This is a genomic window from Pseudomonas sp. P7759 (assembly GCF_013386445.1).
In the GTDB taxonomy this organism is placed as follows: domain Bacteria; phylum Pseudomonadota; class Gammaproteobacteria; order Pseudomonadales; family Pseudomonadaceae; genus Aquipseudomonas; species Aquipseudomonas azotoformans_A.
In genome coordinates this window covers 113,539-170,762 of record NZ_JACART010000004.1, presented here as the reverse complement: position 1 = coordinate 170,762, position 57,224 = coordinate 113,539, and the positions used below count along the sequence as shown (strand labels likewise).

Genomic DNA, 57,224 nt, shown 5'->3' with positions numbered 1-57,224 from the left:
TGCCTCGGCGCACGGCGCAGGACACGATAGCGGCGTTGGCCGACTTGGACATTGTGTGTGAGTTCGAGCAGGAAGACGGTGCGCGTAACCATGCGGGGCACTATCGGATTCGCAGCTGGGGGGCGATCGATCGGGTTTGGATCGAGGAGAATCTGGCGGTGATCAAGCAGGTGTTGGGGTATCCCTGAGGTCCTTCGGTGGCTGGGCTGACGCTTTCGCGAGCAAGCCCGCTCCCACATTCGACCGCATTACAAAGGTAGTACCCGGTCAAATGTGCGGGCTTGCTCGCGAAGAGGCCCTCAAGCGCGCCGCATACCAATATGTGGAATGTCATCTTCCAAATATTCCTCACCCGCCACCACAAACCCGTAACGCCCGTAGTAACCCTGCAAATGCGCCTGGGCTGACAGGAAGATCGGCGTCTGTGGCCAGATATCGTCAATCCGCTTGAGGGTTTCTTCCATCATCCGATGCCCCAGCCCGGTGCCACGCGCTACCGGCGCCACAATCACGCGGCCGATTACCACGTCACCACCTTGGGTTTCTGGGTCCAGCAGGCGCAGGTAGGCAACCAACTGGTCATCCTGCCAGGCCATCAGATGGTGGGTGTCGCCCGACAGATCCTGTCCGTCGAGGTCCTGATAAACGCATTTCTGCTCGACAACAAAAACCTCGTTGCGCAGGCGCAGGATGGCGTAGAGCTGCTCCTTGCCCAGGTCATCGTGGTGCTTGCAAACCCATTCAACGGTCATGGCGTGTTCTCTTGTAGATGTCTGCTGCGGATAGTAAGCGCGGCAGCCGTTTGTGTCTAAATCGACTATTTTTGTGAGTGAAATCAAATTGCCATCATTGAGTGCGTTCGGCGCCGGTTTCTTTGTGTAATCTGAGCTACTGTTAGAACCTCAGGCCTCGCCTGAGCTAAGGCTACCGCCTGCCTGCCAAGGACTTTGAGCATGCCGCGATTCTCTCGTGCCGTTGCTTTGATTGGAGTGTTGTTGCTGGCCCAGCCGGCCTTCGCACAGCGTCTGCGTCTGGTAGCGGATGCCTGGCCGCCGTTTACTGACGCCACTTTGATCAATGGCGGGCTGGCCACCGATATTGTCAGCACCGCCCTGGCCCGCGCGGGTTATGTCAGTGATTTCGAACAGGTGCCCTGGGCCCGGGCATTAATGGGGGTGGGCGACGGGCGTTATGACGTGTTGGTGAACGCCTGGTACGACGATGCGCGCACGCAGCTGGGGCAGTTTTCCGGCGAATACCTGCTCAACCGCGTGCGTTTCATCAAGCGGCGTGACGATCCCATTGCATTCCAGAACCTTGAGCAACTGCACGACTACCCCATCGCCGTGGTGCGCGGGTATGCCTATTCGGCGGCGTTCGATGGCGATGCGCAGTTGCAGAAAGTGCCGGTGCATAACTTCGCCATGGCCGTGCGCATGCTTGCGGCGCAGCGGGTGCGGCTGACCGTGGAGGATGAATATGTGGCGCGTTATTACCTCTCCCGCGAGTCGGCGCGAGTGCGCAATGCGGTGGAGTTTTTACCCAAGCCTTTGAGTGAAAACAGCCTGCATATCTTGGTGAGCTTGAAGAACCCCGAGCATGAACAGATCGTCGCCAGCTTTGACCGGGAGATTGCCAAGATGAAGGCGGATGGGAGTTATGCGCGGTTGATGAAGCAGCACGGCATGTAGTGGGTGCCTCTTGTGGCAAGCCCGCTCACCACAGGTCAAGCCGCGCTGGTGTCTTTGATCAGGTGCGCGGCTAGTGTGCGCAACGGCCCCAACTGCCGGCAAATCAAAGCCAGTTGCGTCTGCACCAACCTTTGCCCCTCGTCGATCTCATCCGGCATCTGTTCCAGGTCGGCTGCCAACGCCTCCTCGGCATCGCTCTGAATCGCAATCGGCTGCTTGTTGGCCAACCCCGTGGCGATTTCATCAATACTCGCTGCCAACGTATTCCCCGCGCCATCGATCAGATGCTCACGCACCTCGGCCGGCAATTGGGTTTCGCGGTGTGCGCCGAGGCCTGACAAGTAGCTGAGCAACGTGTGCGACAGCACCAGGAAGCGGAAGCCCACATCCGCCTCCTTACGGAAGTGCCCCGGTTCCATCAGCATATTCGCCAGGGTGGTCGACAGCGCCGCATCGGCGTTGTGTGCATTGCGCCGGGCCAGACGGTAGGCCAGGTCGTCGCTTTTGCCGGCGGCGTACTGCTGCATGATCTGGCGCAGGTAGATGCTGTTGCAGGTCAGGGTGTTGGCCAACACCTTGTTCAAGCGGCGGCCTTGCCAGTCCGGCAGGAACAGGAACACCGCCAGGCCCGCAATCAAGCTGCCGAGCAAGGTATCGAACAGACGCGGCAGGAACAGGCCGTAGCCGTCACCCACCTGGTTGAAGCAGAACAGCACCATCAACGTGATGGCGGCGGTGGCCAGGGTGTAGCGGGTGGTGCGGTTGATAAAGAACACCAGGCCGGCGGCGATGGCGAACATCGACTGCACCAGCGGGCTCGGGAACAGGTCGAACAAGGCCCAGGCCACGGTAAGGCCGATAGCGGTGCCGATGATCCGCTGGCCGAGCTTGCGCCGGGTGGCGCCGTAGTTGGGCTGGCACACGAACAACGTGGTGAGGATGATCCAGTAGCCCTGGGACGCGTGGATCGCATGCAACATGCCGTAGCCGACCGTCAGCGCCAGGGACAGGCGCAGCGCGTGACGGAACAACAGTGATGTGGGCGTCATCTGCGTGCGCAGGCGCGTCCACATTTCCTTGAGGTTGCGCGGGGCGCGGTCCAGCAGGTTGCTGTCGGTGGCGTCCGCCAGGCTGTCGGGGTTGCTGGCGTCGCCCAGCAGGCGGTCCAGCGTCGACAGGTTGGCCGCCAGCGCGCGCAACGAGCGCAGCAGGCCGCGCCAGGCTGGGTTGCTCTGGATGCGCAGGTGTTCCAGGGAGGCGTTCAGGTCGCCCAGGGCCTCGGCAAAACTGTCGTCATAGATGAACGGCTGGCGCAGCTGGATCGACTCGGCCAGGGTCTGGCAGGCCTTGCCCTGCTGGCGCAGCAGGCGTTGGCAGCGGAACAGCACGTCACTGTGGAAGAAGGCTTCGGCCAATGCGTTGTAGGGATAGTGGGATGAGCTGGCGCGCTCATGGATGTCTTGGGCGAGGAAGTACAGCTTGAGGTAGCGGCTGACTTTCGAGCCGGGGCGGCCATTGCCCACGCGATGCAGGATGATTTCCTTCGCGGCATTCAGCGCGGCCACCACCCGCCCATTTTGCTGGGCCAGTTCCAGGCGACGCGCTTCCACATCCAGCTGGCGGATCGGTTCGAACAACGATGACTTGAGCTTGAGGTAGCGCCCCAGTTCGCGAAACAACCGCGCCAGGCTCTGTTGCACCGGCTGGTTGGAAAACAACGCCTGCCACAGTACCGACAACGCGCCGTACCAGGCGGCACCGGCCACCAGCAGCAGCGGCTCATGCCAGAAGTCCGAGACCGCGCCACCGCGCTGGTCCACGCCGATCATGGTGTACACCGACAGGATCAGCGTCGCCGATGCGATCGCGCCATAGCGCTCGCCCAAGGCGCCGAGCATGGTCAGGCAGAAGGTGGCCAGGGCCAGGGAGATCGCGAAGATCCACGGATAAGGGAACAGCAGCTCCACCGACAGCGCGGCGATACTGAAACACACCAGCGTCACCGCCAGGGCGTTTAGACGGCCTTGCCAACTGTCATCGGTCTCGGCCAGGGCGCTGGCGATAATCCCCAGGAACAACGGGATCAGCAGCGTCATTTCATCCTGATACCAGCACAGCGCCATGCTGCCGGTGAGGGCGATGAACACCCGGATGCTGTAACTGAATTTATCCAGCGCCCACAGGCGCCGCATGGACTGCTTGAACGAGGTCGATGACATGAAGTCTGGAGTCTTCCGGGACGATGCCGCTAAATTGAGCTATCAAGGACGCCACGGCAAGCGTGGCGATCACATCCAACAGCAAAATTTAATCCACTGCGCCGATCAGGCGTACTGCGCCGCCGCGTAACCCGAAGCCCAGGCCCACTGGAAGTTGAAGCCGCCCAGGTGGCCGGTCACATCCAGCACTTCACCGATAAAGTACAGTCCGGGGCTTTTCAGGGATTCCATGGTCTTGGACGACACTTCCCGTGTGTCCACACCACCCAGTGTGACTTCCGCCGTGCGATAACCCTCAGTACCCGCGGGCACCAATTGCCAGCTGCCGAGTTTTTGCGCGATGTCCGCAATTTCGGCGTGGGTGTACTGCTTCATCGGCTTGGACGCAAACCAGGTGTCCGCCAGCAGGTTGGCCATCTTCTTGGTGAAGATCTCGCCCAGCAGGGTTTTCAGCTCGCTGTTGGGGCGTTCGGCCTGTTGCGCTTGCAGCCACTCGTGGGCGTCGTGGTCGGGCAGCAGGTTGATTTCCACCGTGTCGCCGGATTCCCAGTACGAAGAAATCTGCAGGATCGCCGGCCCACTCAGGCCGCGATGAGTGAACAGGATGTTCTCGCGAAAGCTCTGGCCGTTGCAGCTCACCAGGCAATCCACCGAGGTGCCAGACAGCTCGCCACACAAGTCTTTGAGCTGATCGGTGATGGTGAACGGTACCAGCCCGGCGCGAGTCGGCAGCAGTTCGTGGCCAAATTGCTTGGCCACCTGATAACCAAAGCCGGTGGCGCCCAACGTTGGAATCGACAGGCCACCGGTGGCGATCACCAGGGATTCGCAGCGCAGCTCGCCCAAGGTGGTCTGCAACTGGTAGCCGCTGTCGAGCTTGGCGATTTCCTGGATCGAGGTGTCCAGGTGCAGGCTCACGCCGACCTGGATGCACTCGTCCAAGAGCATGCCGAGGATGTCGCTGGACTTGTTGTCGCAGAACAGCTGGCCGAGCTTCTTCTCGTGATATGGCACGCCGTGCTTGGCCACCAGCCCGATGAAATCCCACTGGGTATAACGCGCCAGGGCGGATTTGCAGAAGTGCGCATTGTGCGAGAGGAAGTTGGCAGGCTCGGTGTACATATTGGTGAAATTGCAGCGGCCACCGCCGGACATGAGGATCTTCTTGCCGGCCTTGTTCGCATGGTCGATCAACATCACTTTGCGCCCACGCCCGGCGGCGGTCAGTGCGCACATCAAGCCTGCGGCGCCGGCGCCAATGATCACAACTTCGGTCGAGCGCAAAACGGTGTCCTCACAAAACTTGATCTGAAATGCAATTGAATGTGAGAGGGGCTGTTGTGGTGAGCGGGCTTGCCCCGCGCTGGAGTGCGTAGCGCTCCCAATAATTTGGGGCTGCTTCGCAACCCAGCGCGGGGCAAGCCCGCTCACCACAACAAGCCCGCTCCCACATTTTGATCTGTGTATGGCTTGAGTGCTTTACAGGATCCGCACGCGCAACGAACGGCCTTTGATCTTGCCGTCGTTCAAACGCTGCAACGCCTGCTTGGCGATGCCACGTTCCACGGCCACGAAGGCCTGGAAGTCAAAAATCGCGATCTTGCCCACCTGGGCACCCGGAATACCGGCTTCACCGGTCAGTGCGCCAAGGATATCGCCTGGGCGAACTTTGTCCTTGCGGCCGGCAGCGATGCACAGGGTGCTCATCTGTGGCAGCAACGGGCCACCGCTTTGCGGCTTGAGGTTGTCCAGTTGGTCCCAGTTCAGCGGCGACTTCTGCAGTTGCTCGATGGCCTGGGCGCGGTGCGCTTCGGACGGGGCGACCAGGCTGATCGCAATGCCGGTCTCGCCGGCACGGCCGGTACGGCCGACGCGGTGGATGTGGATTTCCGAGTCGCGGGCCAGTTCGACGTTGATCACCATGTCCAGCGAATCAATGTCCAAACCACGGGCAGCCACGTCGGTGGCAACCAGCACTGAGGTGCTGCGGTTGGCGAACATGGCCAGCACCTGGTCGCGGTCGCGCTGTTCCAGGTCGCCGTGCAGGCCGACGGCGGAAATGCCCTTGGCCGTCAGGTGATCCACGGTTTCCTGCACTTGCTGCTTGGTGAAGCAGAACGCTACGCAAGACGCTGGGCGGAAGTGCGCCAATACCTTGGTGACCGCGTCCATGCGCTCTTCCGGCGAGATCTCGTAGAAACGCTGCTCGATCTGGTCATCGGAGTGGAAGGCTTCGGCCTTCACTTGCTGCGGCGCGCGCATGAACTTGGAGGCCAACTGCTTGATGCTCACCGGGTAGGTGGCCGAGAACAGCAGGGTCTGGCGGCGTGGCGGGGTCTTGCTGATGATGTCTTCGATGGCGTCGTAGAAGCCCATGTCGAGCATGCGGTCAGCTTCATCGAGGATCAGCGTGTTCAGTCCGTCGAGGACCAGCGAACCTTTGCGCAGGTGCTGCTGGATACGGCCCGGCGTGCCGACGATGACGTGGGCGCCGTGTTCCAGGGAGGCGATCTGCGGGCCGAGGGACACGCCGCCGCACAGGGTCAGCACCTTGATGTTGTCTTCGGCACGCGCCAGGCGGCGGATTTCCTTGGCGACCTGGTCGGCCAGCTCGCGGGTCGGGCACATCACCAGGGCCTGGCAGCCGAAGTAGCGCGGGTTGATCGGGTTCAACAGGCCGATGCCGAAGGCGGCGGTCTTGCCGCTGCCGGTCTTGGCCTGGGCAATCAGGTCCAGCCCCTTGAGGATCACCGGCAAGCTTTGCGCCTGGATCTGCGTCATCTCGACATAACCCAGCGAGTCGAGGTTAGCCAGCATGGCGGCGGACAGGGGCAAAGTATTAAAAGCGGTGGCGATGGTAGTCACGGGACTGGCTCTGCAAAACAAAATGTCGCGCAGTGTACCAGTCTCGTGGGAATTTCCCCGCAAGTTCTAGACGAGAAGCCTGTTAATGCTCGATATGCTGCTCGGGGCTGACGGCACGCTTGCCGTCTTTTGGCGACAGTTGCAGGAAGATCGCCGCCGCCAGCATCGCCATGATGCCCACCGTGAGGAAGGTCAGCTGGAATGCGCCAAGTACCGTGCTGACGCCGTCGTTGCCGGTTTCGGCGGTAAACCCGCCGAGCAGCGCGCCGGCACACGCGACCCCGAGGCTCAACGACAATTGCGCCACCACCGACAGCAAACTGTTGCCGCTGCTGGCCTGGGCGTCGTCGAGGTCGATCAGGGTGACGGTGTTCATCGCGGTAAATTGCAGCGAGTTGATCGCCCCCAGCACCGCCAGCATTCCCAGCAGCAGCGGGTAGGGCGTGTGTTCCGTGACCAGGCCCATGCTCGCCAGCATGATGCCCAGGGCCAGGGTGTTGCCGGTGAGCACGATGCGGTAGCCCAGGCGTTCGATCAGCGGGCGCGCCACGGACTTGGCAAACATCGCCGCCGCCGCCAGGGGCAACATGCTCATGCCGGCTTCTGACGGTGAGTACCCCAGCGCCACCTGTAACAGCAACGGCACCAGGAACGGCAGGGCGCCGCTGCCCAGCCGCGCGAACAGGTTGCCGAGGATGCCCACGGCAAAGGTGCGGGTCTTGAACAGCACCGGTGAGAACAGCGGATTATCGATATGCCCGGCCCGCAGCCAATACGCCGCCAGGCACGCGAGGCCGCCGAACAGCAGCAACATCACCCGCAAGTGCGGCAAGTGCAGTTCGCCCAGGCCTTCCATGGCGATGGTGATCAACACCATCGCGGCGCCAAACAGCAGGAAGCCGATCCCATCGAAGCGCGTGCGCTCGCTGCCGCGCAGGTCGGGGATGAATTTCCACACGGCGTAGCAGCCAATCATGCCCACCGGCAGATTGATCAGGAAGATCCAGTGCCAGGTCAGGTATTGCACCATCCAGCCGCCCATGGTCGGGCCGAGCAATGGGCCGAGCAAACCGGGAATGGTGATGAAACCCATGATGCGCACCAGTTCGGAGCGCGGGTAGGCGCGCAGCACCACCAGTCGCCCGACGGGCAGCATCAATGCACCGCCCAGGCCTTGGATCACCCGTGCGCCCACCAGCATGGTCAAGCTGCTGGACAGGGCGCACAGCAGCGAGCCAATGCTGAACAGCATGATTGCGCCAAAGAAGATTTTCTTGGTGCCGAAGCGGTCGGCGATCCAGCCCGACGCCGGGATCAGCAAGGCGACGGTGAGCATGTAGGCGATCACCACCCCTTGCATGCGCAGCGGGTTTTCCGCGAGGTCCCGGGCCATGGCAGGCAATGCGGTGTTGAGGATCGTCCCGTCGAGCGACTGCATGAAGAAGGCAATCGCGACCACCCAGGGGAGCCAGCGGGCGGTCTTGGCATCGAGCGGGACGCGGTTCGGCATGGAAACCCTTTTGGTTAGCAGGCTATGTGTTGGCGATTATGCGCCATTCGTCGCGCCTTTTCCCACCAGGAAATCCAGCAGTTCACGGTGCACCGCCACCGCGGCTTCGTTGGATTCAAGGTCGAGCAAGTGGCCAGTATGTTCGGCGACGGCAAAGCTGCTACGCCCCACGTATTGCTTGAACAGCTGGGCCTCGGCGGCGGGGGTGTATTCGTCCAAGGCGCCGTTGAGGAAGTGCACCGGTGTTTCAATCTGCTTGAGTGCCGGCAGGTAGTTGCCGTCACCCAAGGCCAGCACTTGGTGGATATGAAACCGCGCCTGGCGGTATTCGGTGGTGGCCATGGTCGACAGGTGACGGTGGTTGTTGCGCTTGAGCCGGGGCGACAAATATTGGCCCACGGTTTCATTGAGCAAGTGGCCGACGGCGGACTTGTCATCGGCCTCGATCAATACACGTACACGTTCCACATAGTCGAGCATGGCCTGGTTGAGGTTGGGCGCCAGGGCCATCACCACCGAGCTTTCGATGGAGGGTGGGTTGTGCGCCAGGGTCAGCAACGTGGAGATGCCGCCCCAGGAGGCCGACACCAGATGGTTGACCTGGAAGCGCTCGACCAGGGCGCGCAGCATCTGCACTTCGTCGTCCTTGGTCACCAGGTCCAGCTCAGTGTTGTGTTCGCGGGAGTAGCCGGAGAACGGCAGATCGAACAACAACACATTGAAATGCTCGGCCAGGCATTTGCTGGTGCGGGCGAAGGAGCGCGTGGTGGACAGCGCGCCATTGACCATCAAGACGGTCTTCTTTCCAGAATCGTTTCCTAGCTGCTCAACATGAACGTTGTAGTGCTTGAACAGCTTCTCAATGACAAAACTTCCATGGTTCATGTCAACGCTCCAGCTTGCCCTTCCCGGGCAAGGTCGTGCTCTCGTGGGTGGGGGTGGCGGGATGCCATTAACCCTTATAACGAGGATTCTGGAGGAAAGGAAGGTGTCCTACGGTGGAGGAGAAACGCCTGTAGGAATGCCTCTGCCTACAGGCGTAAGACGCTTACAGAGTAAGCGTCAGGCGTTTTACCAACGCTCCTGGCAGCAGATTGGAGGCGGTATTGCGCTGACTGTAAGTGCTGGCAGAAAGCAGCAACTCCCGATCAGCGGTCAGGGCTTCGAGCTGCGAACCGAGCAGGCTGTAGACACTGTCATCAAAGCGCATGGTGCTGACCGGTGCCTTGATCTCGCCGTCTTCCACCCAGAAGGTGGCGAAGCGCGTCATGCCCGTCAGGCGCGCCGCCGGCAGGTCCGAATAGTTCAGGTACCACAGGTTGCTGATATACAACCCGGTGCCCAGCTGCTTGAGGATATCAGCCTGGGCCAGGCTGCCGGCGGCCATCTGCAAGGCGCTGGGCGATTCATCGCTGCTTGCGCCATTGGTGCTTAAGCCATATTCGGCGGCGCTGCGCGAGTTGATCAATTGGCCCTCGGCGCTTCCCGCCTTGATCAGCGTGACGTCGCCGCGCGGGTAACCTTCGGTGGAAAACGCCTGGCTCAGGGAACCGCTGATTTGTTCGGTCAATGTCACCAGCGGGCTCAGGGACTGTTCGCCGGCGTACAGCTTTTGCAGCGAACTGCCCTTGCTGGCGATGGCCTGGGCTGAAAAACCACCCCAAGTGATGATGCTGATGATCTCTTCAATCGCCGCCGGGGCGAGGTAAGCGCGGTATTGCCCAGGCGCCAGTGTGTGCAGTGGCCGGCCGAGGAACTCCAGCTGTTCGCGGGCCTGCTGGAAGCGCGCGGCAAACTCGGCGCTGTCCCAGGTGTGCCCGGCGTAGCTGGCTTTCACCGCTTCGCCATTGGCGTGAAACAGGCTGAAATCGAAGTTGAAGCTATTGGCCTGGTGCCAGCCGAAGGCGCCCGACGAACTGGCAAAGCCCCGGCTGATGGGGCCGGCCGCATAGAAACCGACCAGGTCGACGCCGTGGGCGGCCTGGCTGATGTCTTCGAGTACCTGGGCCAGTTCCGGCAGCGGGCGGGTTTGTTCGTTGCTGTTTTGCCAGGCATTGTGGTTCAGCAGCAGGTACGGATCCTGGGGCAGCAGCGGCAGGGTTTCACGCAACTGTTGCAGGCCGTCGGCCAAACGCTGGCGGTCCAGCTCGGGCTCGCCTGCCAGGGTGATGCCCAGGTCAGCGTGGCGGCCGTCGTTGATCAGTTTCAGGTTGAGGCTGGCTTGTTGGACCTGGCCGGCCTGGCGCACCTTGGCGTGATTGAAACGCACGAATTCGGACGCTTCGTCCGCATAGCCCAGGTGGAATTGTTCGTTGTCGGTGATGGCGTGCTTGAGCCAGTCCACCAATGCCTTGAAGTTGTTCATCAGGCGTCTCCCCCAAATACGTCGACATCACTGAATACGCAGGCCGGCGACGCATGGCCGACGCGGATCACCTGGTTGGGTTCGCCTTTGCCGCAGTTCGGCGTGCCCAACACCTTGAAGGTGCTGGCGTCGCCGACTGCGCTGAGGTTGCGCCAGAAGTTGGCAGAAATGGCGCGGTAGTTGGGGTTCTTAACGACGCCTTTAAGCTCGCCGTTCTCGATCAATTGGCCCCATTCGCAGCCGAACTGGAATTTGTTGCGCGCATCGTCGATGGACCATGAACGGTTGGTCGACATCAGCACACCGTTTTCGATACCGCCGATCAGTTGCGCCAGGCTCTTGTCGCCCGCCTCAATGTTCAGGTTGGCCATGCGGTCGATGGGCGCACGGTTCCAACTGCTGGCCCGGCTGTTGGCTACGCCGCTCATACCCGAACGGAACTGCGACAGTGCACCGCCCAGCGGCTTGAGCAGCAGCCCTTCGCGGATCAGGAACTGCTTGCTGGCGGGCGTGCCGTCGTCGTCATGACTGTAGCTGGCGAGTTGCTCTGGGATGTCCGGGTCGAACGTCACGTTGAGCAACTGGGAGCCATAGTGCAGATGGCCGAAGTCGCTGGCCTTCACAAAACTGGTGCCGGCGTAATTGCGCTCGTCACCCAGGATGCGGTCCAGCTCCAGCGGGTGGCCGATGGATTCGTGGATCTGCAGGATCATCTGGTCAGGCATCAGCAACAGGTCGCGCGGGCCGTTGGGCGTGTTGGGCGCGAGCAGCAGTTGCAGGGCTTCGTCGGCAATGCGTGGCGCGGCGCCGACCAGGCCGAAGCGGCTGATCACATCAAAGCCGCCTTGCTGGCCGAAGTTGCTGCCGCCCAGGGTGCGGCTCTGGCTATCGTTGCCGTCGTAGGCGGTCACGTTGACGCCGGGGAACACGAAGCGCTGGGCCTGGCGCAGTTCGGCGCCGGCGTTGTTGAGGTAGATCTGCTCGACGTGGGTCAGGCCGAGGCTGACTTCCCAGCTCACCAGGCGCTCATCCTTCGGCACGGCGGCAGACTCATCGCCCAGCAGTTGGTAGCAGTCGCTCAAGGACGGGAAGGGCTGGTTGAGCTCAGGGGACAAATAGTCCGCCACATCACTGGAGACATGCTGGTCGCGCAGGTCGAGCAGGGCGTGGGGCTTGATCAACCGGGCTTGCTGTTCGGCCCGCTCAAGGGCGGCTTGCAGGCCGGGCAGGGAAATATCGTTGGTTGCCGCGTAGGCCTCCACACCGTTGAGACGCACGGTGAGCATGGCGCCTTCGTCGTGGTTCAGGTGCGGTGGTTCGGCGACGTTCTTGCGTACAGACAGATATTGGCCGGATTCGCGTACGTAGCGCAGCGAGAAGAATTCGGCGGTGGTGCGCAGGGCACTGAAGTGTTTTTTGAGTGTGGCGTGGTGGTCGAACATGGGGCCTTCCTTGTGGGCGGCTCGTCGCGGGCAGGCAAACAGAGTAGCTGATCAAGGAGGGGTTTTGCAGTGACTGTTCGGGCCTCTTCGCGAGCAAGCCCGCTCTCACATATTACCGAGTTCCAACATAGGAATGCGGTCAAAATGTGGGAGCGGGCTTGCTCGCGAAGGGCGCGACGCGGTGTATCAGTTACTGCGCAGTCGGACCCACTTCACGCATCGGCTTGCCACGCACCGGCGCATCGCCCGCGACGTAGTAGTCGGCGGTGCTGCGCGGCAGCGGCTGGCGGCCACGGATCTTGTCGGCGATTTTCTCGGCGATCATGATCGTCGGCGCGTTCAGGTTGCCGGTGGTGATGATCGGCATGATCGACGCATCCACAACGCGCAGACCCTGCATGCCATGCACGCGTCCTTCGCCGTCCACTACGGCCATCTCGTCGGTGCCCATCTTGCACGAGCAGGACGGGTGGAACGCAGTCTCGGCGTGCTCACGGATGAACGTGTCTAGCTGCTCATCGGTTTGCACGTCAATGCCGGGGCTGATCTCGCGGCCACGGTACTGGTCGAGTGCCGGCTGCTGCATGATTTCACGGGTCAGGCGGATGCCATCGCGAAATTCCTGCCAGTCCTGTTCGGTGGCCATGTAGTTGAAGAGGATGCTCGGGTAGTCCCGTGGGTTCTTCGACTTCAGCTGGATGCGACCACGGCTCGGCGAACGCATGGAACCCATGTGCGCCTGGAAACCGTGCTCTTTCACACCGTTGCTGCCGTTGTAGTTAATCGCCACCGGCAGGAAGTGGTACTGGATGTTCGGCCACTCGAATTCTTCACGGGTACGGATGAAACCGCCCGCTTCGAACTGGTTGCTGGCGCCGATACCGGTGCCGTTGAACAGCCATTCGGCACCAATGGCCGGCTGGTTGTACCAGAGCAGCGACGGGTACAGCGAGACCGGCTGGGTGCACGCATATTGCAGGTACAGCTCAAGGTGATCCTGCAGGTTTTCGCCGACGCCGGGCAGGTCGTGGACCACCGGGATGTCGAGGCTTTCCAGCAGTTTGGCCGGGCCCACGCCGGAGCGTTGCAGCAGTTGCGGCGACGCGATTGCACCGCTGCACACCAGCACTTCTTTACGGGCGCGGGCTTCAACGCGCTCTTCGGCGGCGCCGATCAGGTAACGCACGCCCACGGCACGCTTGCCTTCGAACAACACTTTGTCGGTCAGGGCGTGGGTGACGATGGTCAGGGTCGAACGCTTCTTGGCAGTGTCCAGGTAACCTCGCGCGGTGCTGGCGCGACGGCCTTTAGGCGTGACGGTACGGTCCATCGGGCCGAAGCCTTCCTGCTGGTAGCCGTTCAAGTCAACCGTGCGCGGGTAACCGGCCTGTACGCCAGCTTCAACCATGGCGTGGAACAGCGGGTTGTTGCCGGCTTTTGGCGTGGTCACGCTGACCGGGCCATCGCCACCGTGCCAGTCGTTCGGGCCGATGTCGCGGGTTTCGGCCTTGCGGAAATACGGCAGGCAGTCCAGGTAGGTCCAGTTTTCCAGGCCTGGCAATTTCGCCCAGTTGTCGTAGTCCATGGCGTTGCCACGGATGTAGCACATGCCGTTGATCAGCGAAGAACCACCCAGGCCCTTGCCGCGACCGCACTCCATGCGACGGCCGCCCATGTGTGGCTCTGGATCGGTCTCGTAGGCCCAGTTGTAGCGGCGGCCTTGCAGTGGGAAGGCCAGGGCGGCTGGCATTTGCGTGCGGAAGTCGAAACGGTAGTCCGGGCCACCGGCTTCCAACAGCAGGACGGTGACGCCTTCGTCTTCGGTCAGACGGGTCGCCAGGGTGTTACCGGCGGAGCCGGCACCCACAATGATGTAATCGTATTCTTGGGACATTGGATGCACCCTCTTTTGAGATAGTCAGGTCGGGCCTCATCGCGGGCAAGCCCGGCTCTCACAGGGGAACGCATTCCAACTGTGGGAGCTGGCTTGCCTGCGATAGGGCACTCACAGGCAATACAAGGCTCGGGTCTTAGAACACCGAGGCGTAGTCGCCCAGCTCAACCTGTACCGATTTGATGCGGGTGAAGTTGTTCAGCGAGCTGATGCCGTTCTCACGGCCCACACCGGATTGCTTGTAGCCACCGACCGGCATCTTCGCGTCGGACTCGCCCCAGGCGTTGATCCAGCAGATACCCGCTTCCAGCTGATGAATCACGCGGTGGGCGCGGTTCAGGTCCTTGGTCACCAGGCCTGCGGCCAGGCCGAAGTCGGTGTCGTTGGCGCGGCGGATCACTTCTTCTTCGGTCTCGTAGGTGAGGATGCTCATCACTGGGCCGAAGATTTCTTCACGCACGATGACCATGTCGTCGGTGCAGTCGGTGAACACGGTCGGGGCCACGAAGGCGCCTTTGGCGAAGTCACCGTCGGTCAGACGGTCGCCGCCGCACAGCAGACGGGCGCCTTGCTCTTTGCCCTTGGCGATGTAGCCCAGCACGCTTTCCATGTGGGCAAAGCTGACCAGCGGACCGAAGTTGGTGTTTTCGTCTTCCGGGTTACCGACGCGAATGCGCGCGACACGCTCAACGATCTTGGCTTCGAACGCGGCTTGCAGGTGCTTGGGCACGAACACGCGAGTGCCGTTGGTGCAGACCTGGCCGGAGCTGTAGAAGTTGGCCATCATCGCGGTGTCGGCGGCGCGGTCGAGGTCGGCGTCGTCGAAGATGATCAGTGGGGACTTGCCGCCCAGTTCCATGGTCACGTCTTTGAGCGAAGAGCTGGAAGCGCTGGCCATGACTTTCTTGCCGGTGTCGGTGCCGCCGGTGAACGAGACTTTCTCGATGCGCGGGTGCTCGGTCAGCCAGGTGCCGACTTCACGGCCGCTGCCAGTCAGTACGTTGAACACGCCCGCCGGAACGCCAGCTTCGGTGTAGATCTCGGCCAGTTTCAGGGTGGTCAGCGAGGTGACTTCGCTTGGCTTGAAGATCATCGCGTTACCGGCGGCCAGGGCCGGTGCGGATTTCCACAGGGCGATCTGGATCGGGTAGTTCCACGCGCCGATACCGGCGACCACGCCCAGCGGCTCGCGGCGGGTGTAGACGAACGAAGTGTCGCGCAGTGGGATCTGCTCGCCTTCGATGGCCGGCACCAGGCCTGCGTAGTATTCCAGCACGTCAGCGCCGGTAACGATGTCGACATACTTGGTTTCGGAGAAGGATTTACCGGTGTCCAGGGTTTCCAGGGCGGCCAGTTCGTCGTTGCGCTCGCGCAGGATGTCGACGGCACGACGCAGGATGCGCGAACGCTCCATGGCGGTCATGGCGGCCCAGATCTTCTGGCCTTTTTCGGCGCTGACCACGGCACGTTCAACGTCTTCTTTAGTCGCGCGTTGCACTTGGGCGAGAACTTCACCGTTAGCCGGGTTGATGGCTTCGAAGGTGGCATCGCTGCCAGCGTCGCTGTAGCCGCCGTCAATGTAGAGTTTTTGCAGGTCGAAACGGGCCATAAAGTCCTCGCAAGTGCATAAGTGGTTGGCGTTAACCGCCGAACAGTGGGCCATAAGGGTGTGGCAACACTGAGCGACAGCAGTTCAGGGGTTGAGCGGTTATGTGTGCTCTAACTCACCTGCTTGGCCAATTGGAAATCCATGTATTCGTAAGCGATCCGTTGCGCCTGCTCCGTGTCGAAAGCGTCTCCCGACAGGGCGCCGCGCAACCACAAACCGTCGATCAGGGCCGCCAGGCCTCGGGCTGCTTTGCGCGCGCGCGGCAGCGGCAGCACTCGGCGGAACTGGCAGCACAGGTTGGAATACAGACGTTGATCGTTGATCCGCTGCAACCTGTGCAATGACGGGTGATGCATGCTGGTGGCCCAGAAGGCCAGCCAGGTTTTCATTGCCGGGCCGTTGACCTGGCTGGCGTCGAAGTTGCCTTCGATGATCACCTGCAGGTGCGCCCGTGGGCTGTCATCCTTCAGGGCACGCCTGCGTTCGTGGACGTTCTCGATCAGCGCATTCATCAAGTACCGCATCGTCGCGGCGATCAGGCCGTTCTTGTCCTGAAAGTAGTGACTGATGATGCCGTTCGAAACGCCGGCCAAACGGGCGATCAGCGCAATGCTGGCATCTCCCATTCCGACCTGATCGATGGCCGTCAACGTGGCTTCGATCAACTGCTGGCGGCGTATGGGTTGCATACCGACCTTGGGCATGTAGCACCTCTCCTTAGGCCTGCCGATGGGCGATCAACGTCCGTCGGCTTGAGGGCCAGTCTATTTTGTTTTGATTGAACGTTCAATCAACAAAGAATAAGATCTGCGACAAATGGTCGCGTCCTACAGGTATTTCCTACTTGTGGGCGCGACATCTGGCACCTGGTTAAACCCCTGAAACGTCCCTGGGCACTGCGCTCATGGGGTGCAGGGATTTAAGGGGTGTCTTTATAACACCCGTCCGTCGACTGCCGAAAAATCGATGTCCCGGGATAACCGTTGCCTTGTGTTTCTCTCTCGCACTGCCCGGAGCATCTGCGCCATGAGTTCTGCCTCTCTTATAAAGACCCCGCCAGAAAAGGTGCGGGTCAACGGTTGGGTGTTCTACACCTCCACCGCGTTGATTCTGTTGTTGACTGCCATCCTGATCATCGCCCCGCAGGAGGCCGGGCGCATGCTCGGTGTCGCCCAGGCGTGGCTGTCGAAAAGCTTCGGCTGGTACTACATGGTGGTCATCGCCGCCTACCTGGTGTTTGTGGTGGGCCTGGCGTTTTCCTCCTACGGAAAATTGAAACTGGGCAGCAAGGACGACACCCCGGACTTCAGCTACGGCGCCTGGGCCGGCATGTTGTTCTCGTCGGGCATCGGCATTTCGCTGTTGTACTTTGGTGCTTCCGAGCCTTTGGACCACTACTTCAACCCGCCCGAAGGCGCTGCAGCCAGCAATGGTGCCGCACGCCAGGCGCTGCAATTGACCTTCCTGCACTGGGGCCTGCACGGCTGGGCGATCTACGCCCTGGTCGGCCTGGCCGTGGCGTACTTCGCGTACCGTCATAACCAGCCGCTGGCCCTGCGTTCGGCGCTGTACCCGCTGGTGGGCGAGCGTTGGGTGAAAGGCGCGGCCGGCCACGCGGTGGACGGTTTCGGCATGTTCGTGACCCTGTTGGGCCTGGTGACGAACCTGGGGATTGGTTCGATGCAGGTGTCGTCCGGGTTGGAAAACCTGTTCGGCATGGAGCACAGCAACACCAACCTGCTGATCGTGATCATCGTGATGAGCACCGTGGCGACCATCGCCGCCGTGTCGGGCGTGGAGAACGGCATTCGCCGCCTGTCCAACCTCAACATCGTGTTGTTCAGCGGCCTGCTGATCTTCGTGCTGTTGTTTGGCCCGACCTTGCACTTGCTCAACGGCTTGGTGCAGAACACCGGTGACTACCTCAACGGCATCATCCTGAAAACCTTCGACCTCTATGTGTACGAAGGCGAGGCCGACAAGACCGAGCGCTGGATGGGCCTGTGGACCCTTTTCTACTGGGCCTGGTGGATTTCCTGGGCGCCATTCGTGGGCATGTTCATCGCGCGTATTTCCCGTGGTCGCACGGTGCGTGAACTGGTGGCTGGCGTGCTGCTGATCCCGCTGGGCTTTACCCTGGCGTGGCTGTCGATCTTCGGGAACTCGGCCTTGGACCTGGTGCTGAACCACGGCGCGGTGGAGTTGGGCAAGACCGCACTGGAACAGCCGTCCATGGCGATCTACCAGTTGCTTGAGCATTACCCGGCGTCGAAAGTCGTCATCGGTGTATCGATCTTCGTGGGCTTCGTGCTGTTCCTGACCCCGGCGGATTCCGGCGCGGTGATGATGGCCAACCTGTCGTGCAAAGGCGGCAACGTGGATGAAGATGCGCCGCACTGGCTGCGGATCTTCTGGTCGGCGGTGATCACCCTGGTGACCATCGGCCTGCTGTTCGCCGGCAACTTCGAAGCCATGCAGACCATGGTGGTGCTGGCGGGGCTGCCGTTCTCGGTGGTGTTGATCTTCTTTATGTTCGGCTTGCACAAGGCGATGCGCCAGGACGTGGCTATCGAACAGGAGCAGGCGCAACTGGCCGAGCGTGGCCGCCGTGGTTTCAGCGAGCGTTTGACCGCGCTGGACCTGCAACCGAGCCAAGGCACCGTGCAACGCTTCATGGACAAGCACGTCACGCCGGCGTTGGAAGAAGCGGCGACGGCCTTGCGTGAACAGGGGCTGGAAGTGCAGACGCTGCTGGGTAAATCCAAGCGCTGCATCGGTGTGCGCATCGAGATGGAAGAGGGCAACCCGTTTGTCTACGAAGTGAGCCTGGATGCTTACTCGTCGGCACCGAGCGACCTGCCCGAGGAAGAGCGCACGCGTTACTACCGCGCTGAGGTCTACCTGCACAACGGACCTCAGGAATACGACCTGATGGGCTTCGCCCAGGAACAGATCACCCGGGACGTGCTCGATCAGTTTGAAAGCCATCGGCAGCTCCTTGGCCGTGTCTATAGCTGATAGTTGAAGCGAGCGGCGCCGTCACTGGTGCCGTTTTTTTATGTTGTACGTAGATCAAAATGTGGGAGCGGGCTTGCTCGCGAATGCGGTGTATCAGTGGCAGATGTGCTGTCTGACACACCGCATTCGCGAGCAAGCCCGCTCCCACATTTGCTTTGCGGTGTGGCTTACCCCAGGTTTTTGCCCAGCAGGGCGTGGTACAACTCGCTGTCTCCGAGAATCCCTACCACCTGGTTGTTGTCATGCAACACCAGCTTGTTCCCGGTGTGATAACGAATCTGCAACGCGTCGCGCATGCCGATATTCGAATCCACCAGCGTCGGCACTCGGCCCAGGCCTTCCACCGCTTGCCCCGGCGCCCAGTTCTGCAGGTTCATCACCGCGCCATTCTGGCGGGCACCCTTGATGGTATTGCCTTCGGCCAGGTCCAGCCACGAGTCGCCGCCCGGGTCCAGGCACACTGAACCGTTGACGCGCTTGCAGTTGTCCAGCGTGCGCATCAGGCTGCGGCCGCACAGTACGTTCAGCGGGTTGGTATGCGCGACGAAGGTACGCACATAGTCGTCCGCCGGGTTCAGCACGATCTCTTCCGGCACGCTGTACTGGATGATCTTGCCGTCTTTCATGATCGCGATGCGGCTGCCCAGTTTGAGCGCCTCGTCGAGGTCGTGGCTCACGAACACGATGGTCTTGCTCAGCTTGCGTTGCAGTTCCAGCAACTCATCCTGCAGGCCTTGGCGGATCAGCGGGTCGAGGGCGGAGAAGGGTTCGTCCATCAGCAGGATGTCGGCGTCCATCGCCAACGCGCGGGCCAGGCCGACGCGCTGCTGCATGCCGCCGGAGAGTTCGTCCGGCTTCTTGTTGCGCCATTGGGTCAGGCCTACCAGCTCAAGTTTTTCATCCACCAGCTTGCGTCGGTCTTTCTCCGGCCGGCCCTGCATTTCCAGGCCAAAGCTGATGTTTTCGCGCACCGTCAGCCAAGGCATCAGGGCGAACTTCTGGAACACCATGGCGATGCGTTTGGTGCGCATCATTTTCAGCTCGGCGGGTGTGCAGGAGGCGATGTCGATCTGGCGACCTTCATGCTCCACGAACAGTTGGCCACGGCTCACGGTGTTGAGGCCGTTGATGCAGCGCAACAAGCTGGATTTGCCGGAGCCCGACAGGCCCATCAGCACGCAGATCTCGCCTTTCTCGACATCCAGGCTGGCTTTTTCAACGCCGACGATCTGCCCGGTCTTTTTCAGGATTTCGTTACGGCTCATGCCTTGGTCCAGCAGCTTGAGCGCCTCGCGTGGGTCTTTGGAAAAGATCACGTCGACATTGTCGAATCGGATAATGCTCATGCATCACCCCCTACTTTAGCGTCGGGTTGTTTGCAGATGCGGTCGAGCATGATGGCCAGCAATACGATCGCCAGACCGGCTTCAAAGCCCAGGGCGATGTCGGCGGTGTTGAGTGCGTTGACCACGGGTTTGCCGAGGCCGTCGGCGCCCACCAGGGCCGCGATCACCACCATCGACAACGACAGCATGATGCATTGGGTAATGCCGGCGGCAATGCTCGGCATGGCGTGGGGCAGTTCAATGCGCGAGAGCAACTGACGGCGCGAGCAGCCAAAGGCCTTGCCGGCGTCCATCAACTCTTGCGGTACATCGCGGATACCCAGGTAGGTCAGGCGGATCGGCGCGGCAATCGCGAACACCACCGTGGAAATCAGTCCAGGCACCACACCCAGCCCGAAGAGGGTCAGGGTAGGGATGAGGTAGACGAAGGTCGGTACGGTCTGCATCAGATCGAGCACCGGCCGCATCATGGTGTAGAACAACGGTTTGTGCGCGGCAACAATGCCCAGCGGCACACCGATGACCACGCAGACCAGGGTGGCGAACAGCACTTGCGCCAGGGTCTCCATGGTTTCCTGCCAGTACCCCAGGTTGAGGATCAGCAGGAAGGAGGCGATGACAAAAACAGTCAGTCCCCATTTACGTTGGATAAAGTGAGCCAGCAGCGCAATCAGACCGATCAATGCCAGCGGATTGAACCAGGTCAGCGCGAACGTCACGCCGTGGATCATCGTTTCCAGTGTCGATGCGATTGCGTCGAAGTAGTTGGCGCCGTGTTGGGTCAACCATTCGACGAAGGCAGCGATGTACTGGCCTAGTGGGATTTTCTGTTCAGTCAGCATGGTAGTGAATGTCCACATGCGAAGAGGGAAAACATCCCGGGGCAGCGCACCGCCCCGGGGACAACATTACTTGGCGAGGTAGGCTTTAACGGCGTCGAGTCCTGGTTTGCCATCTACGGTGGTGACACCGGCGAGCCAGGTGTCGAGGACTTGCGGGTTGGCTTTCAGCCAGGCCTTGGCGGCGGCGTCAGGCTTTTGTTTGTCGTCCAGGACTTTACCCATCAGGGTGCTTTCCATGTCCAGGGTGAACACCAGGTTTTTCAGCAACTGGCCGACGTTGCTGCATTCCTGGGTATAACCCTTGCGGGTGTTGGTGTAGATGGTGGCCTGGCCGTAGTTGGGGCCGAACGAGTCGTCACCGCCGGTCAGGTACTTCATCTTGAAGCGGGTGTTCATCGGGTGCGGTTCCCAGCCGAGGAACACGATGGCCTGGTCGCGCTTGGAGGCGCGTTCGACCTGGGAGAGCATGCCGGCTTCGCTGGACTCGACGACTTTGAAGCCGGCGGTTTTCAGGCCGAAGGCGTCTTTGTCGATCAGCGTCTGGATGGTGCGGTTGCCGTCGTTGCCCGGCTCGATGCCGTAGATCTTGCCGCCCAGCTCATCCTTGAATTTGGCGATGTCGGCGAAGTCCTTGAGGCCTTTGTTGTACAGCGCTTCCGGGACGGCCAGGGTGTACTTGGCGTTTTCCAGGTTGGCGCGCACGGTTTCCACGGTGCCGGCATCACGGTACTGCTTGATGTCGTTTTCCATGGTCGGCATCCAGTTGCCGAGGAAGATGTCCATGTTCTTGCCGTCGGCCAGTGACTTGTAGGTCACGGGTACCGAAATCATCGTGGTGCGCGGCTTGTAGCCCAGGCCCTTGAGGATTTCGCTGGTGGTCGCGGTGGTGACGGTGATGTCGGTCCAGCCGACATCGGAGAAGTTGACGGTCTTGCACTGTTCCGGTTCTGCAGCGTGTGCCAGGACTGGCAGACTCAGCATGGCGGCCAACAACAACTGGGGTGAACCTTTCATCTGGGTAGACTCCTGTGTTTTTTCTGGCGGCATTCGCCGCGCTTTATAAGTGTTGCGGTTGGTGCGTGCGACAACAGCTCTGGCACGGTGCCTTGCAAACGAGTCGAGACTGATCATGTACCAGTGAAAATCTGACGCCTACAGGGGGCGTCGTATCCAGTACAGGGATGGTCGTATCCAGTGTCGGTGACGTCGCTTACAGATTTTTCCAGAGGCGAAACTGCAGTTTTCGTTCATCTGCACCGCTAAAAACGGCCAAAACAGGTGATCGTACGCAAGCGACGCTGGTGAGCATGGTTACGTCGGTGTGAGACGCCGTGGCGGTCAGCAAAAGCTTGATGATGCCGCCATCTGGGCGATTTGAGCGTAGCAGCTCCTTGGTGCCCGGTTTGCTCACCTGCGGAGTTCCACGGCAATGGCTATCAGTGTTTTCGACCTGTTCAAGATCGGCATCGGGCCTTCGAGTTCTCACACCGTCGGCCCCATGCGCGCCGCGGCGTTGTTCGTTCAAGGCTTGCGTGAACGTGAACTGTTGGAACAAGTGCGGCGCGTCGAAGTTCAGCTCTACGGCTCCTTGTCCGCCACCGGCATCGGCCACGGCAGCGACACAGCGACCATCATGGGCCTGATGGGCGAATGGCCTGACGCTATCGATCCGTCGCAGATTGGCCTGCGCATTCACACTCTGCGCGAGACCGATACATTGCTGCTGGATGGTCGTTTGCCGGTGCCCTTCGTCTGGGCACGGGACATGCGCCTGCTCGACGAAAACCTGCCGTTCCACCCCAACGCCATGACGCTGGTGGTGTACGGCGACAGCGCTGAACTGCACCGCGACACCTACTATTCGGTGGGCGGCGGCTTCGTAGTGGATGAAGCCCAGGCGCAAAGCGGCGTGGCCGATATGGACCGCACCGAGTTGCCTTACGATTTTTCCAGCGCGGTGGAGCTGTTGCAGCTGTGCAAGACCCACAACCTGCGCGTGGCCGAGTTGATGCTGGCCAATGAAAAGGTCTGGCGCTCCGAAGAAGAAATCCGCAGTGGCCTGATGAAGCTCTGGCGCGCCATGCAGGATTGCGTGGAGCAAGGCCTCAAGCACGAAGGCATCCTGCCTGGCGGTTTGAACGTGCGCCGGCGTGCGGCCAAGTTGCACCGCAGCTTGCAGGAACTGGGCAAGCCGAATGTGATCGGTTCGACCTTGAGCGCCATGGAATGGGTCAACCTGTTCGCCCTGGCGGTCAATGAAGAAAACGCCGCGGGTGGACGCATGGTCACTGCGCCTACCAACGGCGCGGCGGGGATTATCCCGGCGGTGTTGCACTACTTCATGAAGTTCAGCGAGGAAGTCACCGAAGCCAACGTCGTGGATTACCTGCTCGGTGCGGCGGCGGTGGGGATCCTGTGCAAGAAGAACGCCTCGATCTCCGGTGCCGAAGTCGGCTGCCAGGGTGAAGTGGGTTCGGCCTGCGCCATGGCCGCTGCTGGCTTGGCCGAGATCCTCGGCGCTACGCCGGAACAACTGTGCAACGCCGCCGAGATCGGCCTGGAACATAACCTCGGTCTCACCTGCGACCCGGTGGGTGGACTGGTGCAAGTGCCGTGCATCGAACGCAATGCGATTGCGGCGGTGAAGGCGATCAACGCCGCGCAGATGGCGCTGCGTGGTGATGGCCAGCACTTCATCTCCCTGGACCGGGTGATCCGCACCATGCGCGATACCGGGGCGGACATGCATGACAAGTACAAAGAGACATCGCGGGGTGGGTTGGCGGTCAGCGCCGTAGAGTGCTGATCTGATCGGCTTCTGTGGCGAGGGAGCTTGCTCCCGCTGGAGTGCGCAGCGCTCCCAAGATTTTGGGGCCGCTACGCAGCCCAGCGGGAGCAAGCTCCCTCGCCACAAAGGTTTGCATGCGCATAAAGTGAACACCCGGATCCAAAAGCGCCACCTTTTAGCGCGTCGCAAACAGATAAGTAGCTACCGAACGATTTCCCGCCCGACTCGCTGTCACCCGTGCTTGGGGTGACAGACTTCTCCCACGCCCGCAAAGCGCCTTCCCACAAGTGCTACCGTTCTGCTCACGCCCCGTGGGCAGACTCGTTCCTACAGCCGATTCCGGCTATATCCGTACTCGCGGCGCGGGCTTGTTTAGACACGTCATCAGGTCGTTTTTAGGAGTTATTGGACGGCCATTCAATTTTAGGCATGGCATTTGCTCTATCAATTCAAAGCCTCTCTCCTGCCTGGATGAAGAGCGCAATAACAAGAGCCTCGCCTGAGGCCATCACCCGCTTTGTGTGAGGAGATACCGCGATGACGTCGTTCAACTCCGGGGCCCAACCCCAGAACCGTGCGCCTCAATCCATCGGCTTTTTGCTGCTGGACAATTTCACGCTGATTTCCCTGGCCTCCGCAGTCGAACCCCTGCGCATGGCCAACCAGCTCTCCGGTCGCGAGCTGTATCGCTGGACGACCTTGAGCGTCGATGGAAACCAGGTATGGGCCAGCGACGGTCTGCAAATCACCCCCGATGCTTCCATGCACAAAGCCCCAGCCCTGGACACCGTGATCGTGTGCGGCGGCGTGGGTATCCAACGTACGGTGACCCGTGAACATGTGTCGTGGCTGCAAAGCCAGGCGCGCCAATCGCGCCGCTTGGGCGCTGTATGCACCGGCAGTTGGGCCCTGGCCTGCGCCGGTTTGCTCGATGGGTTTGATTGCAGCGTGCACTGGGAATGCCTGGCCTCGATGCAGGAAGCCTTCCCCCGCGTGGCCATGAGCACACGCCTGTTCACCCTCGACCGCAACCGCTTCACCAGCTCCGGCGGCACCGCGCCACTGGACATGATGCTGCACCTGATCAGCCGCGACCACGGCCGTGAACTGTCGGCCGCCATCTCCGAGATGTTCGTGTACGAGCGCATCCGCAACGAACAGGATCACCAGCGTGTGCCGCTCAAGCACATGCTCGGCACCAACCAGCCGAAGCTGCAGGAAATCGTCGCGCTGATGGAAGCCAACCTGGAAGAGCCGATCGACCTGGACGAACTGGCGGTGTACGTCGCCGTGTCGCGTCGCCAGCTGGAGCGGCTGTTCCAGAAATACCTGCATTGCTCGCCATCGCGCTACTACCTCAAGCTGCGCCTGATCCGCGCACGGCAGTTGCTCAAGCAAACGCCGATGTCGATCATCGAAGTGGCGTCGGTGTGCGGGTTTGTTTCCACGCCGCACTTCTCCAAGTGCTACCGCGAATACTTCGGCATTCCGCCACGGGATGAGCGTGTGGGTTCCAACACCACCCAACAAGTGGCGATGATGCCGATTCCGCAGGCGCTGGTGTTGTCACCGTTATCGGGACCGATGTCGGCGTTGAGTCAGGCCAGAAACGAATCGACGTTCGCCAGCGTAAGGCTCTAGACCTTTTGGTGAGCTGGGCTGTTGTGGTGAGCGGGCTTGCCCCGCGCTGGGCTGCGCAGCGGCCCTAAATCTTGGGAGCGCTTCGCACTCCAGCGCGGGGCAAGCCCGCTCACCACAACAAGCCCGCTCGCCACAGTGATCTATTCAGGCGCCGGAGTTCTGTTTGAACTGCACCAGCGCCGGCAACAACTGCTTATCGATCGCCTGCCGCACCGCCGGCAATATCGTCGCACTACCGGTGTACATCTGTTCAACCATCCCCTTGAGCGCCTTGGCCCGCGCCTCGCTCAACCCACGCACCGCACATTCGCAGGCCTGCTCGGCGGTGGCGCCGCTGGACACTTCAAAACCCAGTGAGCGCAGTTGGCCCAGCAGGTCATCCTGGTCAATCAAATCCGCATGCATCATGACGTTTATCCTGGTGAAGGGAACGGGGTTTGACCTCGATTCTGGTAGCCGCCCAAGCGGTCGGCAAGGCGAGATTGCACGAATGCCTCAGATGGCTACGAGCATGTCGTTTTCGGGCCATTTACCGAGCGCATTAATGGGCACACTGAACCCAAGCACTCAGCTTGAAGGTTTGGTCACCCTCAGGATGTCACGCTCACACAAGGCACTCTGCCCCGATTCAGTCACGGCTGGATCGGGGCTTTTTTTGTGGGAGCGGGCTTGCTCGCGAAGGGCGCGCCACGGTCTACCGTTGCAACACCAAAATGCGCGAGAGCAACTCATCCCTATCGATATAACATCCTTGAAAATGCCGCGCCCCGGAAGCCGGGTCAAAAGCATTACGCGCATGCAAGGTGCGGCGGTTGTCGAAGCACCACAACTCCCCCGGATTCAAGCGCTTGACCAGACGAAAGCGATCCTCCCGCGTCATGGCGATAAAACGGCGATACGCGCGATACAGCAACGGCATCTGGGTAACGCTGGCCTCAAACGGCCCACGCAAAAAGTTGGCCATGCGAATCTCCGCCACATCCCCCAGCGCATCCAGCGCAATGATCGGCGCCAGGCGGCGATAGTCGCTGTGCCGGTCCTTGTTGCGAAACTCCACCGGGATCTCACACAGTGCCCGGAACGCTTCGGGCTCTTCCGTGCGCAGAGCGTTGGCGATGGCAAACCCGTCGACAAAAATACTCTCGCCACCGCTGGCATCGTTCACCAGGCAATGCAGGAATTGCAGGCCCGGTTGCAGCTCCCGCGTGGGCAGATCGGTGTGCAAGGGCAGGTTGAAAGCGGTGTAGGCATTGCTATCGGCATCGGCCTTGGATTGCACATTGAACAGCACACCGAAGTTGCTCTCGCGGATGAAGGCAATGCGCTTGGCGATCAGCGCCAGCGAGCCGGGCTCGATTGGGACGCCTCGGATTTGCGTCAGGCCTGAATCGCGCAGCGCCAGCAACCATTGCAGCAGCGCGTTCGGGTCTTCCATGACCGCCGAGTAGTCGAACACCGGCAGTTGGAAGTGACGGTCCCACAGCTGCGATTGGGGCTTTGCCGCACGGCGTTCGGCACGGGATTCGTCGTCATAGGCATGAGCCCGCAACCAGCCGGGATCGTACTGGCTGCGGTGGCCGCCGCTCCATTCCACCCACAGATTGCCTTGATCAAGACGGGCCGAGGCAGCCCTGAGATTGGCGTCCACGTCGACAATCTCCAGCACTTGTTCACGGGTCACGCTGTACACGCATTCTGCACAGGGGCAGTTGTCCCGCAGCCATTGATGATGAAACGGGCTGACCCGCCCATCGGCCCAATGCACGAGGATCTGATCGTCCAGCACCCGCACGTCCGCGATGTCGCAGATCTTCGGGTAGGTACGGAAATCGGCGACAGCGGCGGCGGTTTGCATGGTGGCTCCTTATTGTTTTTTAGGGGGCAGTCCAATCACTCGGCCAAGCAAGGCAGGGCGCGGCAGGTCAGCCTGCTGCGCACTGATAGCCGTAAGTTTTCCCAGCGTGGCCTCGGTGAACGGCGCCGAATTCGGACCGGCCAGATCAACGTGCAGCAGCATCTGCTCGTTGCCCGCCAGCTCCTTTTCATCGCCCACTAAATGCAGGCTGTGATAGAGGTGCAGGCGCTTGGCATCAAAGGCGATCAGTTGGGTATGCACCTCCACGTCGGCACCCAGTTTCACTTCGTGCAGGTAGTTGAGGTGCAGCTCCAGGGTGAACAGTGAATGGCCGCTGGCTTCGCGGTTTTCGCTGTCCAGGCCGAGGGTGTCCATCAGCGCGTCGGTGGCGTAGCTGAAGATCAGCAGGTAGAACGCGTCGCGCAGGTGGCCGTTGTAGTCCACCCAGTCGGGGTGGACCTGGGTGGTGTAGGTGGTGAGTGCGGGCATGTCAGGGGTTCCGTTATTCGGCGAACGTCATGCCGTGCTTGGCCTTGGTGGTTTTCACCGCTTCCAGCACCGCCAGCAGGCAATCATCACGATAGCGCTCCAGTGCCGAAATGCTGTGTTTGCCCAGTTGATCGCTGGTGCCGTCGACCACATCGTCGATCAGCTTGTCGGTCAGCTCTGGCGCTGGCAGGTAGGTCCACGGCAATTGCAGCGCCGGGCCGAACTGCGCCATGAAGTGGCGCATGCCGGCGTCGCCGCCTGCCAGGGTGTAGGTCAGGAAGGTGCCCATGAACGACCAGCGCAAGCCCGCGCCAAAGCGGATCGCGTCGTCGATTTCACCGGTGGTGGCCACGCCGTCATTGACCAGGTGCAAGGCCTCACGCCACAGCGCTTCGAGCAGGCGGTCGGCGATAAAGCCTGGGACCTCCTTGCGCACGTGCAGGGGGCGCATGCCGAGGGATTCATACACCTTGATCGCGGCCTGAACGGCTTGCGGCGCGGTGTTCTTGCCGCCGACCACTTCCACCAGCGGCAGCAGGTAAACCGGGTTGAACGGGTGGCCGACCACGCAGCGCTCAGGGTGGGTCGAACCCTCGTAGAACTCGCTCGGCAACAGGCCGGACGTGCTCGAGCCAATCAACGCATTCGGTTTGGCCGCAGCGCTGATCTTGCTGTGCAGGTCGAGTTTCAGTTCCAGGCGTTCCGGGGCGCTTTCCTGGATGAAGTCGGCGTCTTTCACGCACTCTTCAATGGTGGCGACAAAGCGCAGGCGGTCCTGGGACGCACCCGGCGCCAGGCCTTGTTTTTCCAAGGCGCCCCAGGCGTTGGCGACGCGTTTGCGCAGTGCGGCTTCGGCACCGGGCGCCGGGTCCCAGGCGACCACATCCAGGCCATGGGCCAAGGCGCGGGACACCCAGCCGCTGCCGATGACACCGCTGCCGAGGGCGGCGAAGGTTTTGATTTCGGTGATAAAACTCATGGCAAATTCCTAAAAAAGTGGTGGCTGCGATCAACCGCGCTTGGTCAAACCCATCTTGATTCGGCCTTCCGCCGGGGTCATGACTCGTGCACCCAGGCGGCTGAGGATTTCACTGGCGCGCTCTACCAACTGGCCGTTGGTGGCGAGCACGCCTTTGTCCAGCCACAGGTTGTCTTCCAGGCCGACCCGCACGTTGCCGCCCAGCAGTACCGCTTGCGCCGCCATCGGCATTTGCATGCGGCCGATGCCAAAGCCCGCCCACACCGCGTCGGCGGGCAGGTTGTCGACCATGGCTTTCATGGTGGTGGTGTCGGCCGGCGCGCCCCACGGGATGCCCAGGCACAGTTGGAACAGCGGGTTGTCGAGCAGGCCTTCCTTGATCATCTGCTTGGCGAACCACAGGTGGCCGGTGTCGAAGATTTCCAGCTCGGCCTTCACGCCCAGTTCCTGGATGCGCTTGGCGCCGGCCCGCAGTTGCGCCGGGGTGGAGACGTAAATAGTGTCGCCATCGCCAAAGTTCAGGGTGCCGCAGTCCAGGGTGCAGATTTCCGGCAGCAGCTCTTCGACGTGAGCCAGACGGGTCAACGGGCCGACCAGGTCGGTGTTGGGGCCGAACTCCATTGGGTTCTCGCCGCCGCCGATCTCCAGGTCGCCGCCCATGCCGGCGGTGAGGTTGACGATAATGTCGATGTCGGCCTCGCGAATGCGCTCCATCACTTCGCGGTACAGGGCGACGTCGCGGCTGAACTTGCCGGTTTCAGGATCACGCACATGGCAGTGCACAACGGTGGCGCCGGCCTTGGCAGCTTCCACGGCGGCGGCGGCGATTTGTTTGGGGGTGACCGGCACGTGGGGGCTGCGGCTGGTCGTGTCGCCAGCACCGGTGAGTGCGCAGGTGATGATGACGTCGTGGTTCATTTGGCGGTTCCTTACAGGCGTAGTGGTGCCGTTCGCAGCCCGGTTGAGCTGCGAAACGGTGGTTCAGAAAAAGTTATTGGCTGGTCAGTTGCAGGTTGGCCGCGGCCGGCTTGCCGTCGAAGGTGGTCACACCCTCCAGCCAGCGCGCCTGGTCTTGCGGGTGGTCCTTGAGCCACTGCTTGGCGGACTCGATGGCGTCCTTGTGATCCAGCAACGGCTGCATCATCCGGCTCTCGTCGGCGGCGGTGAAGGTGAGATTGGTCAGCAGTTTGTGCACGTTGGGGCACTGCTCGGCGTAGTTCGGCGCGGTGACGCTCCACACGGTGGCCATGCCTTCGTTCGGGCCCAGGGCGTCATCGCTGCCGGTGAGGTAGGTCATGGCGACGTTGACGTTCATCGGGTGCGGCGCCCAGCCAAAGAACACCACGGCTTCCTTGCGGCGCACCGCGCGGTCGACGGCGGCGAGCATGCCGGCTTCACTGGACTCGACCAGCTGGAACTTGCCCAGGCCGAACTGGTTCTTGGCGATCATTGCCTTGATCTGGGTGTTGGCGCCCGAGCCTGGCTCGATGCCGTAGATCTTGCCGCCCAGCTCTTTTTCGAACTTGGCGATGTCAGCGAAGGTTTTCAGGCCCTTGTCCGCCAGGTAAGTCGGCACGGCGAGGGTGGCGCGCGCGTCTTCGAGGCTGGGTTTGTCGAGGACCTTGACTTGCTTGGCGTCGACGAACGGCGTGATGGTCTGGGTCATCAGCGGGTTCCAGTAGCCCAGGAACAAATCCAGGCGCTGGTCGCGGATGCCGGCGAAGATAATTTGCTGGGAGGCGCTGGTCTGTTTGGTCTTGTAGCCGAGGCCGTCGAGCAACACTTGGGTCATGGCGCTGGTGGCGATTACGTCGGTCCAGTTCACCACGCCCATGCGCACGTTCTGGCAAGATGCTGCATCGGCAGCCAGTACGTTCGTGCTCAAGATGGCGCTGGCGCTGAGTGCAAGCACACAGCGGCTGATCAGTCGGTTCATGGTGGATCCCTCGGCAGGTCGTTATTGTGGGGTCCGGCGTCTTTGTGCGCCGTGGGATCAAGTTACGCAGCTTGAGGGCCTATAAAACGCACGGCGGCGACCAGCTCTTGCACTGCAGCGACCTGCCCCCTTGAATCCACCCGAGAACGGGAGTATCACAGTGCCACGCTGCCCGTCCGACGAGAGCGCCACCATGTCCCAGGATTTCTACTTTCTGCTGATGCCGGGCTTCTCGGCCATCGGCTTTATCTCCGCGCTGGAACCGCTGCGGGTGGCCAACCGCTTTCGTGGCGAGCTGTACCGCTGGCACGTGCTGAGCGCCGATGGCGGCGCGGTGCTGGCGAGCAATGGCATGTCGGTCAACGCCGACGCCGCGCTGGAACCGTTGAAAAAAGGCGCGACCTTGCTGGTGGTCGCGGGCTTCGAACCGCTGCAATTCGCCACCCCCGCGCTGGAACACTGGCTGCGCCGCCTCGACCACGACGGCGTGACCCTCGGCGCCATCGACACCGGCGCCTGCGTCCTCGCCGAAGCCGGCCTGCTCGACGGCCACCGCCTGACCCTGCACTGGGAAGCCATCGACGCGTTCAAGGAATCTTATCCACAGCTCACCGTGACCCAGGAGCTGTTCGAAATCGATCGCCGCCGCATCACCTGCGCCGGCGGTACGGCCTCCATCGACCTGATGCTCGACCTGATCGCCCAGGCCCACGGCCCCGAACTGGCGATCCAGGTCTCCGAGCAATTCGTGCTCGGCCGCATCCGCCCACGCAAAGACCACCAGCGCATGCAGATCGCCACGCGCTACGGCATCAACAACAAAAAACTGGTGCAAGTGATCGGCGAGATGGAGCAGCACACCGAGCCGCCCCTGAGCACTTTGGCCTTGGCCGAAGCGATCAAAGTCACGCGTCGCCAACTGGAGCGCCTGTTCCGCCTGCACCTGAACGACACTCCCAGCAACTTCTACCTCGGCCTGCGCCTGGAGAAAGCCCGGCAACTGCTGCGCCAGAGCGACATGAGTGTGCTGGAAGTGAGCATTGCCTGTGGGTTTGAGTCGCCGTCGTATTTCACCCGTAGTTATCGGGCACGGTTTGCGAAGTGCCCGAGGGAGGATCGGCGAAGGGAAGTGGTTTGACGGCCAATTATAGTCAATTATACTCGTTACTATAATTTATAGTCCTTTCCATAATTGAGTATAAAACCATGTCCAAGCACAGCGGCTTTGTATTCCGCCGTCCCGCGCTGGCAAGCAGCATTGCCGACGGCCTGGTGGGGGCCGGTATCCAGGATTTCACCTCTGGCCTGTTTCTCGCGGCGCCGCGTCGCACGGGCAAAAGTACTTTTTTACGCGAAGACCTGATCCCGGAGTGTCAGCTTCGAGGGTGGCTGGCGGTGTACGTCGATCTGTGGGCTGACAAAGAAAAAGACCCCGCGGAGTTGATTGCCAGCGCCATTGCCGCAGCGCTGGTGCCCTATGAAAAGGGCATTCGCAAGCTGGCCAAGAACCTTGGGATCGAGAAACTGAGCTTTCTGCGTACGCTGTCCTGGGACTTCAGCAAGCCTCAATTGCCCGTCGGCGCGACCTTGACTCAAGCCTTGGAACTGCTGCATCACGCGGCGGAAAAAACCGTCGTCCTGGTGATTGACGAGGCGCAGCACGCCTTGACCAGCGATTCAGGCATCAATGCGATGTTTGCGCTGAAGGCCGCCCGGGATCAGCTCAACCAGGGGCGTGACGAGGAAGGCAGCGGTTTGCATCTGGTGTTCACTGGCTCCAATCGCGACAAGCTGGCCCACTTGGTATTGGGTAAAAGCCAGCCGTTCTTCGGCTCCAGCATCACGCCGTTTCCGTTGCTGGGTAAGGCGTTCACACAAGCCTATACCGCGCACCTCAACGCGCACTTGGCGAAAACCAACCAATTCAGCGCGGACGATATTGATGAGGCTTTTGAGCTGGTTGGCCGTCGCCCCGAGATGCTGCGTACCATCATTGGAGAAGTGGCGCTGGAGTTGGGCGAGGCGAGCAATTTGGGTCAACTGCTGCACAGCCGCGCCGAACTGTTGCGCGCAGGTGTGTGGACCGAATTCGAAAGCGCCTGGAACACGCTCACCATCCCCCAGCGCGCCGTGCTGCAAGTGATGGTAGAGCGCTCTCAAACCAACGAACCCTTCGCGCCGTTCACCGACAGCACCCTCGCTGCGGTCAGCAAAGCACTGGAAGACATGGGCAGCGACGTGGTGCCGGGCACCCAGACGATTCAGGCTTGTATCGATGCCCTGCGCGACAAGGAACTGGTGTGGAAGTCGAGCCGGGGCGGTTATGCACTGGAGGACAAGACCTTTGGCGATTGGCTGCAACACAAGGGCCGTACAGCCAGCTCCCACAGTGAATAGGGGGTTCTTATTTCTTTAGCAGGGCCGAGCAGGCTGCCTTGTAGGCCTCATGTTGATACTTGTTCAGCGTCGCCGGCAGTTCAAAATTGTGCTTCTTGTTCTGCGCATTAATGGTTTGCGGTGACAGCAGCGTCACCTCAACCGCATCCAGCAACTGAAACACCCCTTCAATCTTGAACGTGGTCGGGCCGCCGGCGAACTCACCCTTCTTGCTGCGTTTCTTGATGGCGATACGGGTGATGGCGTTTTCCAGCACAAACGCCTTCACCTGTACGGCAAAGGCTTTGACGTTGGCGGCCTCATCGTCGTCTTCAAGTGCGATTTTCTTGGTCGCCAGGGCGACATGGCGCAACGCCTGATTGTCCAGGGAGGCGACGGCGATGATGGCTTCGCTGCCTTTGATTTCGATGCCGCAAATAGTCATGAATAGCCTTGGTTCAGAGAAAAGTGGCGGTGATTGTCGTTTATTCCTGCCCGATCGACTCCAAAAACTCCGACCGCTCATCGCTCATCCGTGCCAGGCAGTCATTCTGCGCAATCGCATACGCCTTGGTGCCGTTCACTGCTGGGAAGGTGTCCACGGCGCAATCGGCATCCCGTAATTTTTCCCACTTCTGCTGGGCATCCTTCAGACGAGCGGTAATGTCCGCCAGCTTGGTCTTGTCGCTGCCGTAGGTCGAAGCCATGCGTTCCAGCAGGCCTTGATAGTTGTCTTTGAGCAGTTGTTCAGCAGTGGTTTTGTTGTAAGAGGCGCATTCCAGGGTTTGCTTGTCGTTTTCGATGCCGTCGCACGGCGTGCTGTCGGTGTCTTCGGCCGCGTGGACGCCGGTTGCGATGAGTGCCAAAGCCAGGAAAATCGATTTCATTGCGCCGTCTCATATCAGGTGATGCGGGAATTCTGGCTCAAGCGTGGGACAAAGAACAGCCGCCAGTCAGACCACTCATAACAGCCTTTGTCGTGGATTGACGCTTTCGGCAATTCCCCTGTCGTTTTTGCACCCGGCTCTGTCGGCCCCTGGGCATATGCTGGCCCCAAAGCGCCGGCAGACGATTCGGCGCATGAATCGCCAATAAGGGGACGCCTGATGAGCCCAGCCGAATTGCACGCCGACAGCATCGTTATCGACGGGCTGATTATTGCCAAGTGGAACCGCGACCTGTTCGAGGACATGCGCAAAGGCGGCCTCACCGCTGCCAACTGCACCGTGTCGGTGTGGGAAGGGTTCCAGGCCACCATCAACAATATCGTGGCCAGCCAGACCCTGATCCGTGAAAACAGCGACCTGGTGATCCCGGTGAAAACCACCGCCGACATCCGCCGCGCCAAGGAACAGGGCAAGACCGGCATCATCTTCGGCTTCCAGAACGCCCATGCCTTCGAAGACCAGCTTGGCTATGTCGAGATCTTCAAGCAGCTCGGCGTCGGTGTGGTGCAGATGTGCTACAACACCCAGAACCTGGTCGGCACCGGTTGCTACGAGCGTGATGGCGGCCTGTCGGGTTTCGGCCGTGAAATCGTCGCTGAGATGAACCGCGTCGGCATCATGTGCGACCTCTCACACGTCGGTTCCAAGACTTCCGAAGAAGTCATCCTCGAATCGAAAAAGCCGGTGTGCTACTCCCACTGCCTGCCGTCCGGCCTTAAAGAGCACCCGCGCAACAAGTCCGATGAAGAACTCAAGTTCATTGCCGACCACGGTGGTTTTGTCGGCGTGACCATGTTCGCGCCGTTCCTGGCCAAAGGCATCGATTCGACCATCGACGACTACGCCGAAGCCATCGAATACACCATGAACATCGTCGGCGAGGACGCCATCGGCATCGGCACCGACTTCACCCAGGGCCATGGCCAGGATTTCTTTGAAATGCTGACCCATGACAAGGGCTACGCCCGCCGCCTGACCAGCTTCGGCAAGATCATCAACCCGCTGGGCATCCGCACCGTGGGCGAATTCCCAAACCTCACCGAGACCCTGCTCAAGCGCGGCCACCCTGAGCGCGTGGTACGCAAGATCATGGGCGAAAACTGGGTCAACGTCCTCAAGGACGTCTGGGGCGAATAAGCCACCGCCAACGCATCTTTTTCCCCGGCCATTCGCGCCGGGGGCATTAACAAGAATTTTTCTGGAGTTAAGTTTCCATGGCCAAGATCGCCCCGCAATTGCCTATCGAAGTCGACAGCGAAACCGGTGTCTGGACCTCCGACGCCCTGCCGATGCTGTACGTGCCACGCCATTTCTTCGTCAACAACCACATCGGCATCGAAGAAGTGTTGGGCGCCGATGCCTACGCCGAAATCCTCTACAAGGCCGGCTACAAATCCGCCTGGCACTGGTGTGAAAAGGAAGCCGAATGCCACGGCCTGGAAGGCGTCGCGGTGTTCGAGCACTACATGAAGCGCCTGTCGCAACGCGGCTGGGGCCTGTTCAAGATCCAGGACATTGACCTCGATAAAGGCACCTGCAGCGTCAAGCTGGAACACTCCGCGTTTGTGTACGTGTACGGCAAGGTCGGGCGCAAGGTCGACTACATGTTCACTGGCTGGTTTGCGGGCGCCATGGACCAGATTCTTGAGGCGCGTGGCAGCAAGATTCGCACTGTTGCAGAGCAAGTCTACGGAGGCTCCGAAGAGGGCCACGATGACGGCCTGTTCACCGTCAAGCCGTTGTAAGCCGAGGACCGTGCCATGGCTTTCGAAGCAATGTTCCAGCCGATCCAGATCGGCAAACTGACCATCCGCAACCGCGTGCTCAGTACCGCCCACGCCGAGGTCTATGCGACCGACGGCGGCATGACCACCGACCGCTATGTGAAGTACTACGAAGAGAAAGCCAAGGGCGGTATCGGCCTGGCGATCTGCGGCGGTTCCTCGGTTGTGGCTATCGACAGCCCGCAGGAATGGTGGAGTTCGGTCAACCTGTCCACCGACCGCATCATCCCGCACTTCCAGAACCTGGCCGACGCGATGCACAAGCATGGCGCCAAGATCATGATCCAGATTACCCACATGGGCCGTCGCTCGCGTTGGGACGGCTTCAACTGGCCGACCTTGATGTCGCCGTCCGGCGTGCGTGAGCCGGTGCACCGCGCGACCTGCAAGACCATCGAGCCGGAAGAAATCTGGCGCGTGATCGGCAACTATGCCAGTGCTGCCAAACGCGCCAAGGCTGGCGGCCTGGATGGTGTGGAACTGTCCGCCGTGCACCAGCACATGATTGACCAGTTCTGGAGCCCGCGGGTCAACAAGCGTACCGACGAGTGGGGCGGCACCTTCGAAGGCCGCATGAAGTTCGGCCTGGAAGTGCTGAAAGCCGTGCGCGCCGAAGTCGGTGACGACTTCTGCGTGGGCATGCGCCTGTGCGGTGACGAGTTCCACCCGGACGGCTTGTCCCATGAGGACATGAAGCAGATTGCCAAGTATTACGATGACACCGGCATGCTGGACTTCATCGGCGTAGTGGGCTCGGGGTGCGACACGCACAACACCCTGGCCAACGTGATCCCCAACATGAGTTATCCACCGGAGCCGTTCCTGCACTTGGCGGCCGGTATCAAGGAAGTGGTCAAGGTCCCGGTGCTGCACGCGCAGAACATCAAGGACCCGAACCAGGCCACGCGCATTCTGGAAGGCGGTTATGTAGACATGGTCGGCATGACCCGTGCGCACATCGCCGACCCGCACCTGATCGCCAAGATCAAGATGGGCCAGATCGACCAGATCAAGCAGTGCGTCGGCGCCAACTATTGCATCGACCGCCAGTACCAGGGCCTGGATGTGTTGTGCATCCAGAACGCCGCGACCTCCCGTGAATACATGGGTGTGCCGCACATCATCGAAAAAACCACCGGCGTCAAACGCAAGGTTGTGGTGGTCGGTGCCGGCCCGGCCGGGATGGAAGCTGCACGCGTAGCGGCCGAGCGCGGCCATGACGTGACCCTGTTCGAAAAGAAAGAGTTTATTGGTGGGCAGATCACCACGGCGTCCAAGGCGCCGCAGCGTGACCAGATTGCCGGTATCACCCGCTGGTACCAACTGGAGTTGGCGCGGTTGAAGGTCGATCTGCGCCTGGGCGTGGCCGCTGATGCCGACACTATCCTGGACGTGCGTCCGGACGTGGTGGTGCTGGCGGTAGGCGGACATCCGAATGTGGAACAGAACGAACATTGGGGCGCGGCCGAAGGCCTGGTGGTGAGCAGCTGGGATGTGCTCGACGGCAAAGTCGCGCCGGGCAAGAACGTGCTGGTGTACGACACCATCTGCGAATTCACCGGCATGTCGGTGGCGGATTTCCTCGCGGACAAGGGCAGCCAGGTCGAGATCGTCACCGACGACATCAAGCCAGGCGTGGCCATCGGCGGTACGTCGTTCCCGACCTACTACCGCAGCATGTACCCGAAAGAAGTGATCATGACCGGCGACATGATGCTGGAAAAGGTCTACCGCGAAGGCGACAAGCTGGTGGCGGTGCTGGAGAACGAATACACCGGCGCCAAAGAGGAGCGGGTGGTGGACCAGGTGGTTGTCGAAAACGGCGTGCGCCCGGACGAAGCCATCTACTACGCACTCAAGGAAGGCTCGCGCAACAAGGGGCAGATCGACGTCGAAGCCTTGTTCGCGATCAAGCCGCAGCCGTGCCTGAGCGAGGCGGGTGAGGGGTACTTGCTGTTCCGTATCGGTGACTGTGTGGCACAGCGCAATACCCACGCTGCGATCTATGACGCCCTGCGCCTTTGCAAGGATTTCTGACCCAGCCTTGAACCAATGTGTACTCGGTCAAAAATGTGGGAGCGGGCTTGCTCGCGAACGCGGGGAATCAGCCACCGAATGCGTCAGCTGACACACCGCATTCGCGAGCAAGCCCGCTCCCACATTTGGGGCCAGTTTCACAGTAGACCTGTGTGGTCTTTGGGAGCTTCACCATGTTGAACACCTTGCTGCCTATCCTGCTGTTCGCCGCCCTGGGCCTTGCCGTCCTCGGCGCCCTGCGCCGGGTGAACATGTGGCGCCGTGGCCGCGCGTCCAAGGTTGACCTTTTGGGCGGCCTGCTCGCCATGCCCAAGCGCTACATGGTCGACCTGCACCACGTGGTCGCCCGCGACAAATACATCGCCAACACCCACGTCGCCACCGCGCTGGGCTTTGTGCTGTCGGCGTTGCTCGCCATTCTGGTCCACGGCTTCGGCCTGCAGAATCGCATCCTCGGTTACGCCTTGCTGCTGGCGTCGGTGCTGATGTTTGTCGGCGCCACCTTCGTTTACCTGCGCCGCCGCAATCCGCCTGCACGTCTTTCGAAAGGCCCATGGATGCGCCTGCCGAAAAGCCTGATGGCGTTCTCGGTCAGTTTCTTCCTGGTGACCCTGCCGGTGGCCGGGATTCTGCCAGCGGACTTCGGTGGCTGGTTGCTCGCCGCGTTGCTCGGCGTGGGCGTGCTGTGGGGCGTGTCCGAGATGTTCTTCGGCATGACCTGGGGCGGCCCGATGAAGCACGCCTTCGCCGGTGCCTTGCATCTGGCCTGGCACCGTCGCGCCGAGCGTTTTGGCGGCGGCCGTTCCACTGGCTTGAAACCGCTGGACCTGAGCGATAAATCCGCACCGCTGGGCGTGGAGAAACCCAAGGATTTCACCTGGAACCAACTGCTCGGCTTCGACGCCTGCGTACAGTGCGGCAAGTGCGAAGCCGCGTGCCCGGCCTTCGCCGCCGGCCAGCCGCTGAACCCGAAAAAGCTGATCCAGGACATGGTGGTCGGCCTGGCCGGCGGCACCGATGCCAAGTTCGCCGGAAGCCCGTATCCGGGCAAAGCCATCGGCGAACACAGCGGCAACCCGCATCAGCCGATCGTCAACGGCCTGGTGGACGCCGAGACCCTGTGGTCTTGCACTACCTGCCGCGCCTGCGTGGAAGAGTGCCCGATGATGATCGAGCACGTGGACGCCATCGTCGACATGCGCCGTCACCTCACCCTGGAAAAAGGCGCCACGCCGAACAAAGGCGCGGAAGTCCTGGAAAACCTGATCGCCACCGACAACCCCGGCGGTTTCGCTCCGGGTGGTCGCCTGAACTGGGCGGCCGACCTGAACCTGCCGCTGCTCAGCGAGAAAGGCAGTGCCGACGTGCTGTTCTGGGTCGGCGACGGTGCCTTCGACATGCGCAACCAACGTACCCTGCGTGCCTTCGTCAAAGTGCTCAAGGCGGCCAAGGTCGACTTTGCCGTGCTGGGCCTGGAAGAACGCGACAGCGGCGATGTGGCCCGTCGTCTGGGCGATGAAGCGACCTTCCAGTTGCTGGCTTCGCGCAATATCCAGACCCTGGCCAAATACAGCTTCAAGCGCATCGTCACCTGCGATCCGCACAGCTTCCATGTGCTCAAAAACGAATACGGCGCCTTCAACGGCAACTATCGGGTGCAACATCACAGCACCTTCATGGCCGAGCTGATCGGCGAGGGGGCGCTGAACCTGGGCCAGCACAAGGGCAACAGCGTGACCTACCACGACCCTTGTTACCTGGGCCGCTACAACGGCGAATACGAGGCGCCGCGCCAAGTGCTGCGGGCATTGGGCATCGAGGTCAAGGAGATGCAACGCTCGGGTTTCCGCTCACGCTGCTGCGGTGGGGGTGGCGGTGCGCCGATTACCGACATTTCCGGCAAGCAACGGATCCCGGACATGCGTATGGACGACATCCGCGAAACCGGCGCCGAGCTGGTGGCCGTGGGTTGCCCGCAATGCACGGCGATGCTGGAAGGCGTAGTCGAGCCGCGCCCGTTGATCAAGGATATTGCCGAGCTGGTGGCCGACGCATTACTTGAAGATGCAGTGCCCACCAAAGCTCCCATCAAGCGTGAACCTGCGGAGGTGCATTAATGAGCGACATTATCCGCCGCGACCCACGGGCCGAATGGATCGCCCGCAACCGCTTGCACCCGCTGCACGCAGCGATGCAACCGGTGCAACACAGCTGGATGGGACCTAACGGGGTCATCCGCAAGAACGTCCATGGCGTCGGCTTCATCGGCCCCAATGGCATCAAGCGCATCGACCGCAGCGGCGCCCAGCAGGGCGGCGCGGCCAAGCGTACCGCGGCGGTGGAAGTGCAGTTGCCGCTGCATCAGGTGGCGGCGCCTGCGTTCTACATCAACGTGGTGCCAGACATGGTCGGTGGTCGCTTGAGCAGCCACGACCGCGACTTGCTCGGCCTGGCCCGCCAACTGGCTGGCAGTGACGGCGCGGTGCTGGCGGTGGTGTTTGGCGAGCACAAGGAAAATGCGTTTGCCACCGCAGGCGTCGACCGCCTGCTGGTGCTGGACGGCCACGAATTCGACGGTTATTCACCGGAACAACGCGTGCAGGGTTTGCGCGCTGTGGATAACCAGTTCAACCCGCGCCACTGGTTGCTGCCCGACAGCCGCAGCGGTGGTGGCGAACTGGGCCGACGGTTTGCCGCCAGCCTCAAGGAGCGCCCGGCTACGCGGGTTTGGCAGATCAAGGGCGACGAGTGCATCGGCCGCGCCGGTGCGGGCCAGGAAGACTTGGCTCGTCCGCTGCCACGCCTGATTCTGGCGGCCGTTGAATGCGCCGATCCCGTCAGCGAAACCCGTCACGAAGTGTTGCCCTTGGAGTTATCCACAGCTCTGGCGCGCAGCCTGCCACGCATCGAAGACCTCGGCGCGGTGGCGGTGGACCCGGCGGCGATTCCCATGGCCGAGGCGGAATTCATTTTCTCTGGCGGCAACGGCGTGAAGGACTGGGCTCTGTTCCACCAGACCGCTGCGGCCCTGGGCGCCACCGAAGGCGCCTCGCGGGTGGCGGTGGACGATGGCTTCATGGCGCGTGATCGCCAGGTCGGCGCCAGCGGCACCTGGGTGACGGCGCGGGTCTACGTGGCCGTGGGTATTTCCGGGGCGATCCAGCACCTGCAAGGCATCGGTGCCTGCGACAAGGTGGTGGCGATCAACCTCGACCCTGGTTGCGACATGATCAAGCGGGCCGATCTCTCGGTCATCGGCGAAAGCGCCGCGATTCTGCATGCCTTGATCGCTGCGGTAGAGGCCTACCGCAACGGCGCCAAGCGCGATGCGGCTTGAGGATATGAGCATGAACACGAATGTTATCAGCCTGGTATCCATCGGCGCCCACCCGACCTCCGGGCGCCCGCGCCGCGCCGAGCAAGACGCGCGCGCAGTGGAATTGGGCCTGCAAATGGCTGGGGATAAGTTGCAGGTGCTGCACGCCGGCAACATTGCTGAGCCGACCCTGCGCAGCTACCTGGGCATGGGGTTGCCGCAATTGCATGTGCTGGAGCAACCGGCGGGCAGCGATGCCTTGCCGGTGCTCAGCGAATACCTGCGCGACGCCGGTGCCCAGGTGGTGCTTGCCGGCAGCCAGGCCGAAACCGGTGAAGGCTCGGGCATGCTGCCGTACCTGCTGGCCGAGCAATTGGGTTGGCCGCTGATTGTCGGGCTGGCGCAGGTCGAGTCCATCGACGGCGGCGTGGCCCATGTGCTGCAAGCCTTGCCACGCGGCCAGCGGCGACGCCTGAAGGTGCGCCTGCCGTTTCTGGCGACAGTGGATAACGCCGCGCCCAAGCCTCGGCAGAGTGCGTACGGCCCGGCGCAGCGCGGTGAGCTGGCGGCCCATGAAGTCGAAATCGAACAAGACGAGTTATTCACAGGCGCCGTGCTGCAACTGGCCAAGCCACGCCCCAAGCGCCTCAAGGTAATCAAGGCCAAGAGCGGTGCTGACCGCATGAAAGCCGCCACGGCCAAGGCCAGTGGTGGTGGCGGGCAAGTGCTCAAGGGCCTGAGCCCGGAAGCGGGCGCCGAAGCTATCCTCAAGCTGCTGGTTGAGGAAGGTGTGGTTCGCTGAAGCTGAACAGGGAATGTGGCTTACCCACAATCCCTGTTGACCCGTCTGTGGATAACCTGTTCGCGGTTGTCCACACCCCCTGTGAATCAAGCCCTCCAGCCCTCTGTACGAAAAACAACCAAGCTAACTTGCGGTTTTTACTTGGGTTTTTCGCTGCTCCTGTGCATTTTTCCGGCTCGACTTGCCCCCATAGTCTGTTGGCGCTTCTGTGGATAACATGTTCGCTGTCGGCTGAAGCTCTTATTAATCAAGGCTTTCATCGGATTGATCAAAATGTGATCGATTTGGTTTTTTTACCGACTAAAAACCCTGTAAACCCCGATTTGTGAAGGTTTGAGGTTGTTTTCCACAGCGCTCTCCAAGTTGCCCCCAAAGTCTGTTGGTGCTTCTGTGGATAAGGTGTTCGCGTTCCGCTACAGGCCACGTAAGTCGTGGCTTGTGCTGGTTTGGTCAATAAATGAACAAAGCCGGTTCAAACCGACTGGCTTGAATAAGTCACGGATTTTCTTCATTTAATTTCAGGGAGGAAGCGTAGTTGCCCACAATTGCTGTGGGTGGCTTTGTGGATAAGTTGTTGGGGAAAGGCTGGAGGGCAGGGGAATCAAGGGTTATCAGGGGGTTGGGTGTTTTTTGTACAACCAAGCCCCCCGAAGATCAACAGGTTATTCGTGAACCGCAACGCCCTTGAGGTACGGCGCCGGAGCGGCCCCCAGGTTGCTCAACAGGCGCTCGCTGTACCAGTCCACGAAGTTCACCACGCCGAACTCATAGGTCTTGGAGTACGGGCCAGGCTGATAGGCGGTGGAGTTGATGCCGCGCTGGTTCTCTTCGGCCAGGCGACGGTCCTGGTCGTTGGTGGCGTCCCACACCTGGCGCATGCGCTCCACGTCGTAGTCCACGCCTTCCACGGCGTCCTTGTGCACCAGCCATTTGGTGGTGACCATGGTTTCCTGGGCGCTGATTGGCCACACGGTGAACACGATGATGTGATCGCCCATGCAGTGGTTCCAGGAGTGCGGCAGGTGCAGGATGCGCATCGAACCCAGGTCCGGGTTCTTGATGCGGCCCATGAGCTTGGCACAGCCTTGCTTGCCGTCGAGGGTCATCGACACGGTGCCCTTGAGCAGCGGCATGCGCACGATACGGTTACGCAGGCCAAAGCTGGCGTGGGCGTATGGGATTTTCTCGGCATCCCAGGCGGCGGCGGAGGCGGCCACGTGGTCCTTGAACGCCTGGTCGGCGCGCGGGTCGGTGACGTCGTCCCACTCCAGCAGGGTTTTCAGCAGTTCCGGGTGCGACGCGTTGCAGTGGTAGCACTCGCGGTTGTTTTCGAGCACCAGCTTCCAGTTGGCTTTCTCCATCAAGGTGGTGGTAATCGCCACCTTGGTGTTCTCCATGTCGTAGGGTTCCATGTAATGGTTCAGCGTCGACAGGAAGTCATCGATGGCTGGCGGGTTCTCCGCCAGGCTGATGAAGATGTAGCCACCGGCGGTTTTCACGTTGACCGGCTTGAGGCCGTACTGCTTCATGTCGAAGTCGGCGCCCATCTCGGTGCCAGCGAACAGCAGACGGCCATCAAGCTCATACGTCCACTGGTGGTAGTGGCAGACCAGTTTGGCGACCTTGCCTTTGTCGCTGGTGCACAAGCGCGAGCCACGGTGACGGCACACGTTGTGGAACGCGTGCACCACGCCTTCGGCGCCGCGGATCACGATGATCGGGTTCTTGCCGATTTGCAGGGTCAGGTAGTTGCCCTTGGCCGGGATCTCGCAGGTCATGCCGGCGATCAACCACTCTTTCTGGAAGATTTCCTGCATGTCGATATCAAACAACCGCTCATCAGAGTAGAACGGCTGCGGCAGCGAGAAAGTGCGCTCGCGCTCTTGCAGCATTTGCGCGGTGGCCTTGCGTGCGGGTTCCAGCGGATCGCCCAAGCTTAAGGTTGCGGTGACGTCCATCGTGTGTGTCCTCATGGCCATTCTGTGTGGCCGGCGAATAGTGGCTACGGTTGGTGCTTTGCAAGGCGTAAAGAAAGCGTCTGTGTTGGGAGCGAGTGTGGGGCCGCCGATGCGCCGAACCTTATCCATGGGCGACATGGCCCAATCTGTTCCCGACGCGCAACCCTAGGTCGTTGGGGGCTGGTCGCGATAAGTATGTGAATGTCGCAGATAGGTAAATGGGTGGTTCTGGCGTTACGCAGAATCGCCACCATAAGGCCGATGTCGGCGGTGGAGAACAACATGTCCAATAATTTCCTGAATCCGGTAACCACCCAGACCTGGGCCAATGGTCGGCACATTGTCCGTTGCGTCAAAGTCATCCAGGAAACCTGGGACGTGCGCACCTTCTGTTTCATGGCCGACCAGCCGATCCTGTTCTTTTTCAAACCGGGGCAATTCGTCACCCTGGAGCTGGAAATCGAAGGCCAGCCGATCATGCGCTCCTACACCATTTCCAGTTCGCCGTCGGTGCCCTACAGCTTCTCGGTGACCATCAAACGTGTGCCGGGCGGCAAGGTGTCCAACTGGCTGCACGACACCCTTCATGAAGGGCAAGAGTTGGCGGTGCACGGGCCGGTGGGCTTGTTCAACGCCATCGACTTCCCGAGCCCGAAAGTGCTGTACCTCAGCGGCGGCGTGGGCATCACGCCAGTCATGTCCATGGCCCGCTGGTTCTACGACACCAACGCCAACGTCGACATGACGTTTATCCACAGCGCCCGTTCGCCCAAGGACATCATCTACCACCGCGAGCTGGAGCACATGGCGTCGCGCATCGACAACTTCAGCCTGCACCTGATCTGCGAGAAACACGGCCTGGGCGAGCCTTGGGCGGGGTATCGCGGTTACCTGAACCACAAGATGCTCGAACTGATGGTGCCCGACTTCCTCGAGCGCGAAGTGTTCTGCTGCGGCCCGACGCCGTACATGAACGCGGTGAAGCGCCTGCTGGAAGTGGCGGGTTTCGATATGACGCGCTATCACGAGGAATCCTTCGGTGCTACACCGCCAGAAGCCCGTGCGGATGCGGTCGAACAAGCCGAACAAGCCGCCGACGCGCCGGAAATCGACCTGGCGGATCTGCACCAGGTGGAGTTCATTGCGTCGGGCAAAAGCATTCGCGTCGCACCTGGGGAAACCGTGCATGCCGCGGCCGCCAAGCTTGGCCTGTTGATCCCGAAAGCCTGCGGCATGGGCATCTGCGGCACCTGCAAGGTGATGAAGCTGGGCGGCGAGGTGGAGATGGAGCACAACGGCGGCATCACTGAAGAAGATGAAGCCGAAGGCTACATCCTGTCGTGCTGCAGTGTGCCGAAGGGTGATGTGCGTATTGAGTTCTGATGCTCAGTACAAACCAGGCCGCCGATCCTGATGAACGTGGTTGTGGGCGCTGATTGACTTGTTTCGGGCCTGTTCCAGGGGCAGGTCCGCTACCAGTTGCTGTTCCTCTTGATGTGAGGCTGCCCCGGCCACTGGGTAGCCATCTGCGTCGACAATGACCGAGCCGCCCACCCAGTTGACGCCGCGTTCTTCGCCATGGCGATCGCACGCCGCGATGAACATGCGGTTGACCGCCGCGTTGGCCTGGATCCTTACGATCTCAGCCGGCCGCTCACCCACAGGGCGCGGACCGTCCGGCCAGTTCACCGGAACGCAAAGCAGCTCCGCTTGTGCCAGTGCCGGTAGGCGCACCCATTCGGGTAGTTCAAGGTCTTAGCAGATCATCATGCCGATCCGTCCGACGGCGGTGTCGACCACCGGAGGCGGCGCATCACCGGGAGTGAAGATCAGTTTCTCGCGGTCCCACAGGTGTGCCTTGCGATACACGGTCAACCGTCCGGAGGGTTCGATCAGCGCCGCACTGTTGGCGACACGTCCCCCACTCAAGCGCTCGCAAAACCCTGCAACGACGATGATCCCAAGTTCTCGCGCCAGGTTTTTCCACAGGCTCAGGGTCGGGCCGTCGAGGGTTTCGGAGGCCGTGTGGGCTTCCTCGCGGTCGGTGAACGCGTAGCCACTCTGGATCAGTTCCGGCAGGACAATCAGCTGGGCCTTGAGGCTGGCCGCTCCACGGATCGCGTGCTCGGTCAGCGCCCGGTTGTACTCGGTATCGCCGATACGCGGCGCCAGTTGATGGCAAACGACGCGTAGCTGTGTCACGACAGGTCTCCTTCCAATACCCGCTCACTCGCTTGCATGGCCCGCGACTCGGCGGCGTGGTCGAGTCGGCGGCTCATCACGCAGTAAATCACTGCCGAGACCAGCAGGCCGACGACGAACGCAATGTCGGCGCCGTCCAGCATCACACTGATCGGGCCTTGATAAAAACCCAGCGACATAAACGGAATCATTGCCGCCAGGCCGAGGAAATACGCAACCAACCCAGCACTCGACCAGCGACCATAGATGCCGGCGGGATTGAAAGTGTCACTGATGGCGTAGCGTCCTTGTCGCACGACATAGAAATCCGCGAGGTTGACGGCCGTCCAGGGCACCAGGAAATACAGCATCAGGAGCACGAAGGTGTTGAAGCTGCTCAGGTAGCTTTCAGGAATGCTCAAGGCGATCACGAAAATGATTGCGGCCACCAGGCTGATCCCGACGATGCGGCTCTTGATCTTGGGTTTGATCGGGACAAAGCCGTCAATGGCACTGATCCCGGTGAGCATCGCGCCATAGCAGTTGACGGCCATGATGCCGACCAGCGCCGGCACTGCAATCAGCACGGTAAAGGTACCAAAGCCAGGCAGCAGTTGGTTGCCCACGGCCTGCACACTGCCAATGGCGTCGGGAGAGGGCAGCGCCGAGGCGAGGAATGCTCCCAGCGACATCAACCACAGCGCCGAGCCGGCGGCCCCCAGGTAGGTCCAGAGGATGACACTGCGCGACGGGGTGTTGTGGGGCAGGTAGCGTGAGTAATCCGAGACATACACGGCGTAGCTGATCTGGTAGCCCGCAGCGGCTGACAATTGGATCAGGAAGGCCGACCAGGAAAAATGTGCGTCGGCCACGGCTGAATCGGCTTGCAGATGCAGCAAGGCCGCGACGGTCAGGACCGCGAACACGCTGATCATCACGTAGGTCAGCCAGCGTTGCACGGTGTGCAGCAGGTCATGACCGATGACCGCGATGACAACGGCGAGGATGATCATCAACGCATACCAGGGTGCGCGGTCGCCGGGCAGCACGGTATTGATGGCGTCGGTGGCCAGGATCACGTTGAACACGTTGAAGCCGATGTACACGAAAACCACCGCGATAAACGGCACGATGGCACCCCGCAGGCCGAACTGGGCGCGCGACTGGATCATCTGCGGCAAGCCCATGCGCGGCCCCTGGTTGGCGTGGAACGCCATGGCAAACGTGCCCAGGCATACGCCGATCACGATCGCCAGGATCGCGTACACCAGGCTCAGCCCCAAGGCGGCGCCGGTAAACCCGGTGACCATGGTGGTGAGTACGAAGTTGCCGGTGAACCAGAACGGCGCCTGATGCCAGACCTTGCCGTGGCGTTCATTGCGCGGCACGTAGTCGATGGAGCGGGTTTCGATTTTCAGCGTGCTGGAAGGGGGAGCAGCCGATCGGTCAGAGGGCATGTTCATAGGCATCACGGTCTGTTTTTTATTGAGTGAGCTGTGCAGAGTCTTGTAAGCAAAAAAACAATTGAATCGGCATTCTCAAATAATCACTTTATGAATCTCTGAACTGAGTGCGCAAAACCCTCTGGAATAAGGTTTGCCTTACTGATGCACTTTTTATTTCCAAGGGATATAGAGAAATTTCCTACGGGTGACTACGCTGATGAACACATTCGTCGTAGTCGCCCTTCGCAGTGAAGCAGTAGGTGGACGTCCTGTTTACATTCCAAGGATGATTGCCATGTCAGCCTGGCGTATGGCAGCAAGGTGTTGATCGTCGGCGCAGGTGTCGCGCGAATGGTGGCGGCCTATGAATCCATGCGCATGGGGTTGCACCCAGGCCAGTGATCGTATCGGCGGGCGGCTGTATTCCTACGTGGCGGGTGATCCGCTGGATCCCGCTGACAGTGTGATCTGTGAAATGGGGGCGATGCGCTTTCCTATTTCTGGCAAGGCGTTGATGCACTATTTCGAGAAGGTCGGCATGACGGCCAACTCGGCGGATTTCCCTAACCCAGGCTCGGCTGCGACCCCCAGCACGGTGGTCGACTACCAGCAAACCCAGACCTATTACGAAGGCAATAACCTGCCGCCGGAATACGCTGAGATTGAGCGGCTGTTGTTTGAGGTGTTCCTTGAGCAGGACCCGATCAAGTTCACCGAAATGGAAACGGCAATGTCCGAGGGCAGCATTGATCAGGCCAAGATCAAGACGCTGTGGAACTCGATTCTGGACGCTGACTGGGACAATCTCAGCTTTTTTTCGGCACTGGTCGAGAAGGCGGGCTGGACGCGCCAGCAGATCGACCTGTTCGGCCAGATCGGTTTTGGCACGGGTGGCTGGAATACCGATTATCCGAACTGTTTCCTGGAGGTGTGAACGAGCTTGCTGGACAGCGTGTATGCGCCTCATCAGTTGAACCTGGCGGCTGAATTCGGCATGACCAACCCCTTTGTCGAAATCAATTGGGAGGAGCAGCCGTTTTTCTTGTGCGCGTTCAAAATGAATCTGCCGGGACAGTACGAGTACCAGCGCTTGCTGTTTTCTCAGTTCATGAATGGCGTGTCGACCCCAAATCTCGACAGGTTCATTCTTGCGGGCGATGACGTGTCTTGGACGGGATGCTGGGCTGAGGGCGGGGTAACCACTGCATTGAACGCCGTACACAAACTGGCGTCGATTTTTGGAGGGGGGACATTTCTGGGAAATCCCGGCCCCATCGATGAATGGTCGCGGCTGCAACCAAAGGTGTTATGAATAAAGCGTCGATCAGTCCCGCGTCGCAGGTCATGACTCTGCGACGCGGGCCTTAGTGGTTAGCGGACGAAAAGGTTGATGAGGTACCCGCCGGACGCTGTCATTTCAAACTCTTTTCCAGTAACGGTAAAGGTTCTGGATGGCTCGATGATGGTGTCGCCGACGTTCGCCAGCTTCCTCAGATCGTCCAGGCCGACGAGCGTGGCGTTGACGTCGGCGCGCAGTTGCGAATCAGTGGTGTAGCATTGAATTTCCATGATGTTGCCCTCGATAGGATTTCCTTTTCCAGCCGACTATTCGGCAGGCAGTCAGCCCCGAAGTGACGCGTCCGTTTGTTCGGGGTGACAAGGTCCTATCCAAGGCAGGGGGTAGATAGATACTGTCAGAAATACGTACAAACAGTCTCTGAAAAAGCGCTGAAAGCCCCGTGGTTTCAGGCTTCCATCACTTTCCGAATATCCGCCGCCAATTCTCTTACACGTTCTTCCTCGGTATCCCACGCACACATGAAGCGTGCGCCGCCTTTGCCGATAAAGGTGTAGAAACGCCAGCCCTTGGCGGTCAACGCGGCAATCGCCGGTTCCGAGAGTTGCAGGAACACGCCGTTGGCCTGCACCGGGAACATCAACTCCACGCCAGGAATATCTGCCACCAGGCTGCTCAGCAGTTGCGCGCAGTGGTTGGCGTGACGGGCGTGTTTGAGCCAGGCGTCGTTTTCCAGCAGGCCTACCCATGGGGCGGACAGGAAGCGCATCTTCGACGCCAACTGGCCGGCCTGTTTGCAGCGGTAGTCGAAGTCTTCAGCCAACTTGTGGTTGAAGAACAGGATCGCTTCGCCCACGGCCATGCCGTTCTTGGTGCCGCCAAAGCACAGCACGTCCACCCCGGCTTTCCAGGTCAGGTCCGCCGGTGAGCAGCCGAGGAATGCGCAGGCGTTGGAGAAGCGCGCGCCGTCCATGTGCAGGTTCAGGCCCAACTCTTTGCAGGTGGCGCTGATGGCGCGGATTTCATCCGGGGTGTACACGCTGCCGACTTCGGTGGCCTGGGTCAGGGTGACCACGCGCGGCTTGGGGTAGTGGATGTCCTGGCGCTTGAGGGCGATCTCGCGGATCGACTCCGGGGTCAGCTTGCCGTTTTCGGTGCGAGCGGTGAGCAGCTTGGAGCCGTTGGAGAAAAACTCCGGCGCGCCGCATTCGTCGGTTTCGACGTGGGCGGTTTCCGAGCAAATCACGCTATGGTAGCTCTGGCACAACGAGGACAGCGCCAGGGAGTTGGCGGCGGTGCCGTTGAAGGCGAAGAACACTTCGCAGTCGGTTTCGAAGAGGTTGCGGAAACCGTCGGCGGCGCGGTGGGTCCATTCATCATCGCCGTAGGCGCGTTGATGGCCCTGGTTGGCTTGTTCCATGGCGGCCCAGGCTTCCGGACAGATGCCCGAATAGTTGTCACTGGCGAATTGTTGGCTCTTGTCGGTCATGGCCCATTCCTGTGGTCGATGTTGGTGCGCACTGTAACCAAGATTGTCGCGAGTGCGCACGCACTGTAAATGCAAAGTCACTGGGGAATTATGCACGGTACTGGAACCCTGCCTGTCGGACGTGTCCGTGATGGCGCTTTGGATCTGCTCAAGTGGCTGGCGCTGTTGAGCATGGTGCTCGATCACCTGCGCTATGTCGGTTTGAGCCTGGACGGCCTGTATGTGCCGGGGCGCCTGGCGTTTCCGTGGTTTTGCCTGGCGATTGCGGCGAACCTGCACCGGGTCAGGAGTGCGCCCGTGACCGGCCAATGGCGCTACCTGGGCTGGCTGTTACTGTTCAGCGTGATCAGCGAAGTGCCGTACCGACTGTTTATCGAGGACGCCGATACGTTGAACGTGTTGCCGACCTTGGCGCTGGGCCTGCTGGTTGCCCGAGGATGGCAGCAGAAGGCGCTTTTTGATCGAGGATTGGCGTTGATTGCCCTCATGATCGCGGCGGTGTTTTCCGCGCAGCTGATGTTCGGTTTTTTCGGCGTATTACTGCCACTGGCGACGCTGCTGGTATTCCGTCGCCCCTGGTATTTGAGCGTATTGCCGGGCTTGATCTGTGTGGCGGCCAATCAATGGCAGGTTCTGCTCAATAGCGGCACCTCCGTAGCGTTGGTCGGATTCGCCGCTTGCCTGATTGCGCCAATGCTTGGCCTGGTCCTCTTGCGACACGCTCAAAACGCCTCGCCACCGGCCATGCGCCGCTGGGCGTATGCCCTCTATCCCGCGCATTTCTTGCTACTGCTGGCTTTGCGCCACAGCCTTGCCTGAGTCGCTGAATTCATTCCATGTCGTAAACGCACCTTTGCGTGGCGTGCGTAGGCATTTGACCTGCTGACGCCAGCCCTACCATCGCATCAAAGGGCCCTGCACGGGCCTCAACAATACGAAAGGCTGGGAGAGACGCGATGTTCAGCAAACAAGACCAGATCCAGGGATATGACGACGCACTGCTGGCGGCCATGAATGCCGAGGAGCAACGCCAGGAAGATCATATCGAGCTGATCGCGTCAGAGAACTACACCAGCAAACGCGTGATGGAAGCCCAAGGCAGCGGCCTCACCAACAAATACGCCGAAGGCTACCCAGGCAAGCGCTACTACGGTGGCTGCGAGCACGTGGATAAAGTTGAAGCCCTGGCCATCGAGCGCGCCAAGCAACTGTTCGGTGCCGATTACGCCAACGTACAGCCGCACTCCGGTTCGTCCGCCAACAGCGCGGTGTACCTGGCTCTGATCAATGCGGGCGACACCATCCTGGGCATGAGCCTGGCCCACGGCGGCCACCTGACCCACGGCGCCAAAGTGTCGTCCTCGGGCAAGCTGTACAACGCGGTGCAATACGGCATCAACACTGACACCGGCCTGATCGACTACGACGAAGTCGAGCGCCTGGCCGTCGAGCACAAGCCGAAAATGGTTGTGGCCGGTTTCTCTGCCTACTCCAAGACTCTGGATTTCCCACGTTTCCGTCAGATCGCGGACAAAGTGGGCGCGCTGCTGTTCGTCGACATGGCCCACGTCGCCGGCCTGGTTGCCGCTGGCCTGTACCCGAACCCGCTGCCGTATGCCGACGTGGTCACCACCACCACCCACAAGACCCTGCGCGGTCCACGGGGCGGTCTGATCCTGGCCAAGGCCAACGAAGAAATCGAAAAGAAACTCAACGCCGCCGTATTCCCTGGCGCCCAGGGCGGCCCGCTGATGCACGTCATCGCCGGCAAGGCCGTGTGCTTCAAGGAAGCGCTGGAGCCAGGCTTCAAGGCCTATCAGCAACAAGTGATCGACAACGCCCAGGCCATGGCCGAGGTGTTCATCAAGCGCGGGTATGACGTGGTGTCCGGCGGTACCGATAACCACCTGTTCCTGGTCAGCCTGATCCGTCAGGGCCTCACCGGCAAAGAGGCGGACGCCGCCCTCGGTCGCGCCCACATCACCGTCAACAAGAACGCCGTGCCGAATGACCCGCAGTCGCCCTTCGTGACCTCGGGCCTGCGCATCGGCACCCCGGCGGTGACCACGCGTGGTTTCAAAGTGCCGCAGTGCATCGAACTGGCCGGCTGGATCTGCGACATCCTCGACAACCTCGGCGACGCCGATGTCGAGGCCAACGTGGCCAAGCACGTGTCTGCCCTGTGCGCTGATTTCCCGGTTTATCGCTGAGCGCGGTTTTGGAGTAATGACTATGCAACGCTACTCGGGCTTCGGCCTCTTCAAGCACTCACTCAGCCACCACGAAAACTGGCAGAAAATGTGGCGCACGCCCACCCCTAAGAAGGTGTACGACGTGGTCATCGTCGGCGGCGGCGGGCATGGTCTGGCGACCGCCTACTACCTGGCCAAGGAACACGGCATCACCAACGTGGCCGTGGTCGAGAAAGGCTGGCTGGGCGGCGGCAACACCGCGCGCAACACCACCATCGTGCGTTCCAATTACCTGTGGGACGAGTCGGCGCACCTGTACGAACACGCGATGAAACTGTGGGAAGGCCTGTCCCAGGACCTGAACTACAACGTGATGTTCTCCCAGCGTGGTGTCTACAACCTGTGCCACACCCTGCAAGACATCCGTGATTCCGAGCGCCGCGTCAGCGCCAACCGCCTCAATGGCGTGGACGGCGAACTGCTCAACGCCAAACAAGTGGCCGACGAGATTCCGTACCTCGACTGCTCGAAAAACACCCGCTACCCGGTACTCGGCGCCACCGTGCAACGTCGCGGCGGCGTGGCCCGTCACGATGCCGTGGCCTGGGGTTTTGCCCGCGCCGCCGACGCACTGGGCGTGGACTTGATCCAGCAGACCGAAGTGATCGGCTTTCGCAAGGAAAACGGTGTGTGCATCGGTGTGGAAACCAACAAGGGCTTTATCGGTGCCAAGCGCGTCGGTGTGGTCACCGCCGGTAACTCCGGGCACATGGCCTCGCTGGCCGGGTTCCGCCTGCCGATCGAATCCCACCCGCTGCAAGCGTTGGTGTCGGAGCCGATCAAGCCGATTATCGACAGCGTGATCATGTCCAACGCCGTGCACGGCTACATCAGCCAGTCCGACAAGGGCGACCTGGTGATCGGCGCCGGTATCGACGGCTACAACGGCTACGGCCAGCGCGGCTCTTACCCGGTGATCGAACACACCATCCAGGCCATCGTCGAGATGTTCCCGGTGCTGTCGCGCGTGCGCATGAACCGCCAGTGGGGCGGCATCGTCGACACCACGCCGGATGCGTGCCCGATCATCTCCAAGACCCCGGTGCCGAACATGTTCTTCAACTGCGGCTGGGGCACCGGTGGCTTCAAGGCCACGCCGGGCTCAGGCAACGTGTTTGCCGCCAGCCTGGCCAAGGGTGAAATGCACCCGTTGGCGGCACCTTTCTCCATCGACCGTTTCCACAACGGTGCGTTGATCGACGAACACGGCGCTGCGGCCGTCGCCCACTAACAGGAGAAATTTCCTATGTTGCATATCTTCTGTCCTCACTGTGGCGAACTGCGCTCCGAAGAGGAATTCCACGCGTCCGGCCAAGCGCACATCCCGCGCCCGCTGGACCCGAATGCCTGCACCGATGAAGAGTGGGGCGACTACATGTTCTTCCGCGACAACCCGCGCGGCCTGCATCACGAACTGTGGATCCACGCCGCCGGTTGCCGCCAGTACTTCAACGCGACCCGCGACACCCTGACCTACGAAATTCTTGAAACCTACAAGATCGGTGAGAAGCCACAATTCACCGCCAAGGCCTCTGGAGAGAAGGTATGAGCCAGACCAATCGCCTGTCCAACGGTGGCCGGATCGACCGTAACAAAGTCCTCACGTTTACCTTCAACGGCCAGACCTACAAGGGCTTTGAAGGCGACACCCTCGCCGCCGCCCTGTTGGCTAACGGCGTCGATATCATCGGCCGCAGCTTCAAGTATTCGCGCCCTCGCGGCATTTTCGCTGCGGGCGCCGAAGAGCCGAACGCGGTGCTGCAGATCGGCGCCACCGAAGCCACACAGATTCCTAACGTGCGCGCCACGCAACAGGCGCTGTACCAAGGTTTGGTCGCCACCAGCACCAACGGCTGGCCGAACGTCAACAATGACGTGATGGGCATTCTCGGCAAGGTTGGCGGCAAGCTGATGCCGCCGGGTTTCTACTACAAAACCTTCATGTACCCGCAATCGTTCTGGATGACGTACGAGAAGTACATCCGTAAGGCCGCTGGCCTTGGCCGCTCGCCGACCGAGAACGATCCGGACACCTACGACAACTTCAACCGTCACTGCGACGTGCTGGTCGTCGGCGCGGGCCCTGCCGGTTTGGCTGCCGCACTGTCCGCCGCACGCAGCGGTGCCCGCGTGATCATTGCCGATGAGCAGGAAGAGTTCGGCGGCTCGCTGCTCGATTCCCGTGAAAGCCTCGACGGCAAGCCCGCCGCGGAATGGGTCGCCAGTGTCATTGCTGAATTGAAAGCCCTGCCGGACGTGGTGCTGTTGCCCCGCGCCACCGTCAACGGCTACCACGACCATAACTTCCTGACCATTCACGAACGCCTCACCGACCACCTGGGTGACCGTGCGCCGATTGGCGTGGTGCGCCAGCGTATCCACCGTGTGCGCGCCAAGCGTGTGGTGCTGGCGACCGGTGCGTGCGAGCGTCCACTGGTCTACGGCAACAACGACGTGCCGGGCAACATGCTGGCCGGTGCGGTTTCGACCTACGTGCGTCGCTACGGCGTGGCACCGGGCAAGAAGCTGGTGCTGTCGACCAACAACGACCACGCCTACCGCGTTGCGCTGGATTGGTTGGATGCCGGCCTGCAAGTGGTTGCCGTCGCTGACGTGCGCCACAACCCACGAGGCGCGCTGGTGGAAGAAGCCCGCGCCAAAGGCATTCGCATCCTCACCGGCAGTGCCGTGGTCGAATCCCGTGGCACCAAGCGCGTCACCGCTGCTCGCGTCGCTGCGATCGATGTGAAAGCACACAAAGTCACCAGCCCTGGCGAGTGGCTGGACTGCGACCTGGTGGCCAGCTCCGGCGGTTACAGCCCGGTGGTCCACCTGGCCTCGCACCTGGGCGGCAAGCCGACCTGGCGTGAAGACATCCTCGGTTTTGTTCCGGGCGAAGCACCGCAGAAACGTGTGTGCGTGGGCGGCATCAATGGCGTCTACGGTCTTGGTGATTCTCTGGCGGACGGTTTTGAAGGCGGCGTGCGTGCAGCCAGCGAAGCCGGTTTTGCGCCAGTGGAAGGCACCTTGCCGAAAGCCCTGAGCCGCTTGGAAGAGCCGACGCTGGCGATCTACCAAGTGCCGCATGACAAGCCGACCGCACGGGCGCCGAAGCAATTCGTCGACCTGCAGAACGACGTGACCGCCGCCGCCATCGAACTGGCGACCCGCGAAGGGTTCGAGTCGGTCGAGCACGTCAAGCGCTACACCGCGCTGGGCTTCGGCACTGATCAGGGCAAGCTGGGTAACGTCAACGGCCTGGCGATTGCCGCCCGTTCGTTGAATGTGACCATCCCGCAGATGGGCACCACCATGTTCCGCCCGAACTACACGCCGGTGACTTTCGGCGCGGTAGCCGGCCGTCACTGTGGGCACATCTTCGAACCCGTCCGCTACACCGCGCTGCAAGCCTGGCACGTGAAAAACGGCGCCGAGTTTGAAGACGTCGGCCAGTGGAAACGCCCGTGGTACTTCCCTCGCAATGGTGAAGACCTGCATGCGGCGGTAAAACGCGAATGCCTGGCCGTGCGCGACAGCGTCGGCCTGCTGGATGCATCCACCCTCGGCAAGATCGACATCCAGGGCCCGGACGCACGCGAATTCCTCAACCGCATCTACTCCAACGCCTGGACCAAGCTCGACGTGGGCAAGGCGCGCTACGGCCTGATGTGCAAGGAAGACGGCATGGTCTTCGACGACGGCGTCACCGCCTGCCTCGCTGACAACCACTTCCTGATGACCACCACCACCGGCGGCGCGGCCCGCGTGCTGCAGTGGCTGGAAATCTACCAACAGACCGAGTGGCCAGACCTCAAGGTGTACTTCACCTCGGTCACCGACCACTGGGCCACCATGACCCTGTCCGGCCCCAACAGTCGCAAGATGCTGGCGGAAGTGACTGATATCGACCTGGACAAGGACGGCTTCCCGTTCATGACCTGGAAGGAAGGCCTGGTCGGCGGCGTACCGGCTCGCGTGTTCCGGATCTCGTTTACCGGTGAGCTGTCGTACGAAGTCAACGTGCAGGCCGACTACGCCATGGGCGTGCTGGAAAAAATCGTCGACGCCGGCAAGAAGTACAACCTGACGCCGTACGGCACCGAAACCATGCACGTATTGCGGGCCGAGAAGGGCTTCATCATCGTCGGCCAGGACACTGACGGCTCGATGACCCCGGACGACCTGAACATGGGCTGGTGCGTCGGCCGTACCAAGCCGTTCTCGTGGATCGGCTGGCGCGGCATGAACCGTGAAGACTGCGTGCGCCAAGAGCGTAAGCAACTGGTGGGCTTGAAACCGATCGACCCGAATGTATGGCTGCCGGAAGGCGCGCAGTTGGTGTTCGATCCGAAGCAGACGATTCCGATGAAGATGGTTGGTCACGTCACCTCAAGCTATGCGCACAACTCCCTGGGCTATTCGTTTGCCATGGGCGTGGTGAAGGGCGGCTTGAAGCGTATTGGTGAGCGGGTGTTCTCGCCGCAGGCGGATGGCAGCGTGATTGAGGCGGAGATTGTGTCTTCGGTGTTCTTTGACCCGAAAGGCGATCGCCAGAACATCTGATAGACCGCGTCGCCTGCATCGCAGGCAAGCCAGTTCCCACAGTGGAATGCATTCCAAATGTGGGAGCCGGGCTTGCCCGCGATGAGGCCAGAACAGACATCACAGCATTCAGAACAGGTGCTTTATGACAGCAGCCAATGTGTACCAACAACGCCCAACCACCGGGGCCAAGGCCGAGTCGTCGCTGCACCATGCCGACCTCGCCAGCCTGGTCGGCAAGGGTCGCAAGAACGCCGGCGTGACCGTGCGCGAAAAGAAACTCCTGGGCCACCTGACCATTCGTGGCGA

General features: G+C 61.1%; 47 protein-coding genes and 2 pseudogenes (2 of these 49 only partly in view). 21 read left to right on the top strand and 28 right to left on the bottom strand.

Features of this window, described 5'->3' with window-relative positions:
* On the top strand, window positions 1-188 hold the 3' portion of the coding sequence (locus tag HX823_RS04775; RefSeq protein WP_038850228.1) for a helix-turn-helix domain-containing protein. It extends 109 nt beyond the left edge of the window; 188 of the gene's 297 nt are visible here — the last part of the coding sequence; its start codon lies beyond the left edge, outside the window; the stop codon is at window positions 186-188.
* A gap of 111 nt (window positions 189-299) precedes the next feature.
* On the opposite strand, the gene HX823_RS04770 is transcribed toward HX823_RS04775, so the two are convergent.
* Window positions 300-752 (bottom strand): GNAT family N-acetyltransferase, encoded by a 453-nt coding sequence (locus HX823_RS04770; RefSeq protein ID WP_038850229.1) that lies wholly within the window; start codon window positions 750-752, stop codon window positions 300-302.
* A gap of 201 nt (window positions 753-953) precedes the next feature.
* Here HX823_RS04770 and HX823_RS04765 point away from each other — a divergent pair, with 201 nt between their 5' ends.
* Window positions 954-1,691 carry an ABC transporter substrate-binding protein gene (locus HX823_RS04765; protein ID WP_038850230.1) on the top strand — a complete coding sequence of 246 codons (738 nt, stop codon included), beginning with the start codon at window positions 954-956 and terminating at the stop codon, window positions 1,689-1,691.
* Window positions 1,692-1,726: 35 nt separating this feature from the next.
* Here the strand turns inward: HX823_RS04765 and yccS are convergent, their stop codons facing one another.
* The 10 genes from yccS to betI form a co-directional block, all read right to left on the bottom strand.
* Window positions 1,727-3,910: a YccS family putative transporter gene (gene yccS / locus HX823_RS04760; RefSeq protein WP_177074252.1), complete on the bottom strand. Its 2,184-nt coding sequence runs from the start codon at window positions 3,908-3,910 to the stop codon at window positions 1,727-1,729.
* Between the two features lie 105 nt (window positions 3,911-4,015).
* Window positions 4,016-5,194 carry an NAD(P)/FAD-dependent oxidoreductase gene (locus HX823_RS04755; protein WP_177074251.1) on the bottom strand — a complete coding sequence of 393 codons (1,179 nt, stop codon included), beginning with the start codon at window positions 5,192-5,194 and terminating at the stop codon, window positions 4,016-4,018.
* Between the two features lie 195 nt (window positions 5,195-5,389).
* On the bottom strand, window positions 5,390-6,727 hold the full coding sequence (gene dbpA, locus HX823_RS04750) for an ATP-dependent RNA helicase DbpA (protein ID WP_232289440.1): 1,338 nt from the start codon (window positions 6,725-6,727) through the stop codon (window positions 5,390-5,392).
* 130 nt (window positions 6,728-6,857) lie between these two features.
* A complete protein-coding gene (gene mdtD, locus HX823_RS04745; protein WP_061434435.1) occupies window positions 6,858-8,285 on the bottom strand; it encodes a multidrug transporter subunit MdtD in 1,428 nt (475 codons plus the stop codon).
* Window positions 8,286-8,321: 36 nt separating this feature from the next.
* On the bottom strand, window positions 8,322-9,170 hold the full coding sequence (locus HX823_RS04740) for an alpha/beta fold hydrolase (RefSeq protein ID WP_177074250.1): 849 nt from the start codon (window positions 9,168-9,170) through the stop codon (window positions 8,322-8,324).
* 163 nt (window positions 9,171-9,333) lie between these two features.
* The gene (locus HX823_RS04735; protein WP_177074249.1) at window positions 9,334-10,650 is read right to left on the bottom strand and encodes a TldD/PmbA family protein; all 1,317 of its coding nucleotides are present in this window, start codon (window positions 10,648-10,650) and stop codon (window positions 9,334-9,336) included.
* Window positions 10,650-12,092: a TldD/PmbA family protein gene (locus HX823_RS04730; RefSeq protein ID WP_177074248.1), complete on the bottom strand. Its 1,443-nt coding sequence runs from the start codon at window positions 12,090-12,092 to the stop codon at window positions 10,650-10,652. The genes HX823_RS04735 and HX823_RS04730 overlap by 1 nt, the downstream gene beginning before the upstream one ends.
* Window positions 12,093-12,282: 190 nt before the next feature.
* Window positions 12,283-13,986, bottom strand: a complete 1,704-nt coding sequence (betA, locus tag HX823_RS04725; protein ID WP_177074247.1) for a choline dehydrogenase — start codon at window positions 13,984-13,986, stop codon at window positions 12,283-12,285.
* Window positions 13,987-14,122: 136 nt separating this feature from the next.
* Window positions 14,123-15,595, bottom strand: a complete 1,473-nt coding sequence (gene betB, locus HX823_RS04720; protein WP_016977776.1) for a betaine-aldehyde dehydrogenase — start codon at window positions 15,593-15,595, stop codon at window positions 14,123-14,125.
* Window positions 15,596-15,705: 110 nt separating this feature from the next.
* Window positions 15,706-16,299 carry a transcriptional regulator BetI gene (gene betI, locus HX823_RS04715; protein ID WP_016977777.1) on the bottom strand — a complete coding sequence of 198 codons (594 nt, stop codon included), beginning with the start codon at window positions 16,297-16,299 and terminating at the stop codon, window positions 15,706-15,708.
* Between the two features lie 379 nt (window positions 16,300-16,678).
* Here betI and HX823_RS04710 point away from each other — a divergent pair, with 379 nt between their 5' ends.
* Window positions 16,679-18,613 carry a BCCT family transporter gene (locus HX823_RS04710; protein WP_371317940.1) on the top strand — a complete coding sequence of 645 codons (1,935 nt, stop codon included), beginning with the start codon at window positions 16,679-16,681 and terminating at the stop codon, window positions 18,611-18,613.
* Window positions 18,614-18,780: 167 nt separating this feature from the next.
* On the opposite strand, the gene choV is transcribed toward HX823_RS04710, so the two are convergent.
* The 4 genes from choV to HX823_RS04690 form a co-directional block, all read right to left on the bottom strand.
* Complete coding sequence (gene choV / locus HX823_RS04705; protein ID WP_038850237.1) at window positions 18,781-19,959, bottom strand: choline ABC transporter ATP-binding protein; 1,179 nt, start codon at window positions 19,957-19,959, stop codon at window positions 18,781-18,783.
* The gene (choW, locus tag HX823_RS04700; protein ID WP_016972877.1) at window positions 19,956-20,801 is read right to left on the bottom strand and encodes a choline ABC transporter permease subunit; all 846 of its coding nucleotides are present in this window, start codon (window positions 20,799-20,801) and stop codon (window positions 19,956-19,958) included. The genes choV and choW overlap by 4 nt, the downstream gene beginning before the upstream one ends.
* A gap of 66 nt (window positions 20,802-20,867) precedes the next feature.
* Window positions 20,868-21,815, bottom strand: a complete 948-nt coding sequence (locus tag HX823_RS04695; protein ID WP_177074245.1) for a choline ABC transporter substrate-binding protein — start codon at window positions 21,813-21,815, stop codon at window positions 20,868-20,870.
* 196 nt (window positions 21,816-22,011) lie between these two features.
* Window positions 22,012-22,212, bottom strand: coding sequence for a hypothetical protein (locus HX823_RS04690; protein ID WP_177074244.1), 201 nt, complete (start codon window positions 22,210-22,212; stop codon window positions 22,012-22,014).
* An 18-nt stretch (window positions 22,213-22,230) separates the two neighbouring features.
* Here HX823_RS04690 and HX823_RS04685 point away from each other — a divergent pair, with 18 nt between their 5' ends.
* Together HX823_RS04685 and HX823_RS04680 are read left to right on the top strand one after the other, a co-directional pair.
* On the top strand, window positions 22,231-23,607 hold the full coding sequence (locus HX823_RS04685; RefSeq protein WP_038850239.1) for an L-serine ammonia-lyase: 1,377 nt from the start codon (window positions 22,231-22,233) through the stop codon (window positions 23,605-23,607).
* A gap of 519 nt (window positions 23,608-24,126) precedes the next feature.
* A complete protein-coding gene (locus HX823_RS04680) occupies window positions 24,127-25,230 on the top strand; it encodes a GlxA family transcriptional regulator (RefSeq protein ID WP_005792167.1) in 1,104 nt (367 codons plus the stop codon).
* 144 nt (window positions 25,231-25,374) lie between these two features.
* Here the strand turns inward: HX823_RS04680 and HX823_RS04675 are convergent, their stop codons facing one another.
* From HX823_RS04675 to HX823_RS04650, 6 genes are all read right to left on the bottom strand, one after another.
* Window positions 25,375-25,638, bottom strand: a complete 264-nt coding sequence (locus HX823_RS04675; protein WP_010207120.1) for a hypothetical protein — start codon at window positions 25,636-25,638, stop codon at window positions 25,375-25,377.
* Between the two features lie 286 nt (window positions 25,639-25,924).
* On the bottom strand, window positions 25,925-27,085 hold the full coding sequence (locus HX823_RS04670) for a gamma-butyrobetaine dioxygenase (protein WP_177074243.1): 1,161 nt from the start codon (window positions 27,083-27,085) through the stop codon (window positions 25,925-25,927).
* Window positions 27,086-27,094: 9 nt separating this feature from the next.
* Window positions 27,095-27,574 carry a thioesterase family protein gene (locus HX823_RS04665; protein ID WP_038848899.1) on the bottom strand — a complete coding sequence of 160 codons (480 nt, stop codon included), beginning with the start codon at window positions 27,572-27,574 and terminating at the stop codon, window positions 27,095-27,097.
* A 13-nt stretch (window positions 27,575-27,587) separates the two neighbouring features.
* Entirely contained in the window at window positions 27,588-28,553 is a 966-nt protein-coding gene (locus tag HX823_RS04660; protein ID WP_038848897.1) for an L-carnitine dehydrogenase, read from the bottom strand.
* Between the two features lie 30 nt (window positions 28,554-28,583).
* On the bottom strand, window positions 28,584-29,471 hold the full coding sequence (locus HX823_RS04655; RefSeq protein WP_038848894.1) for a 3-keto-5-aminohexanoate cleavage protein: 888 nt from the start codon (window positions 29,469-29,471) through the stop codon (window positions 28,584-28,586).
* Between the two features lie 73 nt (window positions 29,472-29,544).
* Complete coding sequence (locus HX823_RS04650) at window positions 29,545-30,489, bottom strand: choline ABC transporter substrate-binding protein (protein ID WP_038848891.1); 945 nt, start codon at window positions 30,487-30,489, stop codon at window positions 29,545-29,547.
* 193 nt (window positions 30,490-30,682) lie between these two features.
* Between HX823_RS04650 and HX823_RS04645 the strand changes: the two genes are divergently transcribed.
* Window positions 30,683-31,627 carry a GlxA family transcriptional regulator gene (locus HX823_RS04645; protein WP_016977789.1) on the top strand — a complete coding sequence of 315 codons (945 nt, stop codon included), beginning with the start codon at window positions 30,683-30,685 and terminating at the stop codon, window positions 31,625-31,627.
* Window positions 31,628-31,695: 68 nt separating this feature from the next.
* The gene (locus tag HX823_RS04640; protein WP_177074242.1) at window positions 31,696-32,886 is read left to right on the top strand and encodes an AAA family ATPase; all 1,191 of its coding nucleotides are present in this window, start codon (window positions 31,696-31,698) and stop codon (window positions 32,884-32,886) included.
* A 7-nt stretch (window positions 32,887-32,893) separates the two neighbouring features.
* Here the strand turns inward: HX823_RS04640 and HX823_RS04635 are convergent, their stop codons facing one another.
* The gene (locus HX823_RS04635) at window positions 32,894-33,310 is read right to left on the bottom strand and encodes a DUF3010 family protein (protein ID WP_177074241.1); all 417 of its coding nucleotides are present in this window, start codon (window positions 33,308-33,310) and stop codon (window positions 32,894-32,896) included.
* A 40-nt stretch (window positions 33,311-33,350) separates the two neighbouring features.
* Window positions 33,351-33,752 carry a lysozyme inhibitor LprI family protein gene (locus HX823_RS04630; RefSeq protein WP_016977792.1) on the bottom strand — a complete coding sequence of 134 codons (402 nt, stop codon included), beginning with the start codon at window positions 33,750-33,752 and terminating at the stop codon, window positions 33,351-33,353.
* A 219-nt stretch (window positions 33,753-33,971) separates the two neighbouring features.
* Between HX823_RS04630 and HX823_RS04625 the strand changes: the two genes are divergently transcribed.
* The 6 genes from HX823_RS04625 (at window position 33,972) to HX823_RS04600 (ending at window position 41,751) form a co-directional block, all read left to right on the top strand.
* The gene (locus HX823_RS04625; RefSeq protein WP_005792153.1) at window positions 33,972-34,949 is read left to right on the top strand and encodes a dipeptidase; all 978 of its coding nucleotides are present in this window, start codon (window positions 33,972-33,974) and stop codon (window positions 34,947-34,949) included.
* 77 nt (window positions 34,950-35,026) lie between these two features.
* A complete protein-coding gene (locus tag HX823_RS04620) occupies window positions 35,027-35,557 on the top strand; it encodes a DUF5943 domain-containing protein (protein ID WP_038848876.1) in 531 nt (176 codons plus the stop codon).
* 15 nt (window positions 35,558-35,572) lie between these two features.
* On the top strand, window positions 35,573-37,633 hold the full coding sequence (gene dgcA, locus HX823_RS04615) for a dimethylglycine demethylation protein DgcA (protein WP_038848875.1): 2,061 nt from the start codon (window positions 35,573-35,575) through the stop codon (window positions 37,631-37,633).
* 173 nt (window positions 37,634-37,806) lie between these two features.
* Entirely contained in the window at window positions 37,807-39,750 is a 1,944-nt protein-coding gene (dgcB, locus tag HX823_RS04610) for a dimethylglycine demethylation protein DgcB (RefSeq protein WP_177074240.1), read from the top strand.
* Window positions 39,750-40,970: an electron transfer flavoprotein subunit alpha/FixB family protein gene (locus tag HX823_RS04605; RefSeq protein ID WP_177074239.1), complete on the top strand. Its 1,221-nt coding sequence runs from the start codon at window positions 39,750-39,752 to the stop codon at window positions 40,968-40,970. The genes dgcB and HX823_RS04605 overlap by 1 nt, the downstream gene beginning before the upstream one ends.
* A gap of 10 nt (window positions 40,971-40,980) precedes the next feature.
* On the top strand, window positions 40,981-41,751 hold the full coding sequence (locus HX823_RS04600; RefSeq protein ID WP_177074238.1) for an electron transfer flavoprotein subunit beta: 771 nt from the start codon (window positions 40,981-40,983) through the stop codon (window positions 41,749-41,751).
* Between the two features lie 662 nt (window positions 41,752-42,413).
* Here HX823_RS04600 and gbcA read toward each other — a convergent pair.
* Complete coding sequence (gbcA, locus tag HX823_RS04595) at window positions 42,414-43,709, bottom strand: glycine-betaine demethylase subunit GbcA (protein WP_038848868.1); 1,296 nt, start codon at window positions 43,707-43,709, stop codon at window positions 42,414-42,416.
* Window positions 43,710-43,991: 282 nt separating this feature from the next.
* Here gbcA and gbcB point away from each other — a divergent pair, with 282 nt between their 5' ends.
* The gene (gene gbcB, locus HX823_RS04590; RefSeq protein WP_033898152.1) at window positions 43,992-45,092 is read left to right on the top strand and encodes a glycine-betaine demethylase subunit GbcB; all 1,101 of its coding nucleotides are present in this window, start codon (window positions 43,992-43,994) and stop codon (window positions 45,090-45,092) included.
* Window positions 45,093-45,095: 3 nt separating this feature from the next.
* On the opposite strand, the pseudogene HX823_RS04585 reads toward gbcB, so the two are convergent.
* A pseudogene (locus HX823_RS04585) lies at window positions 45,096-45,911 on the bottom strand (nitrilase family protein).
* Window positions 45,908-47,347 carry a cytosine permease gene (locus HX823_RS04580; RefSeq protein WP_177074325.1) on the bottom strand — a complete coding sequence of 480 codons (1,440 nt, stop codon included), beginning with the start codon at window positions 47,345-47,347 and terminating at the stop codon, window positions 45,908-45,910. Before HX823_RS04580 ends, HX823_RS04585 begins: the two are co-directional and overlap by 4 nt.
* A gap of 297 nt (window positions 47,348-47,644) precedes the next feature.
* Here HX823_RS04580 and HX823_RS04575 point away from each other — a divergent pair.
* Window positions 47,645-48,647: pseudogene (locus tag HX823_RS04575) on the top strand (FAD-dependent oxidoreductase); the annotation flags it as partial.
* 59 nt (window positions 48,648-48,706) lie between these two features.
* On the opposite strand, the gene HX823_RS04570 reads toward HX823_RS04575, so the two are convergent.
* Together HX823_RS04570 and HX823_RS04565 are read right to left on the bottom strand one after the other, a co-directional pair.
* On the bottom strand, window positions 48,707-48,904 hold the full coding sequence (locus HX823_RS04570; protein ID WP_038848858.1) for a hypothetical protein: 198 nt from the start codon (window positions 48,902-48,904) through the stop codon (window positions 48,707-48,709).
* A gap of 176 nt (window positions 48,905-49,080) precedes the next feature.
* A complete protein-coding gene (locus HX823_RS04565; RefSeq protein WP_010207092.1) occupies window positions 49,081-50,121 on the bottom strand; it encodes a low specificity L-threonine aldolase in 1,041 nt (346 codons plus the stop codon).
* A 90-nt stretch (window positions 50,122-50,211) separates the two neighbouring features.
* Between HX823_RS04565 and HX823_RS04560 the strand changes: the two genes are divergently transcribed.
* From HX823_RS04560 to HX823_RS04535, 6 genes are all read left to right on the top strand, one after another.
* Window positions 50,212-50,940 carry a TraX family protein gene (locus HX823_RS04560; RefSeq protein WP_177074237.1) on the top strand — a complete coding sequence of 243 codons (729 nt, stop codon included), beginning with the start codon at window positions 50,212-50,214 and terminating at the stop codon, window positions 50,938-50,940.
* Window positions 50,941-51,077: 137 nt separating this feature from the next.
* Entirely contained in the window at window positions 51,078-52,331 is a 1,254-nt protein-coding gene (gene glyA / locus HX823_RS04555) for a serine hydroxymethyltransferase (RefSeq protein WP_017738444.1), read from the top strand.
* Window positions 52,332-52,353: 22 nt separating this feature from the next.
* Window positions 52,354-53,604, top strand: a complete 1,251-nt coding sequence (locus HX823_RS04550; RefSeq protein ID WP_010207084.1) for a sarcosine oxidase subunit beta — start codon at window positions 52,354-52,356, stop codon at window positions 53,602-53,604.
* A gap of 15 nt (window positions 53,605-53,619) precedes the next feature.
* Window positions 53,620-53,922: a sarcosine oxidase subunit delta gene (locus tag HX823_RS04545; protein ID WP_010207083.1), complete on the top strand. Its 303-nt coding sequence runs from the start codon at window positions 53,620-53,622 to the stop codon at window positions 53,920-53,922.
* Window positions 53,919-56,936 carry a sarcosine oxidase subunit alpha gene (locus HX823_RS04540; RefSeq protein ID WP_177074236.1) on the top strand — a complete coding sequence of 1,006 codons (3,018 nt, stop codon included), beginning with the start codon at window positions 53,919-53,921 and terminating at the stop codon, window positions 56,934-56,936. The genes HX823_RS04545 and HX823_RS04540 overlap by 4 nt, the downstream gene beginning before the upstream one ends.
* Before the next feature lie 124 nt (window positions 56,937-57,060).
* Window positions 57,061-57,224, top strand: partial view of a sarcosine oxidase subunit gamma gene (locus HX823_RS04535; RefSeq protein ID WP_038848850.1) — the start only. Its footprint extends 469 nt past the window's final position; the window shows 164 of its 633 coding nt (coding positions 1-164); the start codon lies at window positions 57,061-57,063; the stop codon falls past the right edge of the window.

Excerpts from the sequence above, each read along its gene's own strand:
- HX823_RS04770 (WP_038850229.1), bottom strand. The coding sequence starts at position 752 with ATGACCGTTGAATGGGTTTGCAAGCACCACGATGACCTGGGCAAGGAG.
- HX823_RS04765 (WP_038850230.1), top strand. The coding sequence starts at position 954 with ATGCCGCGATTCTCTCGTGCCGTTGCTTTGATTGGAGTGTTGTTGCTG.
- yccS (WP_177074252.1), bottom strand. The coding sequence starts at position 3,910 with ATGTCATCGACCTCGTTCAAGCAGTCCATGCGGCGCCTGTGGGCGCTG.
- dbpA (WP_232289440.1), bottom strand. The coding sequence starts at position 6,727 with ATGCTGGCTAACCTCGACTCGCTGGGTTATGTCGAGATGACGCAGATC.
- mdtD (WP_061434435.1), bottom strand. The coding sequence starts at position 8,285 with ATGCCGAACCGCGTCCCGCTCGATGCCAAGACCGCCCGCTGGCTCCCC.
- HX823_RS04740 (WP_177074250.1), bottom strand. The coding sequence starts at position 9,170 with ATGAACCATGGAAGTTTTGTCATTGAGAAGCTGTTCAAGCACTACAAC.
- HX823_RS04735 (WP_177074249.1), bottom strand. The coding sequence starts at position 10,650 with ATGAACAACTTCAAGGCATTGGTGGACTGGCTCAAGCACGCCATCACC.
- HX823_RS04730 (WP_177074248.1), bottom strand. The coding sequence starts at position 12,092 with ATGTTCGACCACCACGCCACACTCAAAAAACACTTCAGTGCCCTGCGC.
- betA (WP_177074247.1), bottom strand. The coding sequence starts at position 13,986 with ATGTCCCAAGAATACGATTACATCATTGTGGGTGCCGGCTCCGCCGGT.
- betB (WP_016977776.1), bottom strand. The coding sequence starts at position 15,595 with ATGGCCCGTTTCGACCTGCAAAAACTCTACATTGACGGCGGCTACAGC.
- betI (WP_016977777.1), bottom strand. The coding sequence starts at position 16,299 with ATGCCCAAGGTCGGTATGCAACCCATACGCCGCCAGCAGTTGATCGAA.
- choV (WP_038850237.1), bottom strand. The coding sequence starts at position 19,959 with ATGAGCATTATCCGATTCGACAATGTCGACGTGATCTTTTCCAAAGAC.
- choW (WP_016972877.1), bottom strand. The coding sequence starts at position 20,801 with ATGCTGACTGAACAGAAAATCCCACTAGGCCAGTACATCGCTGCCTTC.
- HX823_RS04695 (WP_177074245.1), bottom strand. The coding sequence starts at position 21,815 with ATGAAAGGTTCACCCCAGTTGTTGTTGGCCGCCATGCTGAGTCTGCCA.
- HX823_RS04685 (WP_038850239.1), top strand. The coding sequence starts at position 22,231 with ATGGCTATCAGTGTTTTCGACCTGTTCAAGATCGGCATCGGGCCTTCG.
- HX823_RS04680 (WP_005792167.1), top strand. The coding sequence starts at position 24,127 with ATGACGTCGTTCAACTCCGGGGCCCAACCCCAGAACCGTGCGCCTCAA.
- HX823_RS04675 (WP_010207120.1), bottom strand. The coding sequence starts at position 25,638 with ATGATGCATGCGGATTTGATTGACCAGGATGACCTGCTGGGCCAACTG.
- HX823_RS04670 (WP_177074243.1), bottom strand. The coding sequence starts at position 27,085 with ATGCAAACCGCCGCCGCTGTCGCCGATTTCCGTACCTACCCGAAGATC.
- HX823_RS04665 (WP_038848899.1), bottom strand. The coding sequence starts at position 27,574 with ATGCCCGCACTCACCACCTACACCACCCAGGTCCACCCCGACTGGGTG.
- HX823_RS04660 (WP_038848897.1), bottom strand. The coding sequence starts at position 28,553 with ATGAGTTTTATCACCGAAATCAAAACCTTCGCCGCCCTCGGCAGCGGT.
- HX823_RS04655 (WP_038848894.1), bottom strand. The coding sequence starts at position 29,471 with ATGAACCACGACGTCATCATCACCTGCGCACTCACCGGTGCTGGCGAC.
- HX823_RS04650 (WP_038848891.1), bottom strand. The coding sequence starts at position 30,489 with ATGAACCGACTGATCAGCCGCTGTGTGCTTGCACTCAGCGCCAGCGCC.
- HX823_RS04645 (WP_016977789.1), top strand. The coding sequence starts at position 30,683 with ATGTCCCAGGATTTCTACTTTCTGCTGATGCCGGGCTTCTCGGCCATC.
- HX823_RS04640 (WP_177074242.1), top strand. The coding sequence starts at position 31,696 with ATGTCCAAGCACAGCGGCTTTGTATTCCGCCGTCCCGCGCTGGCAAGC.
- HX823_RS04635 (WP_177074241.1), bottom strand. The coding sequence starts at position 33,310 with ATGACTATTTGCGGCATCGAAATCAAAGGCAGCGAAGCCATCATCGCC.
- HX823_RS04630 (WP_016977792.1), bottom strand. The coding sequence starts at position 33,752 with ATGAAATCGATTTTCCTGGCTTTGGCACTCATCGCAACCGGCGTCCAC.
- HX823_RS04625 (WP_005792153.1), top strand. The coding sequence starts at position 33,972 with ATGAGCCCAGCCGAATTGCACGCCGACAGCATCGTTATCGACGGGCTG.
- HX823_RS04620 (WP_038848876.1), top strand. The coding sequence starts at position 35,027 with ATGGCCAAGATCGCCCCGCAATTGCCTATCGAAGTCGACAGCGAAACC.
- dgcA (WP_038848875.1), top strand. The coding sequence starts at position 35,573 with ATGGCTTTCGAAGCAATGTTCCAGCCGATCCAGATCGGCAAACTGACC.
- dgcB (WP_177074240.1), top strand. The coding sequence starts at position 37,807 with ATGTTGAACACCTTGCTGCCTATCCTGCTGTTCGCCGCCCTGGGCCTT.
- HX823_RS04605 (WP_177074239.1), top strand. The coding sequence starts at position 39,750 with ATGAGCGACATTATCCGCCGCGACCCACGGGCCGAATGGATCGCCCGC.
- HX823_RS04600 (WP_177074238.1), top strand. The coding sequence starts at position 40,981 with ATGAACACGAATGTTATCAGCCTGGTATCCATCGGCGCCCACCCGACC.
- gbcA (WP_038848868.1), bottom strand. The coding sequence starts at position 43,709 with ATGGACGTCACCGCAACCTTAAGCTTGGGCGATCCGCTGGAACCCGCA.
- gbcB (WP_033898152.1), top strand. The coding sequence starts at position 43,992 with ATGTCCAATAATTTCCTGAATCCGGTAACCACCCAGACCTGGGCCAAT.
- HX823_RS04580 (WP_177074325.1), bottom strand. The coding sequence starts at position 47,347 with ATGCCCTCTGACCGATCGGCTGCTCCCCCTTCCAGCACGCTGAAAATC.
- HX823_RS04570 (WP_038848858.1), bottom strand. The coding sequence starts at position 48,904 with ATGGAAATTCAATGCTACACCACTGATTCGCAACTGCGCGCCGACGTC.
- HX823_RS04565 (WP_010207092.1), bottom strand. The coding sequence starts at position 50,121 with ATGACCGACAAGAGCCAACAATTCGCCAGTGACAACTATTCGGGCATC.
- HX823_RS04560 (WP_177074237.1), top strand. The coding sequence starts at position 50,212 with ATGCACGGTACTGGAACCCTGCCTGTCGGACGTGTCCGTGATGGCGCT.
- glyA (WP_017738444.1), top strand. The coding sequence starts at position 51,078 with ATGTTCAGCAAACAAGACCAGATCCAGGGATATGACGACGCACTGCTG.
- HX823_RS04550 (WP_010207084.1), top strand. The coding sequence starts at position 52,354 with ATGCAACGCTACTCGGGCTTCGGCCTCTTCAAGCACTCACTCAGCCAC.
- HX823_RS04545 (WP_010207083.1), top strand. The coding sequence starts at position 53,620 with ATGTTGCATATCTTCTGTCCTCACTGTGGCGAACTGCGCTCCGAAGAG.
- HX823_RS04540 (WP_177074236.1), top strand. The coding sequence starts at position 53,919 with ATGAGCCAGACCAATCGCCTGTCCAACGGTGGCCGGATCGACCGTAAC.